Origin of the sequence: Halomonas sp. 141 (assembly GCF_002810305.1) — a bacterium.
GTDB classification, from domain to species: Bacteria; Pseudomonadota; Gammaproteobacteria; order Pseudomonadales; family Halomonadaceae; genus Vreelandella; species Vreelandella stevensii.
This window is the reverse complement of sequence record NZ_PINZ01000026.1, coordinates 1-46,065: the sequence shown is the minus strand read 5'-3', so window position 1 is coordinate 46,065 and position 46,065 is coordinate 1. Positions and strand designations below refer to the sequence as shown.

Sequence of the window (46,065 nt, the reverse complement as noted above, 5' to 3'; positions counted from 1 at the left end):
GAAAGGTAACAACCTGGGAATCCCCTTCCTTTCCGTCGCTAGACGGCAGCGCAAGCTGAGGGAGGGGAGGATGTCAAGGACGCACGTGAATACCTCAACCGCAAGGGAGTCGGTCTGGAACGAGAGCCGGAGCGCCCCAATACCCTGGAAGAGAAGGCCTGGGAGCGGGCGCGCGGCTCCGGTAACCAGCGCCCCAAGGCGGGTACGCCCCATGACTGGGAAGACTGGGAGCGTTTTCACGATGACCTGACCGAAGGCGTCGAGACCCTGGAGCAGAAAATCAACAAGGAAGCGCACCGCAAAGCGCTGGCCCGCGCTCAGGAGAAGGCCGAAGCGTCAGAGGCGAAGGCCCCAAATACGCAGGTCACAAACACGCCAGCCCATGCCCCGGACCCGGTAGGGCACTACACGCCGCCAGCGGTGGCGCAGCCTGCTTCTTTGAGCGCATCGCAGGCATCTCCGGGGCAGCCCACCGTGCAGGAACCGGCTGCCTTGCGCCTGGCCTATCGCGCGCTGGCCATATTGCTGCCGCCTTTGGCGGTGGGGCTGACCGATGGCGGCGGGCAGCGGGTGGCCACGGCGACGCTCCTGACCCTGCTGGGCTGGGTACCTGGGGTGATCTACGCCTGGCGCTGGCTTGGCAAACATCACGCTGAGCGCTGATTTCCTCGCCGTGGCCATTGGCAGCCAACGATAACTGCGTATAATCTCCGTCAACTTTTATGTTTTTCGGGGGTTTACTGGTGAGCTATCTGGTCGGTGTCACGGCGCTTTGGGCCTTCTCTTTCTCCTTGATTGGCGTCTACCTGGCGGGGCAGGTGGATAGCTACTTTGCCGTTCTGATCAGGGTAGCACTCGCCATGCTGGTGTTCCTGCCGTTTTTACGGCCGGGCCTGCTGCAGGGTAAGCAGCGGCTGGCACTGATGGCGCTGGGCGCCATTCAGCTGGGCGTCATGTACACCTTCTTCTACCAATCCTTCCTGCTGCTGTCGGTGCCGGAAGTCCTGCTGTTCACTATTTTCACCCCCGTGTATATCGCCCTGCTGGATGACCTGATGTTCAAGCGATTCACGCCCATTTATCTGGTCACCGCGCTGCTGGCGGTGCTGGGTGCCGGGGTGATCCGCTACGACGGCATCGACAGCGGCTTCTGGCTGGGCTTTCTGGTCGTTCAAGGGGCCAACCTGTGCTTTGCGATTGGTCAAGTAGGCTATCGGCGTCTAGCGGCAGACCTGCCGCCCACCCTGGCCTGGCACAACGTGTTTGGCTGGTTCTTCATCGGCGCCATGCTGGTGGCGCTGCCGGCCTTCCTGCTGTTCGGTAACGTGTCAGCGCTACCCAGCACTCCGGTGCAGTGGGGCGTGCTGGCGTGGTTGGGTCTGGTGGCCTCCGGGGTGGGCTACTTCGCCTGGAACCAGGGCGCCACGCGGGTGGATGCGGGCACCCTGGCCATCATGAACAACGCGCTGGTGCCTGCTGGGCTGGTGGTCAATCTGGTCATCTGGAACCGCGATGCGGATCTGGGCAAGCTGTTGCTGGGCGCTGCCATCATGGGGGCGTCTCTGTGGCTCAACCACTGGTGGTTGCAGCGCCGCAAGATTGCCCTGGCCTGACTCAAGCTGCTGATTTTACGGCGTGGTGAGGGTCATCGCCACGCCGCCGGATTTGCCCGATACCCCATGACTCCCCATAATGTGGGCTGATGCCAGCGAGAGTCGCCCATGTCTCATACCTCAACCTCACAAACCGCCGCCGGGCGCCAGCGTCCAGCCACGCCGCCGTTCAAGACCATTGGCCTGATTGGCCGCCTGGGCAGCGACAAGGTGCTGGACTCGCTCCAGCGCTTGGTGGATTACCTGGTTGGCCATGGCTACAAGGTGCTGATCGAGGACCGTACCGCCACCGCGCTGCCGCATCATGGCCAGCCGGAAGCCAGTCGTCGCATGCTGGGCGAGCTGTGCGATCTGGTCATCGTGGTGGGCGGCGACGGTAGCTTGCTGGGCGCCGCCCGCACCCTGTGCCGCAGTGGCACGCTGATTCTGGGCGTCAATCGCGGGCGGCTCGGCTTCCTGACCGATATCTCCCCCGACGAGCTGGAACAGCGTGTGGGGGAGGTGCTGGCAGGCGAGTTCGAAATAGAAGAGCGCTTTCTGCTGGATGCCGTGCTGTACCGCAATGGCGTGGCGGTGGGTAACGGCGAAGCGCTCAACGAAGTTGTCGTGCACCCAGGCAAAGCGGTTCGCATGATCGAATTCGAGCTGTTCATCGACGGCCAGTTCGTCTACAGCCAGCGCAGTGATGGATTGATCGTCGCCACGCCGACTGGCTCGACGGCCTATGCGCTTTCCGGTGGGGGCCCCATCATGCACCCCAAGCTGGATGTGGTCACGCTGGTGCCCATGTTTCCGCATACCCTCTCCAGCCGACCGATCGTGATCGATGCCGCCAGCGAGATTCGTATACACATCGGCGAAACCAACCAGACCTACCCGCATATCAGTTGCGACGGGCTAACCCGCGCGGTGGCCAAGCCCGATGATGTGCTGGTGATCACCCGCAAACCGGAGCGCGTTCAACTGGTACACCCCTTGGGGCATAACTTCTATGAAGTGCTGCGCAGCAAACTCGGTTGGAGCCATCGGCTAGGAGATTGACATGGAGGGCTACGATCTCATTGGCGATATTCACGGCTGCGGTGCCACCCTGGCCGCGCTGCTGGAGAAGCTGGGCTACCATCAGCGCAAGGGCGTGTATCGCCACCCGCGCCGCAAGGTGATCTTCCTGGGGGACCTGATCGATCGCGGCCCACGCATTCGGCTGGCGGTGTCCATCGCGCGGCGCATGGTCGAGGAGGGCGAGGCGCATATCGTCATGGGCAACCATGAATACAACGCCCTGGCCTATATGCACCCGGCCCCGCCAGGCAGCGCCAAGCGCTGGCTGCGCGAGCATACGCCGCGCCATAATCGCATCATTCAGGATACCCTCGACCAGTATCGTGACCATACCAACGAGTGGGAAGATACCCTGGCATGGTTCAAGACCATTCCGCTGTGCCTGGAACTGGACGGTATCCGGGTGGTGCACGCCTGTTGGGACGATGAGCTGATTCGCCAGCTCCGTCAGCGTTCACCGTCTGCCCAACTGGACGACCGCTTTCTGGTGGAGTCTACCGACCCCTCGACCCAGGCGTTCCGAATTCTCGACCGCCTGACCCGTGGCCCGCACATTCGGCTACCGGAAGGCGTGGCCATCCACTCGGGCGACGGTTTTACCCGGCAGACCTTTCGCGCGCACTTCTGGTCGGCCAACCCGCAGCAGTGGGGTGATGTGGTATTCCAGCCGGATAACCTGCCGGGCGACCTGGAGACGCGGCCATTGACGCTGCAGGAGCGCGAGCGGCTCAGCTATTACGGCCCGGAGCAGCCGCCGCTGTTCATCGGCCACTACTGGTGCGAGGGCATTCCCGCCTTGCCCGCCGCCAATATCGCTTGTCTGGACTACAGTGCGGTAAAATTTGGTCGACTGGTGGCCTATCGTTGGAGCGGTGAACAACAGTTGAATGCCGATCATTTCGTCTGGATTCAAGTGCCTAGAGAAGAGCGGGCATTGCCCAAGCCCTGGGAGATCGATTTTGATTGACCCTTTTGAGCAATTATTACAATTGGTTACATAATTTTTGCAAAACTGCTGAACTAACCCTGCTGCCGGCTATCAGAGTAAGTGTTCCCTTGAATGATCCCTTGCTTTTATCCGGCGGCCCCCTCCGCCGGATTTTTTTGCGTATCCGATGGCAAACGTGCGCGTAAGCGTCATGACCACTGGTTAAAAGGAAGATGTCATGCACCCCGTCATGCTCTTGCCCCCCGATGCAGACACTCAAGCGCTGCGCAAGGCCCTATGGCATTACCGGATAGGCCATCGCATCACCGATGAAGAAGACGGCCAGCTCCTCTGGGTGGCTGACCCGCGCCAATACGATGAGCTCCGTGCCCTGGTGGCTCGCTGGGAGCGAGGCGACGAGCTGATCAGCGACGCGGCGCCACCCAAGCGCTCGCTGCCCACCCAAGGGCTGGTCGCGACTCTGCGACAAGTACCGGTGACGGCGCTGATGATTCTGATCAGTCTGGCCGTATTTGCATTGACCGGGATCTGGGGCGATCTGCTGATCGTCTCTTTGACCATCGTGCCGGTGGGTGTCTCTGGGGGGCAACTGGTCTACGGTTCGCTGCCCGATACCTTGCTCAGTGGTCAGGTGTGGCGCCTGCTGTCACCGGCTTTTCTCCACTTTGGCTGGATGCACCTGATCTTCAACCTGATGTGGGTGTGGTATTTCGGCCAGCAGATCGAACGGCGCCAGGGCAGCAAAACGATGCTGCTATTGCTGTTGCTGGCGGGCATCGGTGCCAACCTTGCCCAGTACATGACCGGCACGGTGCTGTTTGGTGGCATGTCCGGGGTCGTCTATGCGCTGCTGGCGCATGTGTGGCTGATGTCCCGGCGTGCCCCAGGCAGCGGTTTTTTCGTGCCGCAAATGCTGGTGGTCTTCATGCTGGGCTGGATGGTCTTTACCATGACCGGCATTGCAGGCACCGTGGGCTTTGGCAACGTTGCCAACGAGGCGCATTTGGGTGGCCTGCTCGTGGGGCTGGCAACCGGCTGGTATTATTCTTCCCGCTTCAAAACGCTTTGAGCAACCCGCAAAAGAGGTGCTGACCGTGAGTGACATGACGTTCGACAAGATGATTCATCAAATGACGCCCACCATCTATGAAAGCCTCAAGCAGGCGGTTGCCCTGCGCAAGTGGCCGGATGGGCGTCGCCTGACCGCCGAGCAGACTGAGCTCTGCCTTGAGGCGGTGATGCGCTATGAAATGGAAAACAACGTGCCCGAAGCCAACCGGGTGGGTTACCTGGAGCGCCGCACCTGTGGGGCGGGTGCCACGGGAGCGGGCGTCAGCCCGGAAATGGCAGGCCTGGCGCGGGATGCCACCCGTGACTGATGATTTGTTTGCCACCGATGCTACGCCGGTGCAGGGGTGTCTGCAGAAAATGGCGGCCAGTGTGCCAAGCCGCAAGGATGCCGAGGTGGTGTACCACCTGCGTGCCGGGGAGCATCGGGTTGGCCTGAACGAGCGGGTAGGGTCGTTCATACGCCTGCACTGGAGCGGGGCCATTGCCTGCACTCACTGCGGGCGCGCCACCAACAAGAGCTTTGCTCAGGGATATTGCTACCCGTGTTTCAAGCGCTTGGCCCAGTGCGATACCTGCATCATGAAGCCGGAAACCTGCCACTACTACCAGGGCACCTGCCGCGAACCCGAGTGGGGCGAAGCCCACTGTTTCCAGCCCCATATCGTTTATCTTGCCAACTCCTCGGGGCTGAAGGTGGGCATCACCCGCAAAACCCAGATGCCCACCCGCTGGCTGGATCAGGGGGCCATTCAGGCGCTGCCTATTCTGGAGGTCAATACGCGGCAGCAGTCCGGCATGGTCGAAATGCTGTTCAAGGAGCAAGTCGCCGACCGCACCAACTGGCGGGCGATGTTGAAAGGCGAGGTGGCCACGCTGGACCTGTGTGCAGAGCGAGACCGTCTGTTGAGCGTATTGGCCGATGGGCTGGCGCAACTGCGCCAGGTGCACGGTGAGGATGCCATTCGTGAACTGGATGAAACGCCTTACCACTTCCACTACCCGGTGGAGGCTTTTCCACGCAAGGTGGTGTCGCACAATTTCGATAAGCAGCCACAGGTAGAGGGTGTCTTGCAGGGCGTGAAAGGGCAGTACCTGATACTCGATACCGGCGTGATAAATCTTCGTAAATTCACGGGTTACGAGATTATCGTTAGCTAAACGGCTAGCCAGAGTGGCCAGTGTTGTCTAAGGTTAACGGAGTTATTTCTCCCCCTGCCCAATGCAACGCAAGGAAGCCGCAATGCCCTGGCTAAAATTGCTTCACATTGCCGCACTGGTTATCTGGTGCGGTTCGCTGCTTTACTTACCTGCGCTGCTGAGTCACGCCCTTCAGCTGCGCAAGGACGCTGGCTTTGCGCAGGGCTCACCGCCCATGCCGCGCTACTTCTACAACTCCGTTGCCACCCCTGCCGCGCTGCTGGCCATTGCGTCGGGCACGCTGCTGTTCCTGCTTCACGGGTTAATGGGGGGGTGGCTGATCTTCAAGCTGGCCGCGGTGGTGGTCATGGTGGCTGCCCACGGCTGTTTTGGCTGGCTGATTCTACGCCTGGAAATGGGCATCTATCGCGGTGTGAAACCCGCCAACCTGCTGGCGCTGTTGCTGGCAGTGGCGGGTATTCTGGCCGTACTGGGCTTCGTGCTGGCCAAACCACTTGATTGGAGTTAGCCGATGCCCATGAGCAGGTGGTCAGTCGACATCCACGCCCACGGCGTGTTCATAAACCAGTTGGCCGCCCAGCCAGCCGGCCAGCGCAATCAGCCCTCCGGTCAGCAGCGATACCGCCAGCCCCCAGGGCAGGATCGCGTCGGGCTCGTTGAAGCGCAGCAGCCAGTTGAACGACGCCAGCGAGAGCATCACCACCGCCACGATGGCGTGGCTCCAGCCGGTAATCAGACGCCGAATGCGCGACACCGTGACCAGATCGATGATACCGGCTATCGAGGCGACCCAGCCGCCAAAGGCACCGACGCCCGCCAGCCACAGGCCGCTGCGCATCCAGAAAGGGTCTTCGGTATACCAGTAGGCCAGGTCGCTTGCCACCAGGGCCATCAGGGCAGCAACGGGGAAGTGAATCATTACGGGGTGCAGTGGGTGGCCAGCCAAAGAGGCTCGGCTTTTGATCGAACGTTGGGGAGTTGGCGCCATGGTCACTTCCTGTGGGCAGACTAAAGGGAAACAGCAGATGAGGGAACGCAACAGCAATATAGCCTCGCCCAACATTCAACGCGTTACGGGTCGGCGGGTCAACCGGATAGCCATTTTGGCGGTTCTCGGACTGGCCCTGTTGACCGCTGGCTGTGCGGGCGATAAGTCCATTCTAGACCCCGCTGGGCAGGCTGCACGAGATGTTGCCCTGATTTGGTGGATCATGTTGACCTTCAGCACCGTGGTGCTGGCGGTCATCACAGCGTTGTGGCTGTTTGCCTTCAAGCCCAGGGACGTCACCCGCACGCCTTCCCAGGAGCGCAAGGTGGCTCGCCACTGGATTCTGGGTGGCGGTATCCTGCTGCCCGTGGCCAGCATCGTGGCGCTGCTCGCCTTTGGCGTGCCCGCCGGTCAGCGCATGCTGGCCATTGGCGAACCCGGCGAGGTGATCGAAGTCATCGGCCACCAGTGGTGGTTCGAAGTGCGCTACCCTAATGCCGAAGGCGGCGAGGTGGTCACGGCCAACCATCTGGTGATGCCGGTCGGCGAGCCGGTGGACTTCCACGTGACCGGCGCCGACGTCATCCATGGTTTCTGGATTCCGCGCCTGGGCGGCAAGGTCGACATGATTCCCGGCCGGGAAAACCGCATTCGCCTGCAGGCAGACATTCCTGCCGTCTTCGGTGCCCAGTGCGCCGAGCTGTGTGGCATCGGGCATGCCCACATGCACCTGTTCGTCGAAGCCCTGCCCCGGGAAGAGTACGACGCCTGGCTGGCCGAGCGCCAGCAGGATGCGCTGGCAGCAGCGGCCACGGCCAATGCCGCCGACGACGAGGCGCGCAGCGCGTTCATGACTCACTGTGCCAGCTGCCATACGGTGGCCGGGGTCAGTGGTGGCACGCTGGGGCCCGACCTTTCCGACGTGGGCAGCCGAGCGACGCTGGGCGCTGGTGTGATGGCCATGGATGATGGCGCCATCAGCCAATGGCTGCAGCATCATCAGACGCTGAAGCCCGGTAACCTGATGCCGTCCCACGATGATATCGACACGGACACCCTGGACAGCCTGGGTGCTTGGTTGGAGACCTTGAACCCATGAGTAGCGTTAGTCAAAAAGCCGTTGAGCAGGACCCGAAGCAGCTCCACGAAGACCTGCACGATATCTGGGGCAACCCCAAGGGGTTGAAGGCACTGACCATCGTCAACCATACGACGCTGGGCCTGCGTTTCATGATCACCGGGATGGTGTTTTTCCTGATCGGTGGCATCCTGGCCATGCTGGTGCGTACCCAGCTGGCCATGCCCGATCAGGATTTCATGTCGCCGGATATCTACAATCAGGTCACGACCATGCATGGCACGGTCATGATGTTCCTGTTCGCCATCCCCATGCTGGAGGGCTTGGCGATCTACATGATCCCCAAGATGATCGGCGCGCGAGACCTGGTATGCCCCCGGCTGACCTCGCTGGGCTACTGGTGTTACCTGTTCGGCGGCATCATTCTGACCTCCAGCCTGATTCTGGAAATCGCTCCTTCCAGCGGCTGGTTCATGTATACCCCGCTCAGCAGCAGCGAGTTCTCCCCTGACCTTGGCCCTGATTTCTGGCTGTTGGGGATTACCTTCGTGGAAATCTCAGCGCTTTCTGCCGGGGTGGAAATCGTCGTCTCCATCTTGCGCACCCGCACCCAGGGCATGGCGTTGCATAAAATGCCGCTGTTTGCCTGGTATATCCTCGCCATGGCGCTGATGATCGTGGTGGGCTTTCCGCCGCTGATTCTGGCCAGTGTCATGCTGGAGCTGGAGCGCGCCGTCGGCATGCCGTTTTTCGAAGTGGCCAGTGGTGGCGATCCGATTCTGTGGCAACACCTGTTCTGGCTGTTCGGGCACCCTGAGGTCTACATCATCTTCCTGCCGGCGGCGGGGATCATCTCGACGCTGATTCCAGTCTTCGCTGGCAGGCCCATCGTCGGCTACGGCTGGGTGGTCTTTGCCATTATCGTCACGGGGTTCATCAGCTTCGGCCTGTGGGTTCACCACATGTTCACCGTGGGCATTCCCCAGCTGGCGCAAGCCTTCTTCTCGGCGGCCAGTATGCTGGTGGCAGTGCCCACGGCCATTCAGGTGTTCGTGTGGCTGGCCACGCTATGGCTGGGCAAGCCCAAAATGAAGCTGCCCATGCTGTGGGTGCTGGGCTTTCTGATCATCTTTGTCTGTGGTGGCTTGACCGGCGTCATGCTGGCGCTGGTGCCGTTCAACTGGCAGGTGCACGATACCCACTTCGTGGTGGCGCACATGCACTACGTGCTGGTGGGGGGCATGTTCTTCCCGCTGATTGCCGGGCTCTACTACTGGCTGCCGCTGTTTTCCGGGCGCATGCCCTCTGAGAACCTTGGACGCTGGGGTTTCTGGCTGACGTTCCTGGGCTTCAACGGCACCTTCCTGATCATGCACTGGACCGGGCTGCTGGGGATGCCGCGCCGAGTCTATACCTACGATACCGGCATGGGCTGGGATATCTACAACCTGCTTTCGTCGGTCAGCAGCTTCGTCATGTCTGCCGGTATTGCCATGGTGCTGCTGGATATTGCGCTGCACTTTCGCTTTGGCAAACCCGCCAAGCAGAACCCCTGGAACGCCGATACGCTGGAGTGGGCCAACACCATGCCGCCCAGTGCCTACAACTTCGTCAGCCTGCCCAGGATCGAAACCCGTCACCCCCTGTGGGATGACCCCAACCTGCCTGTCACCATGGCAGAAGGGAAGCACTCGCTGGCGGTGGCCACCCACGGGCGGCGTGAGATGTGGGGCACTGACCCCATCTCCGGCAAGGTGCGTGAAATCATCCACCTGCCGGGTAACTCCTGGTGGCCGCTGTTTGCGGCCATGGCGCTGGCGGTGGTGTGTATCAGCCTGCTGGTGCGGGTCTATGCGCTGGCTGGTGTCTTCGTGCTGATTGCCGGGGTGTTCCTGCTGCGCTGGTCCTGGGAGAACGGCGCGCATCCCAAGGCCGCGCCGGATGCCGATGTGTCACCCGGTGCCCCGCCGCTGCACTCTCGCACCATGGATGGCCCGGGTGTGTGGGCCATGGGCACCTTCCTGATTGCCAACGGCTCGTTCTTCCTCTCGTACCTGTTTGGCTGGTTCTATCTATGGACCGTCTCCCCGGAGTGGAGCATGCCCGACACGTCGCCACTGTCGTTGGTGGGGCTGGTGGTAGCGGCTCTGGCCATGACGGCGGGCTACATCGTGATGGTCAAAATGATCCGTGGGCTGCGCCGCCAGCAGGATGCCGGGCTTGCCAGCGGCTTCTATCTGGCCGGTGCGCTGGGGGCCGTGCAGGTCGCCGTGACCACCTGGGTGATGCTGGCCGCCGATTTGGCTCCCACCGAGACCACCCACGATGCCGTGCTGCTGTTGGGCCTGATTTATGCCCTGTTCCACGGCGGGCTGGCGGTCGTGCTGACGGTCATGCAGGCGCTGCGGGTGCGCTACGGCTACGTGGGCGCCCATGCGCCGTTCGAACCTGCCGTGGTGGTACAGCTGTGGCGCTACAACGCCGTGGTGTTCTGGATCCTGGTGGGCTCGCTCGCTGTGTTGCCCCGCGTCATTGGAGGTTGAGGCCATGTCACCTTTACTCGAGCGCTTGAGGTTGACGCATCCCATCCACTTCGTGGTGGGCCTGACCGTGTGGTGCATCTGGTTCATCGCCGTTTATGGAGGCCACGCCGTGGCTTGCGAGGTGGCGGCCCCTGCCACGGAGCGAGGCGTGTTCACGCTGCTCAATGGCTGGATGCTGCTGCTGAGTCTCGTCACGACCGCGCTGCTGGCGGCGCTTACCTGGTGGTGCTGGCAAGCAGGTCAGCACCACCAGGGGCGTGCTCGGTTCAATGCCGTGGTCTCGGCGGGGCTGTATCTGTTCTCGGCGCTTAGCGTGGTGTTCGTGGCGCTGCCGATCATAGGCATTCCGCCTTGCGTGTAACGTGGCCTTGAGCGACGCATCGGCCACGCAGGCGGCCCAACCCGACAGCCTGGAAGCACCGCTGTATACGCTGCACGGCATGTGGTGCACCAGCTGTGCGCTGGCGGTGGAAGGAGCGCTCAAACAGCAGCCGGGCGTGCTCGACGCCAGCGTTCATTACCCGACCGCCACCGTGTGGGTGAAGGGTGAGCCCGATGCCACGACGCTGGACGCACTGGCGCCCAACGTGGCGCGGCTGGGCTATCGGCTGGCACCGCTGGAAGACCTGCAGGACGCCCATGCCCGGCTGGAGCAGGAAAGCCGTTACTTGACCCTGCGCTTGATCGTCGGCTCGGTATTTGGCATGTGGACCATGCTGGCCTCGCTGCTGATCTACGCTGGGGCCATGCCCACGGCCGCGCTGGAGAGCGTACTGGCCTGGGTGTCGGGTGCCTTTGCGATTCCCGTGGTGAGCTATGCCGGGCTGCCTTTTTACCGGGCGGGCTGGCGCACACTGCGGGCAAGGCGGCCCGGTATGGACGTGCTGGTGAGCCTGGGCGTGCTGGGCGCCGTAGTGGTATCGCTGGGCCTTCTGTGGCGTGGCTCGGTAGAGGTCTATTTCGATACGGCGGTGATGCTGATCGTCCTGCTATTGGTGGGGCGGCTGGTCGAAACGCTGTGTCGTCAGCGGGGCTTGAAAGCCTTCGATGCGCTGGCGCTGCCCGATACGTCGGTGCAGGTGCTGCATCAAGGGCAGGTTCAGGAAACCGCCATCGAGGAGGTCACGCTGGGCCAACGCATTGCCGTTGCCCCAGGCGACGTGGTGCCGCTGGATGGCAGCCTGGAGACCGACGGCTGGCTGGACACCGCCACGCTTTCCGGTGAAAGCCAGCCGCGCTTCGTGGGTGCCGGGCAGCCAGTGTATGCAGGCTGTCGTTTTATGGGCCGCGGTGGGCAGGGCGGCTCGCTGGAACTGACCGTGACCGCCACGGCGGGCCAGCGGCGAATGGACAAACTGTGTGACCAGATGCGTCGCTTTCAAACGCAAAAAGGCGAGCTGCACACCCTGGCCGAACGGTTTGCCGCCTGGCTGAGCCCCGCCGCGCTGGTGTTGGCGGCAGTGACTCTGCCCATTGCCTGGCTGATGGGCGTGGGGTGGGACGAGGCGAGCGTGCGCGCGCTCTCGGTGCTGGTGGTGGCCTGCCCCTGCGCCGTGGGTCTGGCTGTGCCGCTGGCAAGCCTAGCGGGCAGCAGCCAGGCCACCCAGCAGGGTATTGCGCTGCGCGACCCTGCCGCGCTGGAAGTGTTGGCCAAGGTGCGCTCGGTGGCGTTCGACAAGACCGGTACTTTGACCCAGGGGCAGCATCGCGTGCTGCACGCGATGCTCCGTGATGGGGAAGACGAGGAACTGTTCCGCCAACAGTTGGCCGTGGCAGTCAGGCAGAGTGAACACCCGCTGGCGAACGGACTGCGCCACTGGGCAAGCGGCACCTCGCGGGCGCAGGTGGAGGTTCATGAAACGCCGGGGGCCGGGCAAACCATCACCTTCGCCGATGGCCACACCTGGTGGCTGGGCAGTACCGCGTGGCTGGCCCAACAGGGCAAGGAGATCCCCGCCGATGCAAAGCACCCGGCATATGGCTTTGCATCCGAGGTGCTGGTGGCGGATGAGCAAGGATGGCTGGCCACCCTGTACCTGGCCGACCAGCCCGTGCCGGATGCCCAGATCACGCTTGCCCAGTTACAGGATGCCGGTTACGTGTTGGCGCTGATCAGCGGAGATCGCCAGGGCCCGGTGCAGTGGCTGGGCCAGCGCGTTGGGCTACCGCGGGAAGCGTGCTATGCCCAGCGCTCCCCGGAGGCCAAGGCACGCCTGCTGGAGGCGTTGCCATCGCCCACCCTGTACGTGGGCGATGGGGTCAACGACACGCTGAGCCTGGCGGCGGCGGCGGTGGGCGTGGCCCCGCTGCACGCCAGCGACGCTGCCCGGGAAGGGGCCGCTGCTCAGCTGCTGTATCCCGGTATTGCGGGGGTCGCCAGGCTGTTGAGGGTTGCCCAGCGAACGCGTCGCATCATGGTCCAAAACCTGCTGCTATCGGCGCTCTATAACACCCTGGCGCTGGGGTTGGTGGTCACCATGGCCATTCCCCCGCTGGTCGCCGTGCTGGCCATGGCCGCCAGCTCCCTCAGCGTCACACTCAACGCCGCGAGGCTGACCTGGGCCGAGCCCGATGCGCCTTGGCCTACTCACGGTAGCCCAACGCCTCACCCAGCCGCTGAGCATGTTGCGCCACCCAGCGCGGATCGATCGCGCCCCACTGCTTGATGACGTAGTGGCCGATGTTATGGCGCTCGCCGTCGCCTTTTTCGAACACGCACTCGATGTCCAGTTCGCTCAGCGAGGCGATGGTATCCTGAGCCGTGCGCCTGGGCATGCCAGTGGCTTCCATCAGCGCAGGCACGCTGGAAATACCTTGTTCGATCAAGTGGGCCACGTATAGGCGGCGGTAAAAGCTGGATTTTGTTTTACTGAGCGACATAGCGAGGGCGTCTTCCTGGTGATGTGTACTCCAGCAGTCTAATCAAATAAGTCCCCCTGCGCCTGCGGTGGCCGAAAGTCGCGGGTGTTCAAGCCCTGCTCGGTACGCGATTGCATGTTCCATTGACGGCTGGCGCGCTGGAAACGCTGGGCAATCAGGTCGGCAAAAACCCCTTCCCCACGAAAGCGCTTACCAAACCGTGCATCGTAGTTCTGGCCGCCTCGACATTGGCGCATCAAGCTTATGACCTTGGCGGCACGTTCCGGGTAATGGGCGTTCAGCCAGGCTTCGAACAGAGGGGCGACTTCATGGGGCAGTCGCAGCAGCATCCAGGTCGCGGTACGCGCCCCTGCCCGGCTGGCCGCTTCGAGGATGCGCTCGATTTCATGGTCGGTGAGGCCCGGGATGATCGGTGACACCAGTGTGCCTACCGGTATGCCTGCCGTGTTCAGCTCGCGAATGGCTCTCAAGCGTGCCTGGGGCGATGCCGCCCGAGGCTCCAGCGTACGCTTGAGGTTGGCGTCCAGGCTGGTCAGGCTGACGAACACCCGCACCAAGCGGTGCTCCGCCATTTCCGCCAGCAGGTCCAGGTCACGCAGGATCAGCGTGCTCTTGGTCACCAGGGTGACTGGGTGGCGACAGGCCAGCAGCAGCTCCAGCAGGCGCCGGGTCGTCTGGTATGTGGCTTCCAGCGGCTGGTAGCAGTCGGTGTTGCCAGACAGGTTGATAGGGCGGCAGACATACTGCGGATGGCAAAGCTCCTGCTTCAGATGCTCGACCAGGCCGCTGCGGGCGATCAGTCGGGTTTCAAAATCGAGCCCCGGCGACAGGTCCCAATAGGCGTGGGAAGGGCGGGCATAGCAATACACGCAGCCATGTTCGCAGCCACGGTAAGGGTTCAGGGAGCGGTCAAAGGGCAGATCGGGTGAGCGGTTCCAGGAGAGCGCGCTTTTGCTGGGCTCTTCGCGCACTTCGGTAGCCAGCGATGGGTGAGCTTCCTCTTGCCACCAGCCATCGTCCTCCATGACGCTGCGGGTCGGTGAAAAACGGTTATGGGGGTCGTAAGTGGCACCGCGACCTTTATGCACGGCGTATCGGGGAAGGTTATGGGCCGTCATCGGGAGCCTCGCGCTGAGCTACCTATAATATGTTTATCCATACAGTATAGGGTGTTTGTCGTGCTCTGCAAGCAAGGTGCATCGGTGCGCCATCAACTGTTTGCGCACCGCAGGCAATCTCGGTTTCGGTACCTGGGTCGTGAGCGACGCGACGTTTACGTTTGCCAAATGCGATTACGCGGGCATGGAGCGTACTGCCGATGAGGTGCACGCCATGTCGCTGGCCAATCTGGCGGGGGAGTATGCGCAGATCGTGGATACGCAAGGAGCGCTGGCGCGGTTTACCACTCGCCGCGGCGAATGAGCGATGCTTCCTCGACGGCGGGGTTGTAGAGGTAGCACCAGGCATCGCCATGAGAGGTCGCCAGCACCGCCCGGTCGTACATCCCCTCTGTCGGAGAGTGGTGCAGGTAATCTTCCAGCTCATCGAGCCGGGCTAGCCGCTCGGCATCGATGGCATACACTTCCACCAAAACGCCTGTGGAGGGCATGAGCTTGGCGCCGGGGTAGGGGCCCAAGTCGTAAAGCGTAATCGCCGTCAAGCAGTCCTGGCCCAGCATGTCTGCGCCGCCCAGCCAATGATGATTGCGATGACCGTGCTTTAACGTGCCGTATACCGCCACGCGTGGGCAGCGTTGGATTGCCTGGTAAAGGTAGTTCATGAGGATGCTCGTTTTTCGTTACCTGGGAGCTGGTTTTAGCAAGAGAATGAAGTCACCAATGCGCTGCTTTCTTGCACTGTTTTACGATGTGGTGGCGCTGTTGTTGTAAACGTGGCCAAGCGCCCTCGGATAGCCCTGCCTCTATTAAAGCTTGCTGCATTACTGTGGAGTCAACAAATCGAAGCAGTAGCGCTTTAAGTCGCTCAATCTCTCGTTTGATGAATGGATAGCTAATTTGGCTCTGCGTCGCCAGCTGCTTCCAGTCACGAGATAAAAGCTGCATGGTGTTGTTTTGGTTGCCAATGGAGAATGCCAGGCTAGGGTCATATCCTAAAACAATGGTGCCCACCAAGTCGTAAGCGGGAGCAATACGCCATTTGCCTTTTGCATCTTGTAGTAATGACACATTTTTTGCGTGGCCATCACTGTTGCCTACCAATACGTTAAAAATTTGCCAGCGGAGCAACTGTTGCAATGCTGGGGCAGGTGGCCTGCATACCTCACGTAACAGATGAAAGCAGTCGGCCAGCGTCGGTCCGCCGTGCTCCTGGTATTTCTGCGTACGCGGTCTGCCCATTGCCTGGCATAAATCTTCCTGATGAACGCGTTGCAGAGAGCCGTTGACCCATGCTCTATCGTAACGCTCAACCACTAATAGTGGGCACTTCCCTGCATAACGTATTGAAGTGCGGGGGCACTCGATACCGGCCAGCTTGGCCAGCGTGTTGAGGTAAAGCTCATTGAAAATAACATGGTCGCGTCCATCTACCGCAAACTTGATGATATGCGAAGAGGCAGCAGTGCCTTGGGGCAAATAAAAAGCTTCCTCACGCCAGATCACAGGAATCTTGTCTTGTGCACCGGCCAGTGAAAGACGTGGCCTGGGGGCTGGTTGTGACGCTGCAAATAGCGCATAACGTTGTTGAAAGGCCGCCCACTCGTTAAGTCTTTCTTGCGGCAGTGGCGTACCGTCGTCATTGCTGGACGCAGGTTCTGGTAGTTGATGAGGCGGCAGAATCGACAGTGCCCCGGCGCAATCTCCACCAAGCGCGGTCAGCAGCGAGAAGTCGTCATCAGGAATGCCCAGTTGGCGGATAATCGCCGCACGTGCTTGCTCTTCTGGCAGTAGGTTGCCGAACCAGTGATGGGCAGTCAGTGCTTCGGGCGGCCATGTCCGTTGGTGTAAAGGAAGGCTGTTGGAAATGGCCTGCCCGCTAGCTTGCCACTCTGCGTCATACTCAAAGCCCATGAGACGGCTATCTGCGCCGCGCCAGAGTGTGCCCACCCGTTGGAAGTTCTGCCACACAATGAGCGTTTCAGTGGTCATGAATCGCTATCCATTGGCTGTGCCAAAAGCTCGATACCGAGTGTTTCCAGGACGCGCAATACTCTGCCCATGCCGCATGTGTCGCGGCCGTTTTCGAGTTCACTTAAAAAGCGAATACTGATGCCGCACAGCCCCGCTAGGGTTTCCAGGGTCAGATGCTGGCGTTTACGAGCCTGACGGATGATCAGGCCAAGACTGCTGGCGGATTCAATCGAATAAAGCGCTGTGTTGGTTGGGGCAGGTAGGGTAGGCATATACGCTCCCGTTTCCCTATAAGGAAAATTACCGGACTGGAATACGTATAGTAGCCTAACTTTCCCGATAGGGAAAATAAGAGGCAGTGTCAGTGGAAAGCGGTAATTTTATCCCTATGGGGAAAGCGTGGCCGGTGGGCTGTAACGATTCGCTACCTGGCACTGCGTAAGTCTGGGCATAAAAAATGGCCCCCACCGTAGTGGAGGCCATCAGTCAGTGCCGCTTGAGCCTAACGCTTCTTGCGAGCGGGCTTTTTGTCTCCGGCTTCGGGGTCTGTGCGGTGTGCGGTGCCCGGGAAGTGGGCGCGGACGAGTTCCAGCAGGCCCTGGGTGGAGGCGTCGAAGTCGGCGGCGTTGGCGTCGATGCGCTCGCTGATCTCACCGGCAATGCGTTTGCCGAGCTGCACGCCCCACTGGTCGAAGGAGTTGATATTCCAGATCACGCCCTGAACGAACACCTTGTGCTCATACAGCGCAATCAGCGCGCCGAGGTTCTTCGGCGTCAGCTCGTCCAGCAGCAGCGTGCTGGAAGGGCGGTTGCCGGGGCAGCTGTAGGGGTCCAGTTGGCTCAGTTCTTTGCTGTCGCCCTGGCTGCCTTCCATGAAGGCGTTGGCCTGGGCCAGCATGTTGGTGAGCAGGGCAAAGTGGTGGTCTTCCACGCCCGGCTCCGGCTTGAGCGAAGCGATGAAGTCGATGGGCACGTAGCGGGTGCCCTGGTGCAACAGCTGGAAGAACGCGTGCTGGCCGTTGGAGCCGGTTTGCCCCCACACGATGGGGCCTGTCTTGTAATTCACCGGGTGGCCGAAAATATCCACCGACTTACCGTTGGACTCCATGTCCAGCTGCTGCAGGAAAGAGGGCAGCTGGTTCAGCGCCTGGTCGTAGGGCACGATGGCCTGGGTTTCGGCGCCAATGAAGTTGATGTACCAAATGCCGATCAGCGCCATCAATACGGGCATGTTCTGGGCGAACGGCGCTTCGATGAAGTGGCGGTCCATCTCGTGGGCGCCTTCCAGCAGCTCGATAAAGCCTTCGAAGCCAATCGAGAGCGCAATGGGCAGGCCAATGGAAGACCACATGGAGTAGCGGCCGCCCACCCAGGCCCAGAATTCGAACACGTTCTCTTCACGAATGCCGAACTCCATGGCCGCTTTGCGGTTGGTAGAGGCGGCAATGAAGTGCGCCCCTACGTCGGCGTCTTCCCCGGCGTTCTCCAGGAACCAGCGCCGCGCAGTCTTGGCGTTGAGCAGGGTCTCCTGAGTGGAAAAGGTCTTGGTAGAGACGATGAACAGCGTGGTGGCGGGGTCGAGCCGTGAGAGCACCTTCTGAATGTGAGTGCCGTCCACGTTGGACACGAAGTGGAAGTGCAGCTCCGGATGCCGGTATTTCAGCAGCGCTCGCACCGCCATGTTGGGGCCCAGGTCCGAGCCGCCAATGCCGATATTGACCACGTCCTTGATGCGCTGGCCGTTGTAGCCTTTCCACTCGCCGTTACGCACCGCCTCGGAGAACACCTTAATCTGCTCGCGGGTGCGGGTGATTTCGGGCATCACGTCTTCGCCGTCCACGTAGACCGGCTCGTTGCCCAAATGGCGTAGCGCGGTGTGCAGTACCGGGCGGTTTTCGGTGACGTTGATGATGTCGCCGGAGAACATCTGAGCGCGGCGCTGTACCAGGGCCGAGTGGTCGGCCAGTTCGATCAGCTTGGCCAGTACCGCATCAGACACCTGGTGCTTGGAGTAGTCCAGAAAAAGGCCTCCGACACGCAGGCTCATTTTTTCGAAGCGCTTCGGGTCGTGGGAAAAATAGTCGCGAATGCGATCGTTGGTGGTTTGATCGCGCAGGCGCTCCAGGGCCTGCCAGGTAACGCTGCGGGTGAGTTGAAACATAACGTGCGGTCCTATTTGTTTTTACATCGTTGTTCCGAATCAGAGGGCGTGCCTCCAATCGTGATTCTTGTTTATGTAAAAATACTACATATTGAGCGCCATGGAAGCGCTGCACGGCTTGAATCGCTTGAAAATGAGTAATAAAACGAGAGATTGGGCCAGCTGAAGGACTTGGCTACAAAAAGGGCGGGCCTGGGCCCGCCCCTGGTAAGGCCAATATGCAACCGTTAGCTGGCCACCGCTACCTGTGCAGCACCGCGCTTGATGAACGCATAGCCCAGGCCAGTAATCAAGGAGCCCGCAATGATCGCCCCCAGGTAGAGGAACGCCGGGGTGATGGCGTTGGGGATCAGGAGCACGAAGATACCGCCGTGGGGCGCCATCAGCTGAGCGCCGATCAGCATGGAGAGCGCGCCGGTCACCGCGCCACCCGCGATACAGGCCGGAATTACCCGCAGCGGGTCTTTCGCGGCAAAGGGAATCGCGCCTTCGCTGATGAAGCACAGGCCCAGCACGAACGATGCCTTGCCCGCTTCCCGTTCAGGGGCTGAGAACTTGTTGCGCGCCACAAAGCTGGCGATGCCCATGCCAATGGCAGGCACCATGCCCGCTGCCATGATGGCCGCCATGGGCGCGTAGGTTTGCGATGCCAGCAGGCCCACGCCGAAGGTGTAGGCGGCTTTGTTGACGGGCCCACCCAGGTCGAAGCACATCATGGCGCCTAACAGAATGCCCAGCAGTACGGCGTTGGTAGAGCCCATGGAGGAGAGGAAGCCGGTCAGGGCGGCCATGATGGCGGCCACGGGTTCGCCGATCACGTAGATCATGGTCAGGCCGGTGACCAGGCTGGCCACGAATGGGATGATCAGGATCGGCTTGAGGGATTCCACGCTGGCAGGCAGCTTGACGTACCGCGTCACGGCCAGCGCCACATAGCCTGCCAGGAAGCCGGCCAGAATGCCGCCGATGAAACCGGCATCGATATTGGCGGCCAGCATGCCGCCGATCATGCCGGGGGCGATGCCGGGGCGGTCGGCAATCGAGTAGGCAATGTAGCCTGCCAGCACGGGAATCATCAGTGCAAAGGCGGTGCCGCCACCGATCTGCATCAATGCTGCCGCCAGGGTGCCTTCTTCCTGAAACGCTTCGATACCAAACACGAACGACAGGGCAATCAACAGGCCGCCCGCGACGACCATGGGCAGCATGAAGGAAACGCCGGTCAGCAGGTGCTTGTAGACGCCTTTTTCCTTGATCCCCTTTTTGGCCGAGGCGCCGCCAGCAGCGCTGGTGCTATCTTCCACCGCCGCGTCAGTCAGCGCGGCTTCCAGCGTCGGGCGGGGCTTTTTCAGCGCGTTGCTGGTGGAGGTGCGATAAATGCGCTTGCCCGCAAAGCGAGAAGGGTCCACTTCGATGTCGCAGGCCAGCACGACCACGTCGGCGGCGGCGATCTCTTCATCGGTGAGCTGGTTTTGTGCACCCACCGAGCCCTGGGTTTCCACGCGAATCTGGTGGCCCATGGCCTTGCCCGCTTCGGCCAGCGCTTCGGCGGCCATGAAGGTGTGGGCAACGCCGGTGGGGCAGGCGGTGACGGCAACGATGCGTTGGCCGCCTGGGCTGCCGGCGGGGGCCGCTGCGGTGGTGGCCGGGGAGCTATACAGAGGGGCGTCGCGTTTTGCCTGGGTCAAAAACGCCGTAGGGTCGGGAAGGGCGCTGGCAATCGGCGCCTTGAACAGCCGCTTACCTTCGAAACGCTCCGGGGCCGGGACCTGGTCGGCGGCGACCACGATCAGGTCGGCGTTGGCGATCTGTTCGGCGGTGGCCGCCTGCAGAGGGGCAATTTCACCATGCATTTCCACATGGACGTGCCAGCCCAGCCGGGTGGCGGCTTGTTCCAGGCGCTTGGCGGCCAGGAAGGTGGTCGCCATGCCGCTGGGGCAGGCGGTAATCAGGATCAGGTTCATCGCGTGGCTCCCTCGGTGTGGGTGTCGTCAAGACGCCGTACCCGGGTCTGTTGTTGGAGTGAGTCGAAATCGTCGGCGTGGGGGTTGCCCACGCCAACATGGCGAACGGCTTCGGCAGACAGCGCCGTGGCGAAGCGCAGCGTGGCGTCGGGGGCGTGCTGGCTCAGCAGCCCATGCAGCATGCCCGCCACGAAGGTATCGCCCGCGCACACGGTGTTGACTGCGTGAACGCTGGGCGGCGTCGAGTGCCAAGTGCCGTACTGGCTGGCCCACAAGACGCCTTCGGCACCGGCGGAAATCAGCGCGTGTTCGATACCGCTGGCATGCAGCCGCTGGGCAGCAGCGTGGCGCTGGGCATCGGAATCGAGGGCGTGCCCCGCCCACTCGGCCAGCTCGGTTTCATTGGGCTTCACCGCCGCAGGCTGGGCGGCGATGGCCGTCAGCAGTGCCGGACCGCTGGTATCCACCCACAGCGGCACGCCAAAGCCTTTCAGGAAATCGAGTAGCTCACCGAAGATGGCCGAGTCGATGCCCGGCGGCAGGCTGCCTGCCACGACGATGGCCTGCGGGGCGGTGCCCTCGAACAGGCCGTTGAGCACTTGGCGGAGGGCGTTGAGGTGAGCTGCGTCAATGGGCATGCCGGGGCCGTTGATATCGGTCACCCGGCCGCTCTGTTCGGCAAGCTTGGCATTGATACGGGTGTTGCCCGGCACCCGTACGAAGGCGTCTTGAACGCCGTAATGCGGAAAGGTCAGGCGAAAGGGGGCATCGTTGTCCTGGCCCAGAAAGCCGCTGACGACCACCTCATGGCCAAGGCTGGCCAGCACCCTGGCGACGTTGACCCCCTTGCCCGCCGCCTCCAGCTGGGCGTGAGTGGGGCGATTGACCTGCCCCAGCGTCAGCGTCTCCAGGTCGAAGGCGAGGTCCAGGGCCGGGTTCAGCGTGATGCAGACCACTCGTGCCATCAGCGAGCCTCCAGCGCATCGCGCACGTCATCGCTGGTTGCCTTGCTCAGGGCCAGCTGCGCCGTGGCCTGCGCTTCTGCCAGGTCGAACTCCCGCAGGCGGGCCTTGACCAGCGGGATCTGCCGCGCGCTGACCGACAGCTCGTCGACGCCGAGGCCCACCAGCACCGGAACCGCCATGGCATCCGATGCCAGCTCGCCACAGACGCCGACCCACTTGCCGTGGGCGTGGGCTGCGTCGACGGTCATCTGGATCAGCCGCAGTACGGCCGGGTGCAGGCCGTCGGCCTGGGCAGACAGCTCCGGGTGGCCGCGGTCGATGGCCAGGGTGTACTGGGTCAAGTCGTTGGTGCCCACCGAGAAAAAGTCCACTTCGGCGGCCAGCGTCGGTGCCAGCAGCGCGCTGGAGGGCACCTCGATCATCACGCCAAGCTGCACGTCGGTGGCGCGCTGCTGCTCAGGGATCTCCTTGAGCAGTCGGTCGTAGATGGCTTTGGCGGCGCGGAATTCGGCCACGTCCTTGACCATCGGCAGCATGATGCGCAGCGGTTTGCCTACGGCGGCCATCAGCAGGGCGCGAAGCTGCGTTTCCAGCACGTCCGGCTGGGTCAGCGCCAGGCGAATGCCGCGCAGGCCGAGGAAGGGGTTGTCTTCCTGGGGGACTGGCCAGTAGGGCAGGGGCTTGTCGCCGCCCACGTCCAACGTTCGGGCGACCAGCGGTCGGCCAGCGAGTGCATCGGTGGCTTCACGGTACTCGGCGATCTGCGTCGCCAAATCCGGAGCGCTGGCGTAAGCCATGAACAGAAACTCGGTGCGCAGCAGACCAACGCCCTCGGCGCCACGCTCGACGGCATCGGCGGCGTGGGCCGTATTGCCCAGGTTGGCAGCGACCTCAACCCGGTGGCCGTCGCGGGTCTGGGCCTGCTCGAAGCGTAGCTCCCAGGCGTCGGCTTCACGCTGCTGCTGGTCGAGCAGCTGCTGTTCGGCGCGCCGCAGCCGCGCTTCGGAAGGCTGCGAGATCACGCGGCCGCGCTCGCCATCCAGAATCATCATGCCGCCGTCGGCCAGCGCCATGACCGCTTCGCCTGCACCCACCACTGCCGGGATACCCAGCGCACGGGCCAGAATGGCGCTGTGCGCGGTGGCGCCGCCGCGAACGGTGAGCAGGCCACGCACCCGAGAGGTGTCCAGGCGCGCTACATCGGAAGGGCCAATGTCGTCCATCACCAGAATGTAAGGGTGGTCGGGTGGCTCGGGCAGGGTCACGTCGCACAGCACACCCAGCACTCGGCGGCCGACGTCGCGCAGGTCGGCGGCCCGCTCTGCCAGCAGCCGGTCGGCCAGCATCTCCTGAGCACGGGCGGCGGTGTCGATGGCTTCCCACCAGCCAGCCTCCGCCGAGCGCCCTTCGCCGATGGCGTCCAGCGCCGCTTGACGCAGCTCGGGGTCGTCCAGCATCTCTTCGTGCATGGAGAGGATGTCGGCCACTTCACCGCCAGGTGCGTTATGCACCAGCGCCTGCAGCTGGGCGGCACCTTCCTGCAGCGCTGCACTCAGGCGGCGCGCTTCTGCCTCGGGGTCGCTGGCGTGCTCGGGATAGTCGAACGCCAGCGGACGAATGACGAACACCGGTGCAATGGCCAGCCCCGGAGACGCCGCCACGCCGGTATGCGGGGTATCGGCCGCCAGCGGCGTGATATCGGGCTGGCGGGTATCAGCGGCGGGGCGGGTCTCGCGGCCGCCATCGAAGGGCGTGACTTTCTCGCCCAGGCCCTCTTCCACGGCGGCGGCGAGAGCTTCCAGCGCGCTGTTGGCTTGTTCGCCTTCAGCGGAAAAAATCAGCCACTGGCCGCGGCGTGCGCCAAGGCCGATGACCTTGGTCAAACTGGCCGCCGAGACGGTGGTGGCGCTGCCCTCTTCCAGCCGAACGTTGATGGGCATGGTCTGGGCGCGGGCGATTTGCACCAGCTGTTTGGCCGGGCGGGCGTGCAGGCCGTGGGGGTTGAGAACGCGCACACGGCGTGTTTGCGTTTGGGCGGTTTCTCCCGCCAGTAGCGCCAACAGCTGGGAACTGCTCTTGCCCATCAGGCTTTCACTCTGGCCACTCTCCACCAGCGCCAGCAGCTGTTCGAGCAGCGGGCGGTGGTTGTCGCCGCTGGCCGCCAGGCAGAAGAGGGCGTGGACGGCGCGCCCGTCCTGTTCGATGGTATCAGCGGGCGTGGCCACGCCCAGCGCGGGCTGGCGTACCCCCGTTGCCTGGCTGGCGAGCCAGAGGCCTTTGCCCAACCACTGGGGCGCAGCGCTGGCCACGGCGCTGATGAAAGCATTGTCGACGCAGCCGCTTTGGCGCAGCCGGGCCGCGGCGGCCAGGGCCAGCTCCTGCGGGTCTCGGGCAGGGAAGTTGACACACAGGGTGTCGGCGTCCAGCCTGGGAGCCACGGCGGGGCGGGAAAGCAGCCGGGCCACGTCGGCGGCTGAACTGGCGTTGGCCAATTCGCTGGCCACGCCGTCCCGGTCCAGCACGTGGGTCAGTTGGCGCAGAATGTCCAGGTGCTCGTCATTTTGTGCAGCAATGGTGACCAGTACATGCACGGTGTTGCCATCATGCCACTGAACCCCTTGGGGGAACTGCAGCACGCGTACGCCGGTACGCTTCACTAGATGGCGGCTTTCCGGGGTGCCGTGGGGGATGGCAATGGCGTTGCCCAGATAAGTAGAGGACTGCGCCTCACGGGCATGCAGGCCATCGCGGTACTCGGCCTCCACCAGGCCAGCCTCGGCCAATGCCTTGGCGGCGCTATCGAGTGCAGCTTGCCAATCCTGCGCATGGCGGTCGAGCAAGATGTCATCAGGGCCGAGGGTCAGCATAGGGTTCTCCTGTAAACGCGGTCAGGCAACGGCAACGTCTGCGATTGGCGGCGAATGTGCGCGCATTAAACGTTAGTCGTAGAGCGTTGAGGTTAGCTGGATGAATCGTGTCACCTGTGTATAGTGGCTATGCTGAATCGATTCACTTTTAGACACAAGGGTTGTCTTTTTAGACTTTGGTCTGAAGAGGGTGAAGCGGCTGCTAAACTGCTGACTTTATTAGGGGAGAAACCAGCATGACACTTGCCGATATTGCCCGGCTGGCCGGGGTCTCGCGCACCACGGCAAGCTATGTAATCAACGGCCAGGCCGAACAGCGGCGAATCAGTGCCGCCACCATCGAAAAAGTCATGGCGGTGGTGCGCGAGTATCGCTACCACATCGACCCACAGGCCGCAGCTCTGCGCCGTGGCGCAAGCCGTTTGATTGGCTTGATCGTTCCAGACCTCGAAAACATCAGCTACGCCCGGCTGGCCAAGCGGCTGGAGCGGGGCGCCCGCGAGCGGGGCTATCAGCTTTTGTTGGTCAGCTCCGATGATTGTGCCGAGAGCGAGCGAGCGCTGGCGCTGGCGCTACGTGCCCAGCGTTGTGAAGTGCTGATCACCGCCAGCTGTCTGCCGGAAAACGACCCCTTTTATGCCGACCTGGCGGAGGAGGGTTGGAGCGTGGTGGGCATGGACCGAGGGCTGGCGCCGCACCGCTTTGCCAGTGTGGTCAGCAATGACCAGCAGGCGGCGTATGCGTTGACCCGCTCGGTCATCAGCCCCGCCACGCGCACGGTGGCGTGGCTGGATGCCATGCCAGAGCTGTCGGTGAGCCGAGAGCGGCGGGCCGGGTTTCAGCAGGCGCTGGCCGGGCAGAATATCCAGGCGTTGACGTTCAGCGGCGAGCGCTACGAACGCGATGTCGGGGTCGCGCTGGCGCGCCAGGCGTTTGAGAACGGCCCGGTGGATGCGCTGGTCACCGGGTCCTATGCGCTGATGGAAGGTGTCTTCGACGAGCTGCTGGCCAGAGGCGGGCTGTCCGCGTCGCTGCGGCTGGCCACGTTTGGCGATCACCGCTTATTGGATTTCCTGCCTCAGCCGGTCAATTCGGCACTGCAGGATTACGACCGCATTGCCGAGCTGACGCTGCAATGTGCACTGGATGCCATGAATGGGCGTTACCAGCCTGGCCAGCAGGTGGTCGAGCGCCACCTGCGTTCCCGCTAAATATTCTGATGTGAAGTGAATGCCCGGGCGGCGCTCACACCGAGCGCGCCTGGGCCCAGGCGTTGGCATCGGGAATGGCCATCTCGTAGTGCTCCCCCAGGTAAGGGGAGGAGAGTAGAAAATCGGCGCTGGCGGCGTTGCAGGCCACCGGCACGTTCCACAGGGCGGCCAGGCGCAGCAGGGCCTTGACGTCCGGGTCGTGGGGCTGGGGGGCGAAGGGGTCCCAGAAGAAGATCAGAATATCGAGCTGCTGCTCGGCAATTCGGGCACCAATTTGCTGGTCGCCGCCCAGTGGCCCGCTCATCAGCCCTTCCACCTGCAGGCCCAGCGAGGTGGTCAGCCGCCCCGAGGTCGTGCCGGTGCCCACCAGGGTGTGCTGGCTGAGCGTATCCTTCCAGCGCTCCGCCCACGCCAGCATCTCCGTTTTCTTGCCGTCGTGGGCGATCAGCGCAATGCGCTTGCGTGCGGGCAGCGTACGTACGGCCTGGCGGGGTGGGCGGGCATCGGTCATGTCGGGCTCTCCAGAGCAAGGATTAGTCGGCGTCAACGGCCAGCACTTTCATTGTGTTGGTGCCACCGTGGGCATTCATGTGGTCGCCGCGAGTAAGAATGACATGCTCGCCCGGGCGTGCCAATCCGTGGGTCTTGAGCAGTTTGATGGCTTCTGCATTGACCTGATCTGCGGCCATCTGGCTGGTATCGAACGGCAGCGAGACCACACCGCGATAGAGCGCCATGCGGCGCTGGGCAATCGGGCTATGGGCCAGGCCGACGATCGGCAAGCCAGAGCGGATGCGTGACGCGATCAACGGGGTGTAGCCGGTGGAGGTCATGCAGGCGATGGCGCGCACGCCCGTCAGGTGGTTGGCGGCGTACATGGCCGACAGGGCGATGGTTTCATCGATGCGCTCGAAACCCTCGTGAATCCGGTGCCCGGACGCCTGGGCCACCCGTTCCCGCTCGGCGCCCAGGCAGACGCGGTTCATGGCTTCAATGGTTTCGACCGGGTAGTCGCCTGCGGCGGTCTCCGCCGACAGCATCACTGCATCGGTGGCATCCAGCACGGCATTGGCCACGTCGAATACCTCGGCGCGGGTGGGCAGCGGTGACTCGATCATCGACTCCATCATCTGGGTGGCGGTGATCACGGCGCGGTTCAGCGTGCGGGCGTGCTTGATGATGCGTTTTTGGGTGCCGATCAGCGCTTCGTCGCCAATTTCCACACCCAGATCCCCCCGGGCGACCATGACCGCTTCGGAGGCCACGATGATGCCGTCCAGGGTTGCGTCGTCCGCCACGGCTTCGGCACGCTCCAGCTTGGCCACCAGGCCGATCTCCTTGCCTGCTTCTCCCAGCAGGGTGCGGGCTTCCTGCATGTCCGCCGCGCTGCGGGGAAACGACACGGCCAGGTAATCGACGCCAATCTCGATGGCGGTCTGCAGGTCCTGTTTGTCCTTGTCGGTCAGCGCCGGGGCGGAAAGGCCGCCGCCCTGCTTGTTGATGCCCTTGTTGTTGGAAAGCTTGCCACCCACGTGTACCCGGGTGTGCACTTCCTGCCCGCTAATCGAGGTGACGTCCAGCACCACGCGGCCGTCGTCGAGCAGCAGCCTGTCGCCCGGGTGCACGTCCTCGATCAGCGCCTTGTAATCGCAGCCAACTCGCTCGGTGGTGCCTTGCTGGGCATCCAGCGTCATGTCGAGTACGAAGGGCTGGCCGACCTCCAGCTGCACGGACCCTTCGATAAAGCGCGAGATGCGAATCTTGGGCCCTTGCAGGTCGCCCAGCGCTGCCACGCTGCGGCCCAGGCGTTGGGCAATCTCGCGCACGTCGTTGAGCCGACGACGATGGTCATCTGCCGAACCGTGGGAGAAGTTGAGGCGCACCACATCCACGCCCGCCTTGAGCATGGCCTCCAGCACGCCGGGGCGATCACTGGCCGGGCCTAGCGTGGCCACGATTTTGGTACGACGAAGCGGCGAAGAGGGCGCTGGGGTGGTCATGGGGCAGACTCCTGAATAGGTAGGGGCAACGCTCAAAACAGCTAGCCGTGGAGCGTTGCCGCGCAGGCCGATGAATCGGTCATTAAGTATTGGACTACGATAGCCTTTATATAGTAATTTTACTACATATTGGATAGTTATTAGCCTTTTGGGGCGGTTATGGCAGGTTTTAATCGGCCTTCAGGTGATTAAAGACGTATTTTTAGTAATTTTTTTACTGAATACGCCATCGACGACCACTGCTTGATAGAGGTGCTACCATGACAATAAGAGTTGCCATTAACGGATTTGGACGGATCGGCCGTAACGTGCTGCGCGCACTGTATGAGAACGGCTACCGTGACCGCGTTCAGGTGGTTGCCATCAACGACCTGGGTGACCCTTCATTGAATTCCCACCTGCTGCGCCACGACACGGTGCACGGCCATTTTCCCTTCACGGTAGAGCACGACGCCGAGAGCATCACCGTGGACGGCGACCGAATCGCCATTTCCTCCGAGCGTGACCCGGCCAATCTGCCCTGGTCAGCCCTGAACGTGGACCTGGTGATGGAGTGTACTGGCCTGTTCACCAAGCGTGACGCGGCGGCCAAACACCTTGCCGCCGGTGCCCAGCGGGTGCTGATCTCGGCGCCCAGCCCGGATGCCGATGCCACCGTGGTCTACGGCGTCAACGACGACGTGCTCACCGCCGAGCACAAGGTCGTTTCCAACGCTTCATGCACCACCAACTGCCTGGCCCCCGTGGCGAAGGCGTTGAACGATGCCGTGGGCATCGAGAACGGTCTGATGACCACCGTGCACGCGTACACCAACGACCAGAACCTGTCGGACGTCTATCACTCGGACCCGTACCGGGCGCGCAGTGCCACGCACTCGATGATTCCCACCAGGACCGGTGCGGCTCAGGCGGTTGGTCTGGTGCTGCCGGAGCTGGCGGGCAAATTCGATGGCCTGGCCGTGCGAGTGCCCGTGATCAACGTGTCACTGGTCGACCTGACGTTCACCGCCGGGCGTGACACGACCAAAGAAGAGATCAACGCCATCGTCGAGAAAGCCGCTGCAGGCTCTGCGGTGCTGGATGTCAATGCTCAGCCGCTGGTGTCGATTGACTTCAATCACAACGCCCACTCGTCGATTTTCGATGCCAATCACACCCGTGTGAATGGGCGTTTGGTGAAGATCATGGCCTGGTACGACAACGAATGGGGCTTCTCCAACCGTATGCTGGATACCGCTATCGCCATGCAGAAAACCGCCTGATCAGGCGTCTCAAGGGCAGGTGTCGCCCAGCAACAGCTCGGTCTTGAGCAGCTGCTGGGCCTTGGGGATGCGACCCAGAATCATGCTGGCGGCTACACGCCCCTTGCCAGTGCTATCCTGGCGCACCGTGGTCAGTCGCGGTGCCCGGTACTGCCCTTCGGCAATCCCATCGAACCCAGTGATGCGCAGCGTGTCAGGCACGCTGATATCGCGTTGCTCGGCCAGTGTCAGCGCTGTCAGCGCGATGCGATCAGACATGCACAGCAGCAGGTCAGGGCGTTGGCTGGCGGGTTGATCGAGTATCTCGGTGAGTACCGGGGCGCACACGTCGTAGACATTTTCCTCGATATTCCATAACGGGACCGTGTCGGTATCGAAGCCGTGTTCGGCAAGCGCAGCGTGAAAGCCTGCCAGCCGCGCGCGGCTGATGGTGCTGCTGTCGGGCAGCAGCGTATGCGCAGCGGTCACCCGTCCATTGCAGTGCTCTTTGGTTAGCCGCAAATTGATGATGGCAGGGCGTTCGGGCCGTTGCTTCAGGGCGTGCATGGCCATGGCGTAGCTGGCGTCACGGTCGTCGATATGCACCGTAGGGTAACCGTCGATGTCGAAATCCACTGAAACCAGCGGCCGCTGGGTGGGCAACTCATCGATCATCTTGCCATTGGGCATCAGCCCGTAGACGATGAAGCCATCGGCAATGTTGGCGGAATTGGGTAGCTGTGACGCGTGTCCGCGACCCGGCAGCAGCAGCAGGGTATGCCCGTGGGCATCGAGCACCTCTGCCACGCCGGAGAGAAACTCGCTGGCCACGGCATCGTTGAGGCTGTAGGTCAGGCTCTCGGCCAGGATCACCGCCACGATGCTGGAGCGCCCGGTGCGCAGGCTGCGTGCCTTGGCATCGGGGCCGTTGTAACCCAGCCGCTTGGCTTCGCGCAGGATGCGTTCGCGCAGCAAGGGGGAGAGCTGGTCCGGGCGATTGAAGGCATTGGAGATCGTCGCGGTGGAAACGCCAAGTTCCAGCGCCAGGTCTTTTAGGGTCATTCGACGGGAAACGGTCACGGTGCTTCCTGAGCAGGTTAAGTAGGACGCAGGCTAATTATTCGAGTGTTGCACAGGATAGCGGCCCTGAGGGGGCCAAGACTACCCTTCATTGAAGGGCGCTTGGGTCAGGGCCGAAGAGGGCGATCTGGGGTTCAGGCCGCCGAACGTTTGGCCGACAGCGTCAGTGCGCTGCCGCTTTCATCGAACAGGTGTACATGCGCCTGATCGGGCACCAGCGACACTTGCTGACCCTCCTGCCATTGGCTGGGGGCCTCGCTGCGATGAATCAGCAGCGTACTGCCTTCCTTAGGCTCCAGGTAGACATACACCTCGTTACCCAGATACTCGACATTGACGATGTCGAAGCAGTTGTCGCCTTGCGGGGCTTCCAGGCGCAGGTGCTCGGGGCGTACTCCCAGGGTCAGGCCCGTGCCGGGCGAGTAGCTTTCTGCCGATTGTGGCAGCGCCAGTTCGCCAATGCCCGTGGCCTTGACTCGGCAGCCGTCGGTGGAGCCGCTGGTCAACTGGGCTGGCAGGAAGTTCATGGTGGGCGAGCCAATGAAGCCTGCCACGAATTTGGTGGCCGGGCGCTGGTAGAGTTCGTGGGGGCTGCCCACTTGCTCCACATGGCCACGGTTGAGGACCACGATCTTGTCGGCCAGGGTCATGGCTTCCACCTGGTCATGGGTGACGTAGATCATGGTGGAGCCCAGCCGGTTGTGCAGGCGGGCGATTTCGTTGCGCATCTGCACCCGCAACGAGGCATCCAGGTTGGAGAGCGGCTCGTCGAACAGCAGTATGCGCGGCTCACGGGCCATGGCGCGGCCCATGGCCACCCGCTGGCGCTGGCCCCCCGAAAGCGCCTTGGGCTTGCGGTGCAGCAGCTCTTCGAGCTGAAGGATTTTGGCGGTGGTCATGACCCGCTCGTGTACCGTCTCCTTGGCGGTCTTGGCCAACTTCAGGCCAAATGCCATGTTGTCGTAGACGGTCATGTGGGGGTAAAGGGCGTAGGACTGAAACACCATGCCCACCCCGCGCTCCCGTGGCGGCAGGTCGTTGACCACCGTGCCACCAATGTTCAGGTCGCCGTCGGTGATCGACTCGAGCCCGGCGATCAGGCGCAGCAGGGTGGACTTGCCACAGCCAGAGGGGCCAACGAACACGACGAATTCACCGTCACCAATCGCCAGATCCACATCCTTGATGATGTGGTCACGTCCAAAGACCTTGTTGACCTTTTCAAGCGTAACACTTGCCATGGTAACTCCTTGCCGACCTCGACCCGCGATCGGGTCGGCTATCATTATTAAAGGTAACGGTGGCGGTCAGGCAACCTGCATGAAGGCAGCCTGGTACGCCGGTAGCGTCAGCGCGCTGCCGTCCCGGGTGGCGGTGAAGTTGGCCACGGCCAGGTCACTGGTCACTTCGACGGGCAGCGAAGCGTGCCGGGTCTGGCCGGTCAGGTTGAAGACACACAGCAGCGTTTCGTCGCCTTTTTGCCGGGTAAAGCCCAGCAGGTCGTCGCCGACGTCCACGAGGTTCAGGTCACCATCGAACAGCGCGGGGTGCTGGCGCCGGAAGGCCAGCAGGGCGCGCACGCTATTGAGCGTGGCGTTGGGGTCATCCTGCTGGCGGCTCACCGATAAGGCCAGGTGGCGGGGCTCCATGGGTAGCCACGGCTCGATCGCCGAGAAACCGCCCTGTTCGCCATCGTTCCAGGGCATCGGCGTGCGGCAGCCGTCGCGGCCCTTGAACTCGGGCCACAGCACTTTGCCATAGGGGTCTTGAATGCGCTCGAAGGGCACGTCGGCTTCCGGCAGGCCCAGCTCTTCGCCTTGGTAAAGGCAAACGCTGCCGCGTAGCGAAAACAGCATGGCCAGCATGACTTTGGGGTAGGCGTGCGGGTCCTCTTCGGAGCCCCAGCGAGTGGCGCTGCGCACTACGTCGTGGTTGGAGGTGGCCCAGCAGGGCCAGGCGTCTCCCGCCAAACGCTGGAAGCGCTCGATGACTTCGCGCAGGTAGCTCGCCGAATGCGGCATGTTGAGCAGGTCGAAGGTGTAAGCCATGTGCAGCTTGTCACCTCCGGCGGTGTACTCGGCCATGCGTTCCAGCGGGTTGTCGTCGCCGATTTCGCCCACCGTCGTGGTGCCGGGGTACTCATCCATCAAGGCGCGCAGGTCCTGCAGGAAGCCCAGGTTCTCCGGGCGGCTGAGGTCGTAGACATGGCGCTGCCAGGTGTAGGGGTTGGCTTCCGGGGCGCCCAGGGTTTTGGCTTCGCCTTTGGGCACCGGCGGGTTGTCCCGCAGCTCGGCATCGTGGAAGTAGAAGTTGACCGTGTCCAGACGGAACCCATCGACGCCCAGATCGAGCCAGAAGCGCATGTTGTCCAGCTGCGCCTGACGCGCTTCCGGGTGGTGGAAATTGACGTCCGGCTGGCTGGTCAGGAAGTTGTGCAGGTAGTACTGCTGGCGGCGGGAGTCGAAAGTCCAGGCCGGGCCGCCAAAAATCGACAGCCAGTTGTTGGGTGGCGTGCCATCGGGCTTGGGGTCCGCCCAGACGAACCAGTCCGCCTTGGGATTGGTGCGATCCTGACGGCTCTCCTTGAACCAGGGGTGCTGGTCCGAGGTGTGGCTGATCACCTGATCGATCATCACCTTCAAGCCCAGCGAGTGAGCCTTGGCCAGCAGCGCCTTGAAGTCGTCCAAGGTGCCGAACATCGGGTCCACGTCGCGGTAGTCGCTGACATCGTAGCCAAAGTCGAGCATCGGCGAGGTAAAAAAGGGCGAGAGCCAGATGCCGTCCACGTTGAGCGATGCCACGTAGTCCAGCTTCTCGGTGATGCCGTTCAGGTCACCCACGCCGTCGCCACGGCTGTCCAGAAAGCTGCGCGGGTAGATTTGGTAAATAACGCCGCCGCGCCACCACATCGTATTGTCTTGCATTCCATCGTTCCTTAAAAACGGTTGCTGAGAGTCATCAGCGAATTCATCGAGAGCGTCTATCGGGTCAGCCCTTCACCGCGCCAGCCGTCAGGCCAGACACGATGCGGCGCTGGAAGATGATCACCAGGATCACCAGCGGCACGGTTACCACGACGGACGCGGCCATGATCGGCCCCCAAGGCAATTCATAAGCACTGCCGCCCGAGAGCAGGGCGATGGCCACAGGCACCGTGCGCTGGGCATCGGTGAGTGTGAAGGTCAGCGCGAACAGGAACTCGTTCCAGGCGGCAATGAAGGCCAGCAGTCCGGTGGTGGCCATGGCGGGCCACATCAACGGTAAAAACACTTTGGTGATGGTGACCCAGGGAGTGGCACCATCCATGATCGCGGCCTCTTCCAGCTCCATGGGCAGCTGCTTCATGAACGTGGTCAGCACCCAGACGGTGAACGGCAGGGTGAAGATGGTGTAGCTGAGAATCAGGCCCGCCGGGTTGTTGTAAAGGTTCAGCGCGCGAATGACCTCGAAGAGCCCCGACAGCACCGCCACCTGGGGGAACATGGAGACCCCGAGGATCACCAGCAGTACCGTGGAGCGGCCGCGAAAACGCACTCGTCCAAGCGCATAGGACGCGGTAATGCCTAGCAACAGCGCAATGAATACCACGCTGAAGGCGATAATGATCGAGTTGAAGATGGCGCGCAGGAAGCTGGTCTGGCTGAAAATTTGAACGTAGTTGTTCATGTTCCAGTCGGAGGGCCACAGTTCCACGCGAAACAGGTCGCTGGAGGGTTTGATCGAGGTGATCACCGCGTAGTAGAACGGGAAGACTGCGTATACCATGATGAGCGCAATCAGCGCCCAGAAACCGACGCGTTTGGCTATTTTGGCTAGCTGACGAGTGGTCATCAGTCACCTCCCAGTTGGATCTTGTTGCGGCCCAGATAGAGGTAGGCAATGGTGGCCAGCGCAATGATCAGGAACAGCAGCGTGGAGGCCGCGCTGCCGTAACCGACATCCTGAAACTCGACCAGCTGCTGGCGGGCGTAGACCGACATCGACATCGTGCTGGTGGAGTTGGAGGTCAGTACGTAAATCACGTCGAACACGCGCAGCGCATCCAGCAGGCGGAAGATCACCGCCACCATCAGCGCGGGTGTGATCAGTGGCAGCGTGACCTTGAAGAACACGCGTACCGGATGAATGCCGTCCACTTCGGCGGCTTCGTAGCAATCCTTGGGCAGCATCTGCAGCGCGGCCAGTACCAGCAGCGCAACAAAGGGAATGGTTTTCCATACGTCCACCATGATGACCGCCCACATGGAGTAGGTGGCGCTGGCGGTCCAGGCGATGGGGTTGTCGATGATGCCGACGGCCATCAACATATGATTGATGATGCCGAACTGGTCGTTGAGCATCCATGCCCACATCTGGGCAGAGACGATAGTCGGGATGGCCCAGGGGATCAGCACCGCGGCCCGGACGATCACCCGGCCCTTGAATTCGGCATTCAGGATCAGCGCCACGATGACACCGAAGATGACTTCCAGTGACACGGATACCACCGAGAAGTAGACCGTGTTCCAGACCGAGCGCCACCAGATGGGGTCGGCCAGTACGCCGAACCAACGACCATCCTCATAAACCAGATAGTTTTCGAAACCGATCAGGTTGGCCGCACCCAAGTCCGATAGCGACGCATCGGTAAAGCTCAAAAAGAACGTGCGCAGGAGCGGCCAGCCAGCCACCAGGGTCAGGGCGATCAGCATGGGGGCCAGGAACAGCCAGGCCGCCTTGACCCGTTGACGGCGCACCTTGGTGCCGCGCTGGCGCCTTGGGGGCGCTATGGAACGCGCCCCAGAGGGCGCGTCGTGGTGAGAAGTGCTCGGCATGGGGGTCTCCGCAATTACCAGTTACGACGCTTCAGGCGCAGCAGTTCGCCTTCCAGGTCGGCAACGCCCTGAGCGCCATCCTTGCTGCCGGAAAGCACGTCATGAGTGGTGCTGAAAAAGGCGTTGCTGACGCGGCCATAGGCATCACCGGTAGGCGCAGACGGGCGCGCGACGGCATTGGTGAACGTGCCGTAGAGCGTGCCGAAGAAGGGCGCTGCTTCCAGCACTTCCTCGTCCTGGTAGAGCGCATCCAGGGTAGGGTTGTAGGACGCCTGAATGGCGCGGCGTTTCTGCTCTTCCTCGCCGGTCAGGAAGGCCACCAGATCAGCGGCCAGTTCGGGGTTGTTGCTGTAGCGAGAGACCGCCAGGTTCCAGCCGCCCAGGCCCGCAGCACTTTGCCCTTCATCACCACCGGCCGGCAGCTGGACCACACCCACCTTCCCGCGTACGTCGCTGTCATCGCTTTGGGCCAGCGCCCAGGCGTAGGGCCAGTTGCGCATGAACACTGCGTTACCGCCCTGGAAAACCCCGCGGGCTTCCTCTTCGGTGTAGTTCAACACGCCTTCCGGGGCGATATCCCCCACCCAGGAGGCAGCCAAGTCAAGAGCCTGTGCGGCGCGCTCGTTGTTGATGGTCACTTCGCCGTCGTTATCGACCACGGTACCGCCACCAAAGCTGGCAACCCACTCGAGGGCGTTGACGGTCAGCCCTTCATAAGCGCGCCCCTGGAACACGAAGCCCTGCATGCGGCTGTTGCCTTCAGCGCGTTCAGCCGCTTGAATCTCGCGGGCCGTTTCGGTGAGTGCCTGCCAGGTGGTCGGAACGTCATGACCGTGCTTTTCCAGCAGGTCTTCCCGGTAGTAAAGCACGCCTGCATCGGTAAACCAGGGCATGGCGACCAGCCGGTCATCGATGGTGTTGTTGACCACGATCGTTTCGAAGTGGCCGTCGGATGCGTTGTTGCCCAATACCTCGCGAAGATCGAGCAGGTGGTTGGCCAGCAGGCCGGGCCACACCACGTCAACCTGCATCACGTCGATATCGCTGGAGTTGGCGGAGAGAATTTGTTGATAGAGAGATAGGCGCTCGGTGGACGAGTTGGGCGTTGAAACCACATCGACGCTGTGGCCGGTTTTCTCTTCCCAAGCGCGTACGCCTTCTTGGCAAAGGGTCAACTCTGCGCCAACCGCACCACAGGAGATCGTCAGTTCGGCCGCTTGGGCAGGCCCGGTGGCACTGGCAAGACTGGCCAAAGCGATAGCTGAAGTGAGTAGTGTCTTTTTCATTACGGCGTTCCTCGGCGTTTATTGTTGTGGGTGATGGGGGATCAGAGCGCTTGTAGCGCCTACTTAAACGATTAAGTACGCTGCCAGTTAGCCGTCTGTCGTCGTGAAGTTCAATAGAGACTTTTGTCTAATCTATTTCAATTCGGTTTCTCTAAGATAAATAGTGCTTTAGACATTGGTCGATAATTAGTAAAAGATTGTTGGTTTACTAGCTCTTAATCGATTAAGTTTTAGTGGCTGTCGCTCTTCGGCTCAAAATAGAAGTTGCTTTGCAACATTATTCAAGGGAAGGCGGTGCCTGGAGCCAGCGTCACGATCAGAACAATAGGGTTTAAAATAGGACTTAAAACAATGCACAAAATGACATTCAAGACACCATTAGCCATCGCCGTTGCCACTGCCAGCCTCGGACTTTGCGGTGTTGCCAACGCCGACACGACGATGGAAGAGCGCTTTGCCGAGCTAGAAGCGCGCATTGCGGCCGCCGAGCAGCGGGCTGAGGCTGCCGAGCACCGCGCGGAGTTAGCTGAGCAGGGGCGCGGTGCTGCGCCTGCTTCAAGCGCGCCAGCAGCGGCAACTACCGATGCCGATATCGAAGAGCGCCTGGCGCGCGTTGAGCGCCAAGCCAGCGGCGAAGAAGGTTTCTCGTTTAACGTTTATGCCCGCTCTGGACTGCTGCTAGGCGAAGATCGCAAGAGCATCGATGGCGGCCCCTATGTGACCCCGGCCGGTAACCTGGGCGGCGCAGTGGGCCGTTTGGGTAACGAAACAGACACCTACGCCGAAGCTATCCTGAACTACCGCATGCAGTTTGATAACGGTGCAAAAGCGCGCTACACCACGATGATTGCGGACGGTGTCAATACCAGCAACGACTGGACGGGAGATGAGTCCCAGCTCAACGTCCGTCAGGCCTATGCCGAGTTCAGCGACCTGCCCAGCTTCACCGGGGCCTTCGAAAATGCCTCCATCTGGGCGGGTAAGCGCTTCGACCGGGATAACTTCGATATCCACTGGCTGGACAGCGACGTCGTATTCCTGGCCGGTACCGGTGGCGGTATCTACGATATTCAGCTGGCCGATAACTGGAAGTCCAACTTCTCGCTGTATGGTCGCAGCTTCAGCGACTATCCGGTCGTCAACCGCGAAAACCCCGGTCTTACCAGCAACACCGACAACCTGATCCTGACCTCCAACAACTACTTCGGTAACTGGCAGGTGATGGCGAACGTGATGTCGGCCGCCGATAACGACGAGCGCGACATCGGCGTAGGCCAGACCGCCGCCGACAGCGGCTGGCACACCATGGTGGCGTACCACGGCGACAGCTTCTTCGGCCTGGGCGAGGGTAACTTCAAGGCGGCGCTGCTGCACGGCCAGGGGCTAGGGGCGGAAGTGAAAGGGCTGGGCAGCAATGGCGACCTGACCGACGACGCCACGGCGACTCGCCTGGCGGTCTACGGCACCACCTACATTGCCCCGCAGTGGCGCATTGCGCCCTCGATTCTGGCAGAGGTCAGCGACGACCGTTTTGCCGATGGCGACAGCTACTCCTGGGCCACGCTGAACGTGCGCCTGGCCAACGAGATTACCCAGAACTTCGAGATGCAGTACGAGGGTAGCTACCAGTACATGGATCTGGACCCCAATGGCTTCAATGGCCGCAATGCCGTCAGCGGCAATTTCGGCAAGCTGACCATTGCGCCCACTTTCAAGCCGGATGTCGGTGGCTTCTGGAAGCGTCCTGAAATTCGTCTGTTCGCCTCCTATACTGACTGGGATGCCGAGCTGAACGGCTACACGATGGAAGACTCGTTTGGCAACGATGGCTTTACCGGGGGCCAGTGGAGCTTCGGCGTACAAACTGAGGTATGGTTCTAAGAGCGAACCGCTCACTAGCAAGGCTGTTATTGATACGTTTGTTTCACCAATGCCGATTGCCCGCGCTCCGTCGCGGGCTTTTTGCTCGTTAGACTCGACCTAGGGAGGCACCGATGCTGCTGCTCAAGGAAAAACTGAAGGCGCCGCCGCTACCTCCCTGTACGGTGGCGCGGCCGCGTTTGAATGACCACTTCGCGTTGAGCGAGCAGGTGCGCCTGCTGGTGGTTCAGGCGCCACCGGGCTATGGCAAGACCACGCTGCTGGCCGAGCGGCTGCCAGTCCTGGAGCAGCAGGCAAGCTGGCTGCGGTTGGACGAGCAGGACAATCAGACACACCGCTTTCTGGCCTACTGGCAGGCGGCCATGGACACTCTGTTGGCCCCTCAGGTCACGCTGACGCCGGGGGATGACAGCGAATGCATTGCCCACATGGAGCGCTGGTTGACGGAGCTACCCGAACAGCACGCGCCTTGCCGACTGGTCGTGGATGGCTTCGAGCATCTTACCAACCCCGAGATTCTCACCGCGCTGGCCCACTGGCTGCGCCATCAGCCGCCCTGGCTGACCTTGACCCTGGCCAGCCGGTCACGCCCGGCACTGGGGCTGGCCAGCCTGCGGCTGCGCGGTGAGCTTGAAGAGATCGACCTTAGCGCCCTGGCCTTCGATAGCGAAGAGGCGCAAACCCTCTGCGCTGAGCAGCTCAGTTTTCCGCCTACCCGGGTGAGCCTGGAGCGAGCGCTACGCAGAAGCGGCGGTTGGGTGATGGCACTGAATTGGCTGGTGGAGCGCACCACTACCCGCGCCGGGTTCGATGCGCTGGTCGAGCGCTTAAACGGCGGGCATCCTGATTTTGTGGCTTGGTTTGATGAGCTGCTGGCCGAGGCACTGCCCCCTGAAGAGCGTGAACTCATGCTGCAGCTTGGGGTGCTGGAGCGTTTCTCCCCCGAACTCATGGCACGTTTGCTGGAGGGCGAGCGGCTCACCCAGCGGCTAGGGGCCTTTGAACAGGCGGGGCTGTTTGTCGAGCGGCCCGACCCGCATGCCCAGTGGTACCGCTTTCAACGGCTGTTTGGTGAGTACCTGCGCCACCGCCGCCACGAGCTAAGCCTGGCCACCCAGCGCACGCTGCACCAGCGGGCCAGCCAAGCCTGGTTGGCACTCAACGACCCGGTAATGGCGCTGCGCCAAGCCATTCTGGCGGAAACGCCCGATGATGTGGCCAGCCTACTGGTTTCTCAAGGGCCTGCACTGCTTGCCAGTGGGGCCTACGCGCTGCTGGCTCAAGGCCTCGGGCTACTAGGAGAGCCGCAAATCTCGACACGCCCGGAGCTGGCGCTGCTTTACGGCTGGGTATCCCACGCCCAGTTTCAGTTTGATATCACCGCACGGGTGATTAGCTGGATCGAAGCGCAGCTGGAGGCCCCAGAGTGGCAGCGGCTGACTGCCGAGTTTGCTACCCTGCGCGCCCAATTAGCGATCAATCAGGGCAACGCCGAGCGCGCTGCGCCGCTCGCTGAACAGGCGCTGGCCGTGCCCGCCCGCTATTTGGCCTCCACCCCGCTGACCGCGACCGCCATCTTGAGCGAGGCGCGTTTCGTGCTGGGCTATCTGGACGAGTCGCTGCAACGGGTGCGCGAGGTGGAGCGTCTGGCACGCCAGCGAGAGGATCACCAGCTGCTGCTGTGGTCGCTCTGCCATCAGTCGGAAACGCTGGTGGCCCAGGGGCGCTTGCAAGCCGCTTATGATATTCAAGAGCGCGCTTTTGTCCACTTAGAGCGGGCAGAGCTTGAGCACCTGCCCGTGGCGGAATTTCTCTACCGGATTCGCAGCCAGGTGCTTTGGGAGTGGCACCGCCTGGATGAAGCCGAGCAGGCCGCGCTGAAAGGCATTGCCGTGCTGGATAACCAGGGCGAGCGTTGGACGCTGCAGTGCCATATTCAGCTGGCCAAAATTGCCCAGAGCCGTGGCGACCAGGCCCAGTGCGCCGACCATATCCGGCGGCTGCGTAAAATCCTCGCCGAAGGCGATTACCATATCGACTGGGTGGCCAATGCCCACGCCACGCTGCTGGCCTGGTGGCACTCCACGCAAGACCTCGACGCGGTAGAGCGCTGGCGTCAGGAAGCGCCCGCCCCCATCACCGACAGGGCCACCAACCATTTCGCCCAGTGCAACGTGCGCAACCACGCCCGGGCGCTCACGCTGCTGGGCCACGTGGATGAGGCCCGCACGCTGCTGGAAGCGCTCGAAGTGCATACTCAAAGACTAGGGCTAGTCACCGATGCCAACCGCAACCAGCTCTGCCTCGCGGCCGCTGCGTGGTCGGCTGGCCAGGAGACGCAAGCCCGCCACCACATGCATCAAGCGCTCAGCTTGGCTTCCCGCACCGCGCTGGTAGGCAGCTTTCTGCGCCTGGGTAAACCGCTTGGCGAGCTGCTCAACGGCTTACTCGCCAGCGGCACGCTAGCGGCTTTAGAGCAGGCGAGGGCAGAGCGGCTGCTGGCGCTGGCGGGCCAACAGAAGGATTTCGGCTGCGCCCGACGCTTAATACTGGATGAAACGGTCATCGCCGATATCGTCGCAAGACCTGACGTGCCGGAACTGATCCGCACCTCACCGCTGACCCGCCGTGAGTGGCAGATCCTCGGGTTGATTCATGCGGGGCTATCCAACGAGCAGATTGCCGAACAACTCTCGGTGGCCCAGACCACCATCAAAACCCATATCCGCAGCCTTTACCAGAAGCAGAACATTCGTCGCCGTGAGGAGGCCATACACCTGGCGGGGCAGCTACTGGCCCACATTCACGGGGATTGACCCCGTCGGAAGGCTGCCCAGCGCCCTCGGTTCGCCTCCTCCTCTCGACTACGCCCGGTACTCCCTGCGGGGGAGGATTCGATCCCGCCGCGCAGCCTGCATCATGCCCTTATCGCTGATAACAACCATAAGGATTCGCCATGATGCAGACACCTTCTACTTCGCACTATGTTGGCAGCCAGGGGGCCGACTGGTGGCGCGGCGCGGTGATTTATCAAATCTACCCGCGCAGCTTCATGGATAGTCGTGGCGACGGCATTGGCGACCTGCGGGGGGTGATCGAGAAGCTCGACTACATTGCCTCACTGAACGTCGACGCCATTTGGCTTTCGCCCTTTTTTACCTCGCCCATGAAGGATTTTGGTTACGACATCAGCAACTACCGCGATGTCGATCCAATGTTCGGCAGTCTGGAAGACTTCGACCGGCTGGTCGAGGCGGCTCATGCCCGCGGGCTGAAAGTCACCATCGATCAGGTCATGTCGCACACCTCCGACCAGCACGCCTGGTTCGAGGAGAGTCGCCAAAGCCGCGATAACCCCAAAGCCGACTGGTACGTATGGGCCGACCCCAAACCCGACGGCGCGCCGCCGACCAACTGGCAATCCGTGTTTGGCGGCAGCGCCTGGCAGTGGGATACCCGACGCTGCCAGTACTACCTGCACAACTTTCTGGCCAGCCAGCCAGACCTCAATTTCCGCACCCCTGCCGTGGTCGAGGCCATTCTCGAAGAAGCGCGGTTCTGGCTGGAGCGTGGGGTCGATGGTTTTCGCCTCGATGCGGTCAATTTCTGTACCCACGGCGAGTTGAAGGATAATCCGCCGCGTCAGGAGATCACCGAAAGCTTTCTGGGCGTGCGCCCCGACAACCCCTATGGCTATCAGCTCCACCAGTACGACAAGACCCAGCCGGAAAACCTGGTATTCCTGGAGCGGCTTCGGGCGCTGCTCGATGAGTACCCCGGCGCCACCAGCGTCGGTGAAGTGGGGGATGACGACGCCCTCGGCGTCATGGCGGCCTACTCCCAGGGGGGGCAGCGGCTGCACATGTGCTACTCGTTCAACCTGCTGACCGACAAGGCCGACCCGACGTACCTGCACGAAACGCTGACCGAGATGGAAGCGCGGATTGGCGATGGCTGGCCCTGCTGGGCGCTGGGCAACCATGACGTCACGCGGCTGGCGACTCGCTGGCAGGCCCAGGGGCAGCTCGATAAGCTGCGTCTGTACATGGTGTTCTTGCTCAGCCAGCGGGGCAGCGTGTGCCTCTACCAAGGGGAGGAGTTGGGGCTGCCCGAAGCGCAGCTGACCTTCGAGCAGCTGGTGGACCCGGCAGGCATTACCTTCTGGCCTGCCTATAAAGGCCGTGATGGCTGCCGTACGCCGCATCCCTGGCAGGCAGATAGCCGCCATGCTGGCTTCAGTCGTGCCACGCCCTGGCTGCCGGTGCCCGAAACCCACGCAGCGCTGGCAGTCGATCAGCAAGAGCAGGATGCCGATTCACTGCTCAACGCTTACCGGGAGTTCCTGGCGTTTCGCCGCACCCAGCTCGCGCTGGTCAAGGGGGAAGTACGCTACCACCCGGTGCGTGACGAGGTGCTCTGCCTGGAGCGCACCTATCAGCAAACCCGCCTGTTGGTGGCGCTGAACTTCAGCGATCAGACCATTACCCGCTCGGCGCCCGAGCATGCTGAAGCACTGGAAGGCGCCCCCCATTGGCTCAAGGGCGAATGGCAGGCCGGTACGCTGACGCTGCCGCCGTTTGGCGTGGCAATTGCCCGCTGCCCACAGGCTCAGGAGGATACATCATGGGACGTTTGACCCTTAGCGGCATCGGCAAGTCGTTTGACGGCGTCGAAATCTCTCGGGATATCGACCTCACCATCGAAGACGGCGAGTTCGTGGTGTTCGTGGGCCCCTCCGGCTGTGGTAAATCCACGCTGCTGCGCATGATTGCGGGTCTGGAGGACATTACCACCGGGGACATGCAGCTGGATGGCCAGCGGATCAACGAGATTCCACCCCAGGAGCGGGACATCGGCATGGTGTTCCAATCCTACGCCCTCTACCCGCACATGAGCGTGGCCGAGAACATGGCGTTCGGACTCAAGCTGGCGCGTACCGACAAGGCCGAGATTCGCCGTCGGGTGCAGCACGCCGCAGAAATGCTGCATCTCACCGAGCTTCTGGAGCGCAAGCCCAAGGATCTCTCTGGCGGCCAGCGCCAGCGGGTGGCCATTGGTCGGACGCTGGTGAAGGAGCCAGCGGTGTTCCTGTTCGACGAGCCGCTGTCGAACCTCGATGCCGCGCTCCGCGTGGACATGCGTATCCAGATTGCGGCGCTGCACAAGCGCTTGAATGCCACGATGATTTACGTCACCCACGATCAGGTCGAGGCGATGACCCTGGCCGACCGTATCGTGCTGCTTTCAAAAGGGCGTATCGCCCAGGTAGGCGCACCGCTGTCGCTGTACCACTTTCCCAACACGCTGGAAGTGGCGGAGTTCATCGGCTCGCCGCGCATCAATACCCTGCCGGTGACGGTGGTCGACCCCGGCCAGCAACACACGCTGGTACGCCTGCACACCGGCGACAGCCTGGCGGTGGCCGTGAACGGGCAGCAGCTCAAGGCGGGTGATCAGGCCACATTAGGGCTGAGAGCCGAAGATTTCGTTGCCGCAGAGCAGGCGGATGCTACCCTGGACGCCACGCTCATGGTGGCCGAAAAGCTGGGCTACGAGACCCTGGCCCATTGGCAGGTGGCGGGCCTGGACACCCCCTTGACCCAACGCCTGGGCGGGCTGGCACGACTGGTAGAAGGGCAGACATCCCCGCTGGGCATCACCGGCCAGCGCTGTCATTTGTTCGACGCCCAGGGGGATGCCTGCCCGCGCCAAGTCACGGTGGAAGGTGTTAGCCAATGACGCGTTGATATTTTTTTTAACAAGAGTGCATCCAATCGGTCTCCTCGTGTGTATCCCCTATACAGCCACGGCAAAAGTGGCTGATACACAACCCAAGGAGACTGACATGACCATTCAACATCTAACGCGTGCCACCCTCGCTGCGACCCTGATTGCATCCTTCAGTCAAGCCGCGCTGGCCGATGTGCCTGACGACATTCAAGTGCCGGATGGCCATAGCGTCGCTCTGGAAACAGTGGGCGTGGGCGCGATTACTTACATGTGTGAAGCCAAGGACGACGGTAGCCTGGGTTGGGTTTTCAAGGGCCCCCATGCGGCGCTGAATGACCGCGAAGGCAATCAGGTCGGCAGCTACTACGGTCCGCCCGCCACTTGGGAATCACTGGACGGCTCCAGGCTGACCGCAACGCAGCTGGCCGTATCTCCCAACGGTGACGGCAACATTCCGCTGCAGCTGGTAGAAGCCAATCCGGCCGAAGGTGAGGGGGCCATGAATGGCGTCACTTATATTCAGCGCCTGGACACCCAGGGCGGCGTGGCGCCCGATGTGGCCTGTGGTAGCGATAACGAAGGCGCCACCGCCGTGGTCACCTACCAGGCCGATTACATCTTCTGGACCGCTAACTGATCTCGTCAGCGCTACTCTGATGCGTTGAAGATGGGGGCTCGCATCGCGGGCCCCCAGCGATTATCCTCACTGAACTGCGACGATAGCGACCGACGCGTTACCAGGGAGTGATGATGTGTCCGACGAAGGTGGATCAACGACAGCCAACCCATTCGATCATCTCGATGCACTTACCCGCATCGCTCGTGGCGAGCAGGCCGCGCTTCATCAGCTGTACCAGCAGGAAGGCGCCAGGCTGCTCGGAGTGGTCTACCGCATCGTCAAGGATCGCGGCATGGCCGAAGACATCGTCCACGACGCCTGCTTGAACATATGGCAGCGTGCCGACACCTTCGACCCACAAAAGGGGGCTGCCCGCACCTGGGTTTTCAGCATTGCCCGCCATTTGGCGCTTAATGCCATGCGTGGGCGTGAGCGCCACGTCTATACCGACCTGAACGACCCCCACGAATTTGCCGATGACGACACTTTTCAGCACGCTTTCCAGGTCGAGGAAGCGTTCGATTGGCAAACTGGCGAGCGCATGGACGAGTGCTTGCAGCAGTTGGAAGCCGAGCGTCGCAACTGCGTTCTGCACGCCTATGTAGATGGGCTCAGCCACGCCGAGATCGCGGCGCACACCCGCACCCCGCTGGGGACGGTAAAAGCCTGGATCAAGCGTAGCCTGCTGCGCTTACGGGAGTGTATGGCATGACACGTGCTCATGAATCCGATGATCTGCATGCCCTGGCAGGGGAGTACGTGCTGGGCACGCTGCCGATAGCCGAGCGTGAAGCGTTCGAGGCCCGTCTGGCCAACGAGCCCGCGCTACAAACGGCGGTCGCCGCCTGGGAAGAGCGATTTTTCCCCTATACCGCCATCGTCGACCCCGTCACCCCCTCCGATTACCTATGGCCGCGCATCGAGCGCAGCCTGAAAGCATCCGCGGTGCGGCCTACTGCACCGGGAGTGACGCCTGCCCGCGCGGCGGCTGCCCCGCGCCGCCGATTGATGCACAGCCTGCCGTTCTGGCGGGCCGCCACGGGGGCGGGCCTGGCGGCAGCGTTGGCGATGGGCGTCATGCTGAGCAACGTCACGACACAGCCCGCCGTACCCGAGTACATGGTAGTGTTACTGGCGCCACAGACGCAGTCGGCAGGCTGGGTCGTGCAAGCGGCCAACCGCCAGGAGATTCAGCTGATCCCGCTGGGCACCTTCGAAGTGCCGGAGGGCAAGGCACTGGAATTCTGGACCAAGGCCGATGACTGGCAGGCACCCGTTTCGCTGGGGCTGGTGGAGCCGGGCCAGCCGCTGCGTCTGCGCCTGGACCAGCTCCCACCGCTGGAAGACAACCAGCTCTTCGAGCTGACCCTGGAAGATGAGACCGGCTCGCCCACCGGCTTGCCCACCGGCCCCATCGAGTTCATTGGCCGCGCGGTGGAGATCTGAGTTTGCCTTCAGCCTATTCGCGGCGTTAGCCGAGCGCGTCTGTCAAAAGAAGGTCAAGCCGACCTGAAACAGCCGCTCGACGTCGCGGATACGCCGTTTGTCGATCACGAACAGAATCAGGTGATCACCGCTCTCCACACGCACGTCGCCGTGGGCAATCATCACCTCCTTGCCGCGCACCACGGCACCGATGGTGGTGCCTTCGGGAAGCTCGATCTCATCGATGGTGCGGCCCACCACCTTGGAAGACTGCTTGTCGCCGTGGGCAATGGCCTCGATGGCTTCCGCCGCGCCCCGGCGCAGGGAGTGCACGTTGACGATATCGCCCCGGCGCACGTGGGTCAGCAGGCTGCCGATGGTGGCCTGCTG

The 46,065-nt window shown here is 62.3% G+C and carries 41 protein-coding genes; 22 read left to right on the top strand and 19 right to left on the bottom strand.

What is annotated here, in order from left to right; genetic code table 11:
* Nucleotides 1–114 precede the first annotated feature (114 nt).
* From CWI66_RS11915 to CWI66_RS11880, 8 genes are all read left to right on the top strand, one after another.
* The gene (locus CWI66_RS11915; RefSeq protein WP_100731787.1) at nt 115–663 is read left to right on the top strand and encodes a YqaE/Pmp3 family membrane protein; all 549 of its coding nucleotides are present in this window, start codon (nt 115–117) and stop codon (nt 661–663) included.
* A gap of 80 nt (nt 664–743) precedes the next feature.
* Nucleotides 744–1,613: a carboxylate/amino acid/amine transporter gene (locus CWI66_RS11910; RefSeq protein ID WP_100731788.1), complete on the top strand. Its 870-nt coding sequence runs from the start codon at nt 744–746 to the stop codon at nt 1,611–1,613.
* A gap of 108 nt (nt 1,614–1,721) precedes the next feature.
* Entirely contained in the window at nt 1,722–2,654 is a 933-nt protein-coding gene (locus CWI66_RS11905) for an NAD(+) kinase (RefSeq protein WP_081191947.1), read from the top strand.
* Between the two features lies 1 nt (nt 2,655).
* Nucleotides 2,656–3,642, top strand: coding sequence for a metallophosphoesterase (locus CWI66_RS11900; RefSeq protein ID WP_081191949.1), 987 nt, complete (start codon nt 2,656–2,658; stop codon nt 3,640–3,642).
* A gap of 199 nt (nt 3,643–3,841) precedes the next feature.
* Nucleotides 3,842–4,693 carry a rhomboid family intramembrane serine protease gene (locus tag CWI66_RS11895; protein WP_039179472.1) on the top strand — a complete coding sequence of 284 codons (852 nt, stop codon included), beginning with the start codon at nt 3,842–3,844 and terminating at the stop codon, nt 4,691–4,693.
* Nucleotides 4,694–4,718: 25 nt separating this feature from the next.
* Nucleotides 4,719–5,003: a YeaC family protein gene (locus CWI66_RS11890; RefSeq protein ID WP_026001740.1), complete on the top strand. Its 285-nt coding sequence runs from the start codon at nt 4,719–4,721 to the stop codon at nt 5,001–5,003.
* On the top strand, nt 4,987–5,853 hold the full coding sequence (locus CWI66_RS11885; RefSeq protein WP_081135091.1) for a DUF2797 domain-containing protein: 867 nt from the start codon (nt 4,987–4,989) through the stop codon (nt 5,851–5,853). Before CWI66_RS11890 ends, CWI66_RS11885 begins: the two co-directional genes overlap by 17 nt.
* Nucleotides 5,854–5,935: 82 nt before the next feature.
* On the top strand, nt 5,936–6,361 hold the full coding sequence (locus CWI66_RS11880; protein ID WP_016914244.1) for a CopD family protein: 426 nt from the start codon (nt 5,936–5,938) through the stop codon (nt 6,359–6,361).
* A 21-nt stretch (nt 6,362–6,382) separates the two neighbouring features.
* Here CWI66_RS11880 and CWI66_RS11875 read toward each other — a convergent pair whose 3' ends face one another.
* Nucleotides 6,383–6,841 (bottom strand): DUF2231 domain-containing protein, encoded by a 459-nt coding sequence (locus CWI66_RS11875; RefSeq protein WP_016914243.1) that lies wholly within the window; start codon nt 6,839–6,841, stop codon nt 6,383–6,385.
* A 37-nt stretch (nt 6,842–6,878) separates the two neighbouring features.
* Here CWI66_RS11875 and coxB point away from each other — a divergent pair, with 37 nt between their 5' ends.
* The 4 genes from coxB (at nt 6,879) to CWI66_RS11855 (ending at nt 13,128) form a co-directional block, all read left to right on the top strand.
* Nucleotides 6,879–7,940, top strand: coding sequence for a cytochrome c oxidase subunit II (gene coxB, locus CWI66_RS11870; RefSeq protein WP_039179480.1), 1,062 nt, complete (start codon nt 6,879–6,881; stop codon nt 7,938–7,940).
* Nucleotides 7,937–10,462, top strand: coding sequence for a cytochrome c oxidase subunit I (gene ctaD / locus CWI66_RS11865; protein WP_081191951.1), 2,526 nt, complete (start codon nt 7,937–7,939; stop codon nt 10,460–10,462). Before coxB ends, ctaD begins: the two co-directional genes overlap by 4 nt.
* Before the next feature lie 4 nt (nt 10,463–10,466).
* A complete protein-coding gene (locus tag CWI66_RS11860; protein WP_039179486.1) occupies nt 10,467–10,823 on the top strand; it encodes a hypothetical protein in 357 nt (118 codons plus the stop codon).
* A gap of 79 nt (nt 10,824–10,902) precedes the next feature.
* Nucleotides 10,903–13,128 carry a heavy metal translocating P-type ATPase gene (locus CWI66_RS11855; protein WP_232710884.1) on the top strand — a complete coding sequence of 742 codons (2,226 nt, stop codon included), beginning with the start codon at nt 10,903–10,905 and terminating at the stop codon, nt 13,126–13,128.
* Here the strand turns inward: CWI66_RS11855 and CWI66_RS11850 are convergent.
* On the bottom strand, nt 13,046–13,342 hold the full coding sequence (locus CWI66_RS11850) for a winged helix-turn-helix domain-containing protein (protein WP_081135084.1): 297 nt from the start codon (nt 13,340–13,342) through the stop codon (nt 13,046–13,048). The genes CWI66_RS11855 and CWI66_RS11850 overlap by 83 nt on opposite strands.
* Nucleotides 13,343–13,380: 38 nt before the next feature.
* A complete protein-coding gene (locus CWI66_RS11845; RefSeq protein ID WP_100731785.1) occupies nt 13,381–14,460 on the bottom strand; it encodes a PA0069 family radical SAM protein in 1,080 nt (359 codons plus the stop codon).
* Between the two features lie 139 nt (nt 14,461–14,599).
* Between CWI66_RS11845 and CWI66_RS11840 the strand changes: the two genes are divergently transcribed.
* Nucleotides 14,600–14,764 (top strand): isochorismatase, encoded by a 165-nt coding sequence (locus CWI66_RS11840; RefSeq protein ID WP_232710883.1) that lies wholly within the window; start codon nt 14,600–14,602, stop codon nt 14,762–14,764.
* On the opposite strand, the gene CWI66_RS11835 is transcribed toward CWI66_RS11840, so the two are convergent.
* From CWI66_RS11835 to ptsP, 7 genes are all read right to left on the bottom strand, one after another.
* On the bottom strand, nt 14,742–15,122 hold the full coding sequence (locus tag CWI66_RS11835) for a gamma-glutamylcyclotransferase family protein (RefSeq protein WP_100731783.1): 381 nt from the start codon (nt 15,120–15,122) through the stop codon (nt 14,742–14,744). The two genes, CWI66_RS11840 and CWI66_RS11835, sit on opposite strands and share 23 nt — an antisense overlap.
* A 52-nt stretch (nt 15,123–15,174) precedes the next feature.
* Complete coding sequence (locus CWI66_RS11830; RefSeq protein WP_100731782.1) at nt 15,175–16,449, bottom strand: type II toxin-antitoxin system HipA family toxin; 1,275 nt, start codon at nt 16,447–16,449, stop codon at nt 15,175–15,177.
* Nucleotides 16,446–16,703: a helix-turn-helix domain-containing protein gene (locus CWI66_RS11825; RefSeq protein ID WP_100731781.1), complete on the bottom strand. Its 258-nt coding sequence runs from the start codon at nt 16,701–16,703 to the stop codon at nt 16,446–16,448. The genes CWI66_RS11830 and CWI66_RS11825 overlap by 4 nt, the downstream gene beginning before the upstream one ends.
* Nucleotides 16,704–16,933: 230 nt before the next feature.
* Nucleotides 16,934–18,592: a glucose-6-phosphate isomerase gene (pgi, locus tag CWI66_RS11820; protein ID WP_100731780.1), complete on the bottom strand. Its 1,659-nt coding sequence runs from the start codon at nt 18,590–18,592 to the stop codon at nt 16,934–16,936.
* A gap of 227 nt (nt 18,593–18,819) precedes the next feature.
* Nucleotides 18,820–20,556 carry a PTS fructose-like transporter subunit IIB gene (locus tag CWI66_RS11815; protein WP_081191965.1) on the bottom strand — a complete coding sequence of 579 codons (1,737 nt, stop codon included), beginning with the start codon at nt 20,554–20,556 and terminating at the stop codon, nt 18,820–18,822.
* Complete coding sequence (gene pfkB / locus CWI66_RS11810; protein ID WP_100731779.1) at nt 20,553–21,521, bottom strand: 1-phosphofructokinase; 969 nt, start codon at nt 21,519–21,521, stop codon at nt 20,553–20,555. The genes CWI66_RS11815 and pfkB overlap by 4 nt, the downstream gene beginning before the upstream one ends.
* Complete coding sequence (gene ptsP / locus CWI66_RS11805) at nt 21,521–24,388, bottom strand: phosphoenolpyruvate--protein phosphotransferase (RefSeq protein WP_100731778.1); 2,868 nt, start codon at nt 24,386–24,388, stop codon at nt 21,521–21,523. Before ptsP ends, pfkB begins: the two co-directional genes overlap by 1 nt.
* 236 nt (nt 24,389–24,624) lie before the next feature.
* Between ptsP and cra the strand changes: the two genes are divergently transcribed.
* Nucleotides 24,625–25,599: a catabolite repressor/activator gene (cra, locus tag CWI66_RS11800; protein ID WP_100731777.1), complete on the top strand. Its 975-nt coding sequence runs from the start codon at nt 24,625–24,627 to the stop codon at nt 25,597–25,599.
* Nucleotides 25,600–25,633: 34 nt separating this feature from the next.
* Here cra and CWI66_RS11795 read toward each other — a convergent pair whose 3' ends face one another.
* Complete coding sequence (locus CWI66_RS11795) at nt 25,634–26,110, bottom strand: methylglyoxal synthase (RefSeq protein WP_100731776.1); 477 nt, start codon at nt 26,108–26,110, stop codon at nt 25,634–25,636.
* A gap of 22 nt (nt 26,111–26,132) precedes the next feature.
* Nucleotides 26,133–27,599: a pyruvate kinase gene (gene pyk / locus CWI66_RS11790; RefSeq protein ID WP_016914224.1), complete on the bottom strand. Its 1,467-nt coding sequence runs from the start codon at nt 27,597–27,599 to the stop codon at nt 26,133–26,135.
* Nucleotides 27,600–27,859: 260 nt separating this feature from the next.
* On the opposite strand from pyk, the gene gap reads away from it, so the two are divergent.
* A complete protein-coding gene (gene gap, locus CWI66_RS11785) occupies nt 27,860–28,861 on the top strand; it encodes a type I glyceraldehyde-3-phosphate dehydrogenase (RefSeq protein ID WP_081135063.1) in 1,002 nt (333 codons plus the stop codon).
* A 9-nt stretch (nt 28,862–28,870) separates the two neighbouring features.
* Here gap and CWI66_RS11780 read toward each other — a convergent pair whose 3' ends face one another.
* The 6 genes from CWI66_RS11780 to CWI66_RS11755 all read right to left on the bottom strand — a co-directional run bounded on the left by CWI66_RS11780 (nt 28,871) and on the right by CWI66_RS11755 (nt 36,020).
* A complete protein-coding gene (locus CWI66_RS11780) occupies nt 28,871–29,902 on the bottom strand; it encodes a LacI family DNA-binding transcriptional regulator (RefSeq protein WP_081135061.1) in 1,032 nt (343 codons plus the stop codon).
* A 152-nt stretch (nt 29,903–30,054) separates the two neighbouring features.
* Nucleotides 30,055–31,161 carry an ABC transporter ATP-binding protein gene (locus tag CWI66_RS11775; RefSeq protein ID WP_016914221.1) on the bottom strand — a complete coding sequence of 369 codons (1,107 nt, stop codon included), beginning with the start codon at nt 31,159–31,161 and terminating at the stop codon, nt 30,055–30,057.
* A 66-nt stretch (nt 31,162–31,227) separates the two neighbouring features.
* Complete coding sequence (locus CWI66_RS11770; protein ID WP_100731775.1) at nt 31,228–32,844, bottom strand: alpha-glucosidase family protein; 1,617 nt, start codon at nt 32,842–32,844, stop codon at nt 31,228–31,230.
* A 64-nt stretch (nt 32,845–32,908) separates the two neighbouring features.
* A complete protein-coding gene (locus tag CWI66_RS11765; RefSeq protein ID WP_009099642.1) occupies nt 32,909–33,751 on the bottom strand; it encodes a carbohydrate ABC transporter permease in 843 nt (280 codons plus the stop codon).
* Complete coding sequence (locus CWI66_RS11760; protein WP_009099644.1) at nt 33,751–34,734, bottom strand: carbohydrate ABC transporter permease; 984 nt, start codon at nt 34,732–34,734, stop codon at nt 33,751–33,753. Before CWI66_RS11760 ends, CWI66_RS11765 begins: the two co-directional genes overlap by 1 nt.
* A gap of 14 nt (nt 34,735–34,748) precedes the next feature.
* A complete protein-coding gene (locus CWI66_RS11755) occupies nt 34,749–36,020 on the bottom strand; it encodes an ABC transporter substrate-binding protein (RefSeq protein ID WP_100731774.1) in 1,272 nt (423 codons plus the stop codon).
* Nucleotides 36,021–36,371: 351 nt separating this feature from the next.
* On the opposite strand from CWI66_RS11755, the gene CWI66_RS11750 reads away from it, so the two are divergent.
* From CWI66_RS11750 to CWI66_RS11720, 7 genes are all read left to right on the top strand, one after another.
* Complete coding sequence (locus CWI66_RS11750) at nt 36,372–37,901, top strand: carbohydrate porin (RefSeq protein ID WP_100731773.1); 1,530 nt, start codon at nt 36,372–36,374, stop codon at nt 37,899–37,901.
* Between the two features lie 113 nt (nt 37,902–38,014).
* Nucleotides 38,015–40,717 carry an HTH-type transcriptional regulator MalT gene (gene malT, locus CWI66_RS11745; protein WP_100731772.1) on the top strand — a complete coding sequence of 901 codons (2,703 nt, stop codon included), beginning with the start codon at nt 38,015–38,017 and terminating at the stop codon, nt 40,715–40,717.
* A gap of 140 nt (nt 40,718–40,857) precedes the next feature.
* Nucleotides 40,858–42,537, top strand: coding sequence for an alpha-glucosidase (locus CWI66_RS11740; protein WP_100731771.1), 1,680 nt, complete (start codon nt 40,858–40,860; stop codon nt 42,535–42,537).
* Nucleotides 42,525–43,640, top strand: a complete 1,116-nt coding sequence (gene ugpC, locus CWI66_RS11735) for a sn-glycerol-3-phosphate ABC transporter ATP-binding protein UgpC (RefSeq protein WP_100731770.1) — start codon at nt 42,525–42,527, stop codon at nt 43,638–43,640. The genes CWI66_RS11740 and ugpC overlap by 13 nt, the downstream gene beginning before the upstream one ends.
* Before the next feature lie 106 nt (nt 43,641–43,746).
* Entirely contained in the window at nt 43,747–44,268 is a 522-nt protein-coding gene (locus CWI66_RS11730; RefSeq protein WP_100731769.1) for a DUF3455 domain-containing protein, read from the top strand.
* Nucleotides 44,269–44,383: 115 nt separating this feature from the next.
* A complete protein-coding gene (locus CWI66_RS11725; protein WP_100731768.1) occupies nt 44,384–44,962 on the top strand; it encodes a sigma-70 family RNA polymerase sigma factor in 579 nt (192 codons plus the stop codon).
* Nucleotides 44,959–45,696, top strand: a complete 738-nt coding sequence (locus tag CWI66_RS11720) for an anti-sigma factor (RefSeq protein ID WP_100731767.1) — start codon at nt 44,959–44,961, stop codon at nt 45,694–45,696. The genes CWI66_RS11725 and CWI66_RS11720 overlap by 4 nt, the downstream gene beginning before the upstream one ends.
* A 42-nt stretch (nt 45,697–45,738) precedes the next feature.
* Here the strand turns inward: CWI66_RS11720 and CWI66_RS11715 are convergent.
* The coding region (locus tag CWI66_RS11715; protein ID WP_332868350.1) for a TrkA C-terminal domain-containing protein at nt 45,739–46,065 on the bottom strand (327 nt) is incomplete at its 5' end.

Bases quoted from the DNA above. Each gene is read 5' to 3' on its own strand.
- CWI66_RS11905 (WP_081191947.1), top strand. From the start codon at position 1,722: ATGTCTCATACCTCAACCTCACAAACCGCCGCCGGGCGCCAGCGTCCA.
- CWI66_RS11900 (WP_081191949.1), top strand. From the start codon at position 2,656: ATGGAGGGCTACGATCTCATTGGCGATATTCACGGCTGCGGTGCCACC.
- CWI66_RS11895 (WP_039179472.1), top strand. From the start codon at position 3,842: ATGCACCCCGTCATGCTCTTGCCCCCCGATGCAGACACTCAAGCGCTG.
- CWI66_RS11885 (WP_081135091.1), top strand. From the start codon at position 4,987: ATGCCACCCGTGACTGATGATTTGTTTGCCACCGATGCTACGCCGGTG.
- CWI66_RS11880 (WP_016914244.1), top strand. From the start codon at position 5,936: ATGCCCTGGCTAAAATTGCTTCACATTGCCGCACTGGTTATCTGGTGC.
- CWI66_RS11875 (WP_016914243.1), bottom strand. From the start codon at position 6,841: ATGGCGCCAACTCCCCAACGTTCGATCAAAAGCCGAGCCTCTTTGGCT.
- coxB (WP_039179480.1), top strand. From the start codon at position 6,879: ATGAGGGAACGCAACAGCAATATAGCCTCGCCCAACATTCAACGCGTT.
- ctaD (WP_081191951.1), top strand. From the start codon at position 7,937: ATGAGTAGCGTTAGTCAAAAAGCCGTTGAGCAGGACCCGAAGCAGCTC.
- CWI66_RS11860 (WP_039179486.1), top strand. From the start codon at position 10,467: ATGTCACCTTTACTCGAGCGCTTGAGGTTGACGCATCCCATCCACTTC.
- CWI66_RS11855 (WP_232710884.1), top strand. From the start codon at position 10,903: ATGTGGTGCACCAGCTGTGCGCTGGCGGTGGAAGGAGCGCTCAAACAG.
- CWI66_RS11850 (WP_081135084.1), bottom strand. From the start codon at position 13,342: ATGTCGCTCAGTAAAACAAAATCCAGCTTTTACCGCCGCCTATACGTG.
- CWI66_RS11845 (WP_100731785.1), bottom strand. From the start codon at position 14,460: ATGACGGCCCATAACCTTCCCCGATACGCCGTGCATAAAGGTCGCGGT.
- CWI66_RS11835 (WP_100731783.1), bottom strand. From the start codon at position 15,122: ATGAACTACCTTTACCAGGCAATCCAACGCTGCCCACGCGTGGCGGTA.
- CWI66_RS11830 (WP_100731782.1), bottom strand. From the start codon at position 16,449: ATGACCACTGAAACGCTCATTGTGTGGCAGAACTTCCAACGGGTGGGC.
- CWI66_RS11825 (WP_100731781.1), bottom strand. From the start codon at position 16,703: ATGCCTACCCTACCTGCCCCAACCAACACAGCGCTTTATTCGATTGAA.
- pgi (WP_100731780.1), bottom strand. From the start codon at position 18,592: ATGTTTCAACTCACCCGCAGCGTTACCTGGCAGGCCCTGGAGCGCCTG.
- CWI66_RS11815 (WP_081191965.1), bottom strand. From the start codon at position 20,556: ATGAACCTGATCCTGATTACCGCCTGCCCCAGCGGCATGGCGACCACC.
- pfkB (WP_100731779.1), bottom strand. From the start codon at position 21,521: ATGGCACGAGTGGTCTGCATCACGCTGAACCCGGCCCTGGACCTCGCC.
- ptsP (WP_100731778.1), bottom strand. From the start codon at position 24,388: ATGCTGACCCTCGGCCCTGATGACATCTTGCTCGACCGCCATGCGCAG.
- cra (WP_100731777.1), top strand. From the start codon at position 24,625: ATGACACTTGCCGATATTGCCCGGCTGGCCGGGGTCTCGCGCACCACG.
- CWI66_RS11795 (WP_100731776.1), bottom strand. From the start codon at position 26,110: ATGACCGATGCCCGCCCACCCCGCCAGGCCGTACGTACGCTGCCCGCA.
- pyk (WP_016914224.1), bottom strand. From the start codon at position 27,599: ATGACCACCCCAGCGCCCTCTTCGCCGCTTCGTCGTACCAAAATCGTG.
- gap (WP_081135063.1), top strand. From the start codon at position 27,860: ATGACAATAAGAGTTGCCATTAACGGATTTGGACGGATCGGCCGTAAC.
- CWI66_RS11780 (WP_081135061.1), bottom strand. From the start codon at position 29,902: ATGACCCTAAAAGACCTGGCGCTGGAACTTGGCGTTTCCACCGCGACG.
- CWI66_RS11775 (WP_016914221.1), bottom strand. From the start codon at position 31,161: ATGGCAAGTGTTACGCTTGAAAAGGTCAACAAGGTCTTTGGACGTGAC.
- CWI66_RS11770 (WP_100731775.1), bottom strand. From the start codon at position 32,844: ATGCAAGACAATACGATGTGGTGGCGCGGCGGCGTTATTTACCAAATC.
- CWI66_RS11765 (WP_009099642.1), bottom strand. From the start codon at position 33,751: ATGACCACTCGTCAGCTAGCCAAAATAGCCAAACGCGTCGGTTTCTGG.
- CWI66_RS11760 (WP_009099644.1), bottom strand. From the start codon at position 34,734: ATGCCGAGCACTTCTCACCACGACGCGCCCTCTGGGGCGCGTTCCATA.
- CWI66_RS11755 (WP_100731774.1), bottom strand. From the start codon at position 36,020: ATGAAAAAGACACTACTCACTTCAGCTATCGCTTTGGCCAGTCTTGCC.
- CWI66_RS11750 (WP_100731773.1), top strand. From the start codon at position 36,372: ATGCACAAAATGACATTCAAGACACCATTAGCCATCGCCGTTGCCACT.
- malT (WP_100731772.1), top strand. From the start codon at position 38,015: ATGCTGCTGCTCAAGGAAAAACTGAAGGCGCCGCCGCTACCTCCCTGT.
- CWI66_RS11740 (WP_100731771.1), top strand. From the start codon at position 40,858: ATGATGCAGACACCTTCTACTTCGCACTATGTTGGCAGCCAGGGGGCC.
- ugpC (WP_100731770.1), top strand. From the start codon at position 42,525: ATGGGACGTTTGACCCTTAGCGGCATCGGCAAGTCGTTTGACGGCGTC.
- CWI66_RS11730 (WP_100731769.1), top strand. From the start codon at position 43,747: ATGACCATTCAACATCTAACGCGTGCCACCCTCGCTGCGACCCTGATT.
- CWI66_RS11720 (WP_100731767.1), top strand. From the start codon at position 44,959: ATGACACGTGCTCATGAATCCGATGATCTGCATGCCCTGGCAGGGGAG.